60 protein-coding genes and 1 tRNA gene (1 of these 61 running past the window's edge) are annotated in these 56,309 nt (G+C 67.9%); 30 read left to right on the plus strand and 31 right to left on the minus strand.

Annotated features, from left to right (window positions below; genetic code table 11):
• Positions 1–294, minus strand: a 294-nt coding sequence (locus tag BN976_RS13120) for a DUF222 domain-containing protein (protein WP_122973969.1), incomplete at its 3' end; no start/stop codon positions are given.
• 251 nt (positions 295–545) lie between these two features.
• Positions 546–1,016 carry a MarR family winged helix-turn-helix transcriptional regulator gene (locus BN976_RS13125; RefSeq protein WP_234935355.1) on the minus strand — a complete coding sequence of 157 codons (471 nt, stop codon included), beginning with the start codon at positions 1,014–1,016 and terminating at the stop codon, positions 546–548.
• A 72-nt stretch (positions 1,017–1,088) separates the two neighbouring features.
• On the opposite strand from BN976_RS13125, the gene BN976_RS13130 reads away from it, so the two are divergent.
• Positions 1,089–2,081 carry an NAD-dependent epimerase/dehydratase family protein gene (locus BN976_RS13130; protein ID WP_011782059.1) on the plus strand — a complete coding sequence of 331 codons (993 nt, stop codon included), beginning with the start codon at positions 1,089–1,091 and terminating at the stop codon, positions 2,079–2,081.
• A 1-nt stretch (position 2,082) separates the two neighbouring features.
• Here BN976_RS13130 and BN976_RS13135 read toward each other — a convergent pair whose 3' ends face one another.
• Positions 2,083–4,374: an ATP-dependent DNA ligase gene (locus BN976_RS13135; RefSeq protein WP_011782060.1), complete on the minus strand. Its 2,292-nt coding sequence runs from the start codon at positions 4,372–4,374 to the stop codon at positions 2,083–2,085.
• Positions 4,375–4,415: 41 nt separating this feature from the next.
• On the opposite strand from BN976_RS13135, the gene BN976_RS13140 reads away from it, so the two are divergent.
• From BN976_RS13140 to BN976_RS13190, 11 genes are all read left to right on the plus strand, one after another.
• Positions 4,416–5,345: a carbohydrate kinase family protein gene (locus tag BN976_RS13140; RefSeq protein ID WP_011782061.1), complete on the plus strand. Its 930-nt coding sequence runs from the start codon at positions 4,416–4,418 to the stop codon at positions 5,343–5,345.
• Positions 5,345–6,265, plus strand: a complete 921-nt coding sequence (ku, locus tag BN976_RS13145; protein ID WP_011782062.1) for a non-homologous end joining protein Ku — start codon at positions 5,345–5,347, stop codon at positions 6,263–6,265. The genes BN976_RS13140 and ku overlap by 1 nt, the downstream gene beginning before the upstream one ends.
• A gap of 1,292 nt (positions 6,266–7,557) precedes the next feature.
• A complete protein-coding gene (locus BN976_RS13150; protein WP_370501449.1) occupies positions 7,558–7,926 on the plus strand; it encodes a heme-binding protein in 369 nt (122 codons plus the stop codon).
• A gap of 148 nt (positions 7,927–8,074) precedes the next feature.
• The gene (locus BN976_RS13155) at positions 8,075–8,866 is read left to right on the plus strand and encodes an SDR family oxidoreductase (protein WP_036371442.1); all 792 of its coding nucleotides are present in this window, start codon (positions 8,075–8,077) and stop codon (positions 8,864–8,866) included.
• Between the two features lie 11 nt (positions 8,867–8,877).
• Positions 8,878–9,954 (plus strand): NAD(P)H-dependent amine dehydrogenase family protein, encoded by a 1,077-nt coding sequence (locus BN976_RS13160; protein ID WP_011782067.1) that lies wholly within the window; start codon positions 8,878–8,880, stop codon positions 9,952–9,954.
• Between the two features lie 24 nt (positions 9,955–9,978).
• Entirely contained in the window at positions 9,979–10,227 is a 249-nt protein-coding gene (locus tag BN976_RS13165) for a hypothetical protein (protein WP_011782068.1), read from the plus strand.
• Positions 10,228–10,239: 12 nt separating this feature from the next.
• Positions 10,240–10,479: a hypothetical protein gene (locus tag BN976_RS13170; protein ID WP_011782069.1), complete on the plus strand. Its 240-nt coding sequence runs from the start codon at positions 10,240–10,242 to the stop codon at positions 10,477–10,479.
• A gap of 30 nt (positions 10,480–10,509) precedes the next feature.
• Positions 10,510–11,586 (plus strand): poly-gamma-glutamate hydrolase family protein, encoded by a 1,077-nt coding sequence (locus BN976_RS13175; RefSeq protein WP_036371158.1) that lies wholly within the window; start codon positions 10,510–10,512, stop codon positions 11,584–11,586.
• A 121-nt stretch (positions 11,587–11,707) separates the two neighbouring features.
• The gene (locus BN976_RS13180; RefSeq protein WP_036371443.1) at positions 11,708–12,517 is read left to right on the plus strand and encodes a DUF1365 domain-containing protein; all 810 of its coding nucleotides are present in this window, start codon (positions 11,708–11,710) and stop codon (positions 12,515–12,517) included.
• Positions 12,514–13,104 (plus strand): sigma-70 family RNA polymerase sigma factor, encoded by a 591-nt coding sequence (locus BN976_RS13185; protein ID WP_011782072.1) that lies wholly within the window; start codon positions 12,514–12,516, stop codon positions 13,102–13,104. The genes BN976_RS13180 and BN976_RS13185 overlap by 4 nt, the downstream gene beginning before the upstream one ends.
• Entirely contained in the window at positions 13,101–13,817 is a 717-nt protein-coding gene (locus BN976_RS13190; RefSeq protein ID WP_011782073.1) for an anti-sigma factor, read from the plus strand. The genes BN976_RS13185 and BN976_RS13190 overlap by 4 nt, the downstream gene beginning before the upstream one ends.
• On the opposite strand, the gene BN976_RS13195 is transcribed toward BN976_RS13190, so the two are convergent.
• Positions 13,814–14,911 carry a glutamate--cysteine ligase 2 gene (locus tag BN976_RS13195; protein WP_011782074.1) on the minus strand — a complete coding sequence of 366 codons (1,098 nt, stop codon included), beginning with the start codon at positions 14,909–14,911 and terminating at the stop codon, positions 13,814–13,816. The genes BN976_RS13190 and BN976_RS13195 overlap by 4 nt on opposite strands.
• Before the next feature lie 138 nt (positions 14,912–15,049).
• Here BN976_RS13195 and BN976_RS13200 point away from each other — a divergent pair, with 138 nt between their 5' ends.
• Positions 15,050–15,874, plus strand: a complete 825-nt coding sequence (locus BN976_RS13200; protein WP_036371446.1) for an LLM class F420-dependent oxidoreductase — start codon at positions 15,050–15,052, stop codon at positions 15,872–15,874.
• A gap of 22 nt (positions 15,875–15,896) precedes the next feature.
• Here the strand turns inward: BN976_RS13200 and BN976_RS13205 are convergent, their stop codons facing one another.
• The 3 genes from BN976_RS13205 to BN976_RS13215 are packed head-to-tail and all read right to left on the minus strand — an operon-like array spanning position 15,897 to position 17,425.
• Positions 15,897–16,166 (minus strand): cytochrome C oxidase subunit IV family protein, encoded by a 270-nt coding sequence (locus tag BN976_RS13205; protein ID WP_036371161.1) that lies wholly within the window; start codon positions 16,164–16,166, stop codon positions 15,897–15,899.
• Positions 16,167–16,748 carry a cytochrome c oxidase subunit 3 gene (locus BN976_RS13210; RefSeq protein ID WP_036371163.1) on the minus strand — a complete coding sequence of 194 codons (582 nt, stop codon included), beginning with the start codon at positions 16,746–16,748 and terminating at the stop codon, positions 16,167–16,169.
• Positions 16,745–17,425: a hypothetical protein gene (locus BN976_RS13215; RefSeq protein WP_036371447.1), complete on the minus strand. Its 681-nt coding sequence runs from the start codon at positions 17,423–17,425 to the stop codon at positions 16,745–16,747. Before BN976_RS13215 ends, BN976_RS13210 begins: the two co-directional genes overlap by 4 nt.
• A gap of 151 nt (positions 17,426–17,576) precedes the next feature.
• Between BN976_RS13215 and BN976_RS13220 the strand changes: the two genes are divergently transcribed.
• Positions 17,577–17,649, plus strand: a tRNA-Arg gene (locus BN976_RS13220).
• A gap of 92 nt (positions 17,650–17,741) precedes the next feature.
• Here the strand turns inward: BN976_RS13220 and BN976_RS13225 are convergent.
• Both BN976_RS13225 and BN976_RS13230 read right to left on the minus strand, forming a co-directional pair.
• Positions 17,742–18,194 (minus strand): carboxymuconolactone decarboxylase family protein, encoded by a 453-nt coding sequence (locus BN976_RS13225; protein WP_199558937.1) that lies wholly within the window; start codon positions 18,192–18,194, stop codon positions 17,742–17,744.
• Positions 18,191–18,601 (minus strand): MerR family transcriptional regulator, encoded by a 411-nt coding sequence (locus tag BN976_RS13230; RefSeq protein WP_220096297.1) that lies wholly within the window; start codon positions 18,599–18,601, stop codon positions 18,191–18,193. Before BN976_RS13230 ends, BN976_RS13225 begins: the two co-directional genes overlap by 4 nt.
• Before the next feature lie 249 nt (positions 18,602–18,850).
• On the opposite strand from BN976_RS13230, the gene BN976_RS13235 reads away from it, so the two are divergent.
• Positions 18,851–19,099 (plus strand): hypothetical protein, encoded by a 249-nt coding sequence (locus BN976_RS13235; RefSeq protein ID WP_036371450.1) that lies wholly within the window; start codon positions 18,851–18,853, stop codon positions 19,097–19,099.
• Between the two features lie 49 nt (positions 19,100–19,148).
• Positions 19,149–19,511: a heme-binding protein gene (locus BN976_RS13240; protein WP_011782081.1), complete on the plus strand. Its 363-nt coding sequence runs from the start codon at positions 19,149–19,151 to the stop codon at positions 19,509–19,511.
• Between the two features lie 7 nt (positions 19,512–19,518).
• Here the strand turns inward: BN976_RS13240 and BN976_RS13245 are convergent, their stop codons facing one another.
• Positions 19,519–19,884, minus strand: coding sequence for an aldo/keto reductase (locus BN976_RS13245; RefSeq protein ID WP_084182296.1), 366 nt, complete (start codon positions 19,882–19,884; stop codon positions 19,519–19,521).
• A 101-nt stretch (positions 19,885–19,985) separates the two neighbouring features.
• A complete protein-coding gene (locus BN976_RS13250; protein WP_036371166.1) occupies positions 19,986–20,672 on the minus strand; it encodes a GAF and ANTAR domain-containing protein in 687 nt (228 codons plus the stop codon).
• 190 nt (positions 20,673–20,862) lie between these two features.
• On the opposite strand from BN976_RS13250, the gene BN976_RS13255 reads away from it, so the two are divergent.
• From BN976_RS13255 to BN976_RS13275, 5 genes are all read left to right on the plus strand, one after another.
• On the plus strand, positions 20,863–22,080 hold the full coding sequence (locus tag BN976_RS13255; RefSeq protein WP_011782083.1) for an acetyl-CoA acetyltransferase: 1,218 nt from the start codon (positions 20,863–20,865) through the stop codon (positions 22,078–22,080).
• Positions 22,077–23,690 (plus strand): carotenoid oxygenase family protein, encoded by a 1,614-nt coding sequence (locus BN976_RS13260; protein WP_011782084.1) that lies wholly within the window; start codon positions 22,077–22,079, stop codon positions 23,688–23,690. The genes BN976_RS13255 and BN976_RS13260 overlap by 4 nt, the downstream gene beginning before the upstream one ends.
• A 30-nt stretch (positions 23,691–23,720) precedes the next feature.
• Positions 23,721–24,578, plus strand: a complete 858-nt coding sequence (locus tag BN976_RS13265) for a winged helix-turn-helix transcriptional regulator (RefSeq protein WP_036371453.1) — start codon at positions 23,721–23,723, stop codon at positions 24,576–24,578.
• 28 nt (positions 24,579–24,606) lie between these two features.
• Positions 24,607–25,158, plus strand: coding sequence for an isochorismatase family protein (locus BN976_RS13270; protein WP_036371454.1), 552 nt, complete (start codon positions 24,607–24,609; stop codon positions 25,156–25,158).
• Between the two features lie 101 nt (positions 25,159–25,259).
• Complete coding sequence (locus tag BN976_RS13275) at positions 25,260–25,709, plus strand: Hsp20/alpha crystallin family protein (RefSeq protein ID WP_011782087.1); 450 nt, start codon at positions 25,260–25,262, stop codon at positions 25,707–25,709.
• Positions 25,710–25,718: 9 nt separating this feature from the next.
• Here the strand turns inward: BN976_RS13275 and BN976_RS13280 are convergent, their stop codons facing one another.
• Both BN976_RS13280 and BN976_RS13285 read right to left on the minus strand, forming a co-directional pair.
• Positions 25,719–26,315 carry a GNAT family N-acetyltransferase gene (locus BN976_RS13280; protein ID WP_036371455.1) on the minus strand — a complete coding sequence of 199 codons (597 nt, stop codon included), beginning with the start codon at positions 26,313–26,315 and terminating at the stop codon, positions 25,719–25,721.
• On the minus strand, positions 26,312–26,743 hold the full coding sequence (locus tag BN976_RS13285; protein WP_011782089.1) for a hypothetical protein: 432 nt from the start codon (positions 26,741–26,743) through the stop codon (positions 26,312–26,314). Before BN976_RS13285 ends, BN976_RS13280 begins: the two co-directional genes overlap by 4 nt.
• Before the next feature lie 25 nt (positions 26,744–26,768).
• Between BN976_RS13285 and BN976_RS13290 the strand changes: the two genes are divergently transcribed.
• A complete protein-coding gene (locus BN976_RS13290) occupies positions 26,769–27,215 on the plus strand; it encodes a cupin domain-containing protein (protein ID WP_011782090.1) in 447 nt (148 codons plus the stop codon).
• On the opposite strand, the gene BN976_RS13295 is transcribed toward BN976_RS13290, so the two are convergent.
• The gene (locus tag BN976_RS13295; RefSeq protein ID WP_109489606.1) at positions 27,205–27,930 is read right to left on the minus strand and encodes a 3-keto-5-aminohexanoate cleavage protein; all 726 of its coding nucleotides are present in this window, start codon (positions 27,928–27,930) and stop codon (positions 27,205–27,207) included. The two genes, BN976_RS13290 and BN976_RS13295, sit on opposite strands and share 11 nt — an antisense overlap.
• 154 nt (positions 27,931–28,084) lie before the next feature.
• Here BN976_RS13295 and BN976_RS13300 point away from each other — a divergent pair, with 154 nt between their 5' ends.
• Positions 28,085–29,023 (plus strand): cyclopropane mycolic acid synthase family methyltransferase, encoded by a 939-nt coding sequence (locus BN976_RS13300; RefSeq protein WP_011782092.1) that lies wholly within the window; start codon positions 28,085–28,087, stop codon positions 29,021–29,023.
• Between the two features lie 78 nt (positions 29,024–29,101).
• The gene (locus BN976_RS13305; protein WP_051558417.1) at positions 29,102–29,998 is read left to right on the plus strand and encodes a cyclopropane mycolic acid synthase family methyltransferase; all 897 of its coding nucleotides are present in this window, start codon (positions 29,102–29,104) and stop codon (positions 29,996–29,998) included.
• Positions 29,999–30,007: 9 nt separating this feature from the next.
• On the opposite strand, the gene BN976_RS13310 is transcribed toward BN976_RS13305, so the two are convergent.
• The 14 genes from BN976_RS13310 to BN976_RS13375 form a co-directional block, all read right to left on the minus strand.
• Positions 30,008–31,243: a KasA/KasB family beta-ketoacyl-ACP synthase gene (locus tag BN976_RS13310; RefSeq protein WP_011782094.1), complete on the minus strand. Its 1,236-nt coding sequence runs from the start codon at positions 31,241–31,243 to the stop codon at positions 30,008–30,010.
• Positions 31,244–31,411: 168 nt separating this feature from the next.
• The gene (locus tag BN976_RS13315; RefSeq protein WP_036371175.1) at positions 31,412–32,182 is read right to left on the minus strand and encodes a VOC family protein; all 771 of its coding nucleotides are present in this window, start codon (positions 32,180–32,182) and stop codon (positions 31,412–31,414) included.
• A 141-nt stretch (positions 32,183–32,323) separates the two neighbouring features.
• Entirely contained in the window at positions 32,324–33,226 is a 903-nt protein-coding gene (locus BN976_RS13320) for an amidohydrolase family protein (protein WP_036371178.1), read from the minus strand.
• 68 nt (positions 33,227–33,294) lie between these two features.
• Complete coding sequence (locus BN976_RS13325) at positions 33,295–34,719, minus strand: aldehyde dehydrogenase family protein (protein WP_036371180.1); 1,425 nt, start codon at positions 34,717–34,719, stop codon at positions 33,295–33,297.
• A gap of 27 nt (positions 34,720–34,746) precedes the next feature.
• Positions 34,747–36,462 (minus strand): thiamine pyrophosphate-binding protein, encoded by a 1,716-nt coding sequence (locus BN976_RS13330; protein WP_036371183.1) that lies wholly within the window; start codon positions 36,460–36,462, stop codon positions 34,747–34,749.
• 2 nt (positions 36,463–36,464) lie between these two features.
• Positions 36,465–37,460, minus strand: a complete 996-nt coding sequence (locus BN976_RS13335) for an acyl-CoA dehydrogenase family protein (protein ID WP_011782099.1) — start codon at positions 37,458–37,460, stop codon at positions 36,465–36,467.
• Positions 37,457–38,671, minus strand: coding sequence for an acyl-CoA dehydrogenase family protein (locus tag BN976_RS13340; RefSeq protein ID WP_036371186.1), 1,215 nt, complete (start codon positions 38,669–38,671; stop codon positions 37,457–37,459). Before BN976_RS13340 ends, BN976_RS13335 begins: the two co-directional genes overlap by 4 nt.
• A 34-nt stretch (positions 38,672–38,705) precedes the next feature.
• Positions 38,706–39,623, minus strand: coding sequence for an acyl-CoA dehydrogenase family protein (locus BN976_RS13345; RefSeq protein WP_011782101.1), 918 nt, complete (start codon positions 39,621–39,623; stop codon positions 38,706–38,708).
• Positions 39,620–40,798, minus strand: coding sequence for an acyl-CoA dehydrogenase family protein (locus BN976_RS13350; RefSeq protein WP_036371188.1), 1,179 nt, complete (start codon positions 40,796–40,798; stop codon positions 39,620–39,622). Before BN976_RS13350 ends, BN976_RS13345 begins: the two co-directional genes overlap by 4 nt.
• Before the next feature lie 9 nt (positions 40,799–40,807).
• The gene (locus tag BN976_RS13355; protein ID WP_036371190.1) at positions 40,808–41,953 is read right to left on the minus strand and encodes a CaiB/BaiF CoA transferase family protein; all 1,146 of its coding nucleotides are present in this window, start codon (positions 41,951–41,953) and stop codon (positions 40,808–40,810) included.
• Between the two features lie 36 nt (positions 41,954–41,989).
• Entirely contained in the window at positions 41,990–42,937 is a 948-nt protein-coding gene (locus tag BN976_RS13360) for an SDR family NAD(P)-dependent oxidoreductase (protein WP_036371459.1), read from the minus strand.
• Positions 42,930–44,771 (minus strand): flavin-containing monooxygenase, encoded by a 1,842-nt coding sequence (locus BN976_RS13365; RefSeq protein ID WP_036371194.1) that lies wholly within the window; start codon positions 44,769–44,771, stop codon positions 42,930–42,932. The genes BN976_RS13360 and BN976_RS13365 overlap by 8 nt, the downstream gene beginning before the upstream one ends.
• 69 nt (positions 44,772–44,840) lie before the next feature.
• Positions 44,841–46,214 carry an aromatic ring-hydroxylating oxygenase subunit alpha gene (locus tag BN976_RS13370; protein ID WP_036371197.1) on the minus strand — a complete coding sequence of 458 codons (1,374 nt, stop codon included), beginning with the start codon at positions 46,212–46,214 and terminating at the stop codon, positions 44,841–44,843.
• Positions 46,214–47,068 carry an SDR family NAD(P)-dependent oxidoreductase gene (locus BN976_RS13375; protein ID WP_011782107.1) on the minus strand — a complete coding sequence of 285 codons (855 nt, stop codon included), beginning with the start codon at positions 47,066–47,068 and terminating at the stop codon, positions 46,214–46,216. Before BN976_RS13375 ends, BN976_RS13370 begins: the two co-directional genes overlap by 1 nt.
• A gap of 139 nt (positions 47,069–47,207) precedes the next feature.
• On the opposite strand from BN976_RS13375, the gene BN976_RS13380 reads away from it, so the two are divergent.
• From BN976_RS13380 to BN976_RS13400, 5 genes are read left to right on the plus strand one after another with little or no spacing between them, the layout of a single operon-like run.
• The gene (locus BN976_RS13380; protein WP_011782108.1) at positions 47,208–48,797 is read left to right on the plus strand and encodes an SMP-30/gluconolactonase/LRE family protein; all 1,590 of its coding nucleotides are present in this window, start codon (positions 47,208–47,210) and stop codon (positions 48,795–48,797) included.
• Entirely contained in the window at positions 48,794–49,537 is a 744-nt protein-coding gene (locus BN976_RS13385) for a GntR family transcriptional regulator (protein WP_011782109.1), read from the plus strand. The genes BN976_RS13380 and BN976_RS13385 overlap by 4 nt, the downstream gene beginning before the upstream one ends.
• Positions 49,534–51,063 carry an AMP-binding protein gene (locus BN976_RS13390; RefSeq protein WP_036371199.1) on the plus strand — a complete coding sequence of 510 codons (1,530 nt, stop codon included), beginning with the start codon at positions 49,534–49,536 and terminating at the stop codon, positions 51,061–51,063. Before BN976_RS13385 ends, BN976_RS13390 begins: the two co-directional genes overlap by 4 nt.
• Positions 51,054–51,818 (plus strand): SDR family NAD(P)-dependent oxidoreductase, encoded by a 765-nt coding sequence (locus BN976_RS13395; RefSeq protein WP_011782111.1) that lies wholly within the window; start codon positions 51,054–51,056, stop codon positions 51,816–51,818. The genes BN976_RS13390 and BN976_RS13395 overlap by 10 nt, the downstream gene beginning before the upstream one ends.
• Positions 51,815–53,284, plus strand: coding sequence for an acyl-CoA synthetase (locus BN976_RS13400; protein ID WP_011782112.1), 1,470 nt, complete (start codon positions 51,815–51,817; stop codon positions 53,282–53,284). The genes BN976_RS13395 and BN976_RS13400 overlap by 4 nt, the downstream gene beginning before the upstream one ends.
• Positions 53,285–53,289: 5 nt before the next feature.
• Here BN976_RS13400 and BN976_RS13405 read toward each other — a convergent pair whose 3' ends face one another.
• From BN976_RS13405 to BN976_RS13415, 3 genes are all read right to left on the minus strand, one after another.
• Positions 53,290–53,697 (minus strand): DUF2628 domain-containing protein, encoded by a 408-nt coding sequence (locus BN976_RS13405; protein WP_011782113.1) that lies wholly within the window; start codon positions 53,695–53,697, stop codon positions 53,290–53,292.
• A gap of 74 nt (positions 53,698–53,771) precedes the next feature.
• Entirely contained in the window at positions 53,772–54,845 is a 1,074-nt protein-coding gene (locus tag BN976_RS13410) for an NAD(P)H-dependent amine dehydrogenase family protein (RefSeq protein ID WP_011782114.1), read from the minus strand.
• A gap of 18 nt (positions 54,846–54,863) precedes the next feature.
• On the minus strand, positions 54,864–55,652 hold the full coding sequence (locus BN976_RS13415; RefSeq protein ID WP_036371202.1) for an SDR family NAD(P)-dependent oxidoreductase: 789 nt from the start codon (positions 55,650–55,652) through the stop codon (positions 54,864–54,866).
• A 211-nt stretch (positions 55,653–55,863) separates the two neighbouring features.
• Between BN976_RS13415 and BN976_RS13420 the strand changes: the two genes are divergently transcribed.
• Positions 55,864–56,309, plus strand: the 5' portion of a protein-coding gene (locus BN976_RS13420; RefSeq protein WP_011782116.1) for a hypothetical protein. 277 nt of this gene lie beyond the right edge of the window; only the first 446 of its 723 coding nucleotides appear in the window; its start codon is at positions 55,864–55,866; the stop codon falls past the right edge of the window.

Below are 56,309 nucleotides of genomic sequence, written 5' to 3' on the forward strand. Positions count from 1 at the left end.
CTCGGTGAGCCGGCGATGCGCCTCGCTGGTCGAGATCCGCCAGCGGACTGCCAGGACTTCTTTCCAGGATTTGGCGCCCATCTGGGGCGGTGTCGCCTCGGCCTGCAGCCGGGCCAGCAGGCGGTGACTGACCGACGGCAGCCGACACCCCAGGGTTTCGAGCTCATCAAGGGCCGCAACGAGATCGGGCCGAGTCAGCAGGTCGACATCACACGCCGCCATGTCGTCGAACGCAGTGCGCAGCGCGGTGACCGCGGCCTGTACGTCGCTTCCCGACATAGCTCGAACATACATTCGACCACCGACAAATCCGCGAGCCGCGCGTCGAACTGGTGGACACGGCAGACCAACAGTGACAATCACGAAAAGCGGCGGGAAATGATGCAGCCCGGTCCGCGTCGCTGACGCGTTTCTTCCGCGTCTATCGCAGTGATCCCAGGCGACTGGAGAAGGTGCAGTATTCGGAATGCCGGCATTCCGGGTGGTTTGAACTCCCTGGACCGCTGCGGTGCACTGGTCGCCTGAGCTGACGAATCTCCACTCTGCTATGCCGGCGAGTCCAGGGATTCGGCGATCCGATCGAGCAGTCGGGTCAGCTGGCGTTGCTCCTCGGCCGTCAGGCAGCTGAAGATCTCCCCCGCGACGACGACGTAGTCGCGGAGCCAGTTTCGCGCCTGCGTCTCCCCTTCGGGCGTGGTCGTCAGGCGTATCGCGCGGCGGTCGTTGTCGTCGACGCCACGGGCGACGAGCCCGTCGCGAACAAGTGCCTCCACCAGCGTCGACGCAGTACCCTGGCTGATCCCTACCTCCCGGGCCAGATCCGCGAGCCGGACCGGCTGCATCCGGGCAACTTCGGCGAGCAGTTTGGATCTCGGAGTCGAGACGCCGTGCTCCCCCAGGCGGTCGTCGAAGGCCCGCACAACCGATTTTCCTGCGCGTCCGAACGCATCGGCCAGGCGCCCCGCGCGCTGCGCCGATGCACCTGACGCAGCGCGTCCACCCATCGCCTCTTTCACGTTGACGAAATACTATCAGCGTTCTTATAGTTTGATATCAAATGATTTGATGCAGAATGAACGGAGAAGCAGATGCAACTTTTCGTCACGGGTGGCAGTGGATTCGTCGGGCAGCACCTGATCAGGCGACTGGTCGGTGCGGGCCACGAGGTGCGTGCGCTCGCCCGCACGGACAGCGCCGCCGGCCTCGTCGGCCGGGTCGGCGCTGAGCCAGTTCTCGGTGACCTGTCGGATCTGGTCAACAGTGATCCACCACCGCTGTGGGCCTCGGCACTGCGCGGCGTCGATGCCGTCGTGCACGGCGCCGCCTACATGGCGTTCTGGGGTCCCGATGACGTCTTCCGCCGGGCCAACCTCGAGCCCAGCGTCGCCCTCCACCAGGTCGCCGCGTCGTCTGGAGTGACAAGGTTCGTCTTGATCAGCGCCGCCAGCGTGGCCACCGGTACCCAGCGCGCGCCGGTCGTCGACGAGCGCACCGATGAAGGACGGCCGAATATCGCCTACAGCCGCGTCAAGCTCGCCACCGAGCGCATCCTGCTCAACGCGGTCACGCCGACGATGACGACGGTGGCCCTTCGACCGCCGTTCATTTGGGGTGCGGGCATGTCCACCCTGGCCGACTTCGTCGCCGCGGTGGAAGCCGGCCGGTTCAGCTGGATCGACAACGGCAAGCACACGGTCGACTTCGTCCACGTCGACAACCTCGCCAAGGCCGTCGGCCTCGCACTGACCCGTGGCCGTGCCGGTCGCGCGTACTACATCACCGACGGCGCGCCCATGCCGACCCGCGATTTCTTCACGCCGCTACTGGCCACCCAAGGTGTCGACGTGAGCGCGGCCCGCAGTGTGCCGTTCGCGTTGGCGGCCCCCCTCGGAGCGCTCCTTGAAGCAGGGGCACGCCTGTTGCGCCGGCCTGAACCACCGATGCTGACGAATTGGATCACCACGTTCATGGGCCGTGACCGCAGCTACGACATCACCGCTGCAAGAAGCGAACTCGACTACACTCCGTCCGTCAACCTGGCCGACGGACTCGCGGAGATGGCGGACTCCCTCTCGCGCTGAACTACTCCCAGACCACCTCGTCGGGCGTCTTGTCCGTGCGCAGTCCGCGCCAGCTCGGCTGCCGCAACCGGTTGTCCGAGGTGCGTTCGCTGTAGCGCACCTCTCCCACCAGTTCGGGCCGCACGAAGGTCACGCCTTTTGCGTCCTGCTTGGGAAGCTCTGTGGCGAAGGGTGATTCATCGGTGTGCAGCGGTGCCAGCGTCTCCTTCAACGACGCCAGCTCCTTCTCGGTGAAGCCCGTGCCGACGCGGCCGACGAACTGCAGGCCGCCGGCCACACCGCCGGCGGGGATGCCGAGCATCAACGCGCCGATCCCGCTGGTGCGTCCACCCTCGCCTTGCCGCCAGCCGCCGATCACCACCTCCTGCGTGTTCCACAGCTTGTCCTTGATCCACGACGACGACCGCCTGCCCGGCTGGTAGGTGGAGTCCCGCTTCTTGGCGACCACACCCTCCCAGCCCCTCTTGCGCGCGGTCTCCAGCGCCTCCGCCCCGGTGTCGGCGCCGATCAACGGGGGCACGATCAGTCCACCCCCGTCGGCCAGCGCTTCCAACACCCGGCGGCGGTCGGTGTACTTGGCCCGCAGCAGCGATCGGCCGTCGAGAAACAGAATGTCGAACGCCCAGAACTCGACCCGGGTCGAGCGGGCCCGGTTCTGCATCTCCCGGAAACTCGGCACCCCCGACTCGTCGAGCGCCACCGCCTCCCCGTCGAGGATCACGTGGTGGTCGGCGAGGTCGGCGGCCAGCGCCTGCAACTGCGGGTACTCGGCGGTGACGTCGCGGCCGTTGCGCGAGCGCAGTGCCAACCTGCCGTGATCGGCCTCGACCAGCAAGCGGTATCCGTCCCACTTGCCCTCAAAAGCCCACTGCCCCTTGGTGAGCCGCTGCACAGAGCCGTGGGTCGTCAGCATCGGCGCCAGATCCGCCGCGGTGGGCCGTTGCTGGTCCTTCATCCGGTGCGCAAGCCAGTTCTTGCCGTCGGTCTGGATCAGCGCGTACCGGCCGTCGATCTTCTCGCCGTGCAGCGTCACGATGACCTCGCCGCCGCGATCCGGGCCGTCGGGCGGGTTGTCCCTGAACTTCTCGGTCTCGTAGGTGCCGGTGTCCCAGATGTAGACCTCGCCGCCGCCGTACTCGCCCCTGGGGATCTCACCCGCGAAGGTCAGGTACTCCATCGGGTGGTCCTCGGTGTGCACGGCGAGGTGGTTCACCGACGGTGTGTCGGGCAGGTTCTTGGGCACTGCCCAACTGACCAGCACGCCGTCGCGTTCCAGCCGGAAGTCGTAGTGCAGGCGGCGGGCATGGTGTTCCTGGATGACGAACTTGTCGTTGTTCCCGGTCGTCGGCGCGTCGCCCGGAATCGGCTCAGGCGTCTTGGCGGTGTCGCGCATGCTGCGGTACCGGGTGAGCCGGTCCGGCACCGGAACCGGCGGATCGAGCCCGGCGAGCAGATCACCGTCGCGGTCCAGCCGGTCGAGAACCTCGTCGAACGTCAGCTGTCTCAGGTCGGGGTCGGAGATCTCCTCCCAGGTGCGCGGCGCGGCGACCGTCGGATGTTCGCGCCCCCGAAGCGAATACGGGGCGATGGTCGTCTTGTTGGCGTTGTTCTGGCTCCAGTCCACGAACACCTTGCCTGTCCGCAGGCTTTTCGTCATCGTCGCCGTGACCTGCATCGGCATCGCCTGCTCGAGTTGTTGCGCCACCCTCTTGGCCAACACCGACGCTCCCCGGGAACTGATCGGCTCGTCCAGCGGCACATAGAGGTGCAGGCCCTTGCTGCCGCTGGTCAACGGGAACGTCCGCAGACCGATGTCGGCGAGCAGGTCCCGGACCTCGTTGGCCACTTCGCAGAGCTGGCGGAAGGTCACCCCCTCGCCCGGATCGAGATCGAAGACGATGCGTGTCGCCGGGCCGACCGAACCGTCCACAAATCGCCACTGAGGGACGTGCACCTCCAGCGCGGCCTGCTGGGCGATCCAGGCCAGTCCCTCGACGGTGTCGATGACGGGGTAGGTGGTGGTTCCGGACTTGTGCACGATGGTGCCGCGGCCCAGCCAGTCCGGCGCCGAGGACGCCAGCTGCTTCTCGAAGAACGACTCCTCGGTGACGCCGTTGGGCCACCGCTTGCGGGTGACGGCGCGGCCGGCGATGTGGGGCAGCATCGCCGCGGCGACGTTGACGTAGTAGTCGAAAACCTCTGCTTTGGTGACGGCCCTACGTCGATCCCCCGTCGCCGGGTACAGCACCTTGTCCGGGTTGGTCAGCTTCACCCGCTCATAGCGGTCCACCACAACACGGTATTACCCGGTCCGGACGCGGTAGCGTCGAAACCGTGAGGGCACTGGTCATCGGCGAGGCGCTGATCGACATCGTCGAGCGCGACGGAGGGGTCACCGAGCACGTCGGCGGCAGCCCGTTGAACGTGGCCGTCGGCTTGGCCCGACTGGGACGCGACGTCGACTTCCTGACCCACATCGGCACCGACGCCCGCGGACAGCGCATCACCGATTTCGTCGAATCCTCAGGCGCGCAACTGGTTCCGGGTAGCCGTAGTGCGGCCAGAACGGCGACCGCCCGCGCCGTGCTGGACGCGACGGGCTCGGCGACCTATTCCTTCGACATCGACTGGCAACTCAGCGGCACCCCCGAGGTGGCGCCGCCGCTGGTGGTGCACACCGGCTCGATCGCCGCGGTGCTGGAGCCGGGGTGCCTGGCCACCACGGCCCTGGTGGACACCTATCACCTGTCGGCGACGTTCACGTTCGACCCCAATGTGCGTCCCGCGCTGATCACCGACCCGGACGCGGCCCGGTCCCGCATCGACCGCCTGCTCGAGCGGGCCGACGTGGTGAAAGCCAGCAGCGAAGACCTGCACTGGATCGATCCGACGCGTAACCCCGAGCAGGTCGCGACCGCGTGGCTGGCCCTGGGGCCGTCGATCGTGGTGGTGACGTTCGGCGCCGAAGGCTCGGTCGCGATGTGTGCGGACGGAACTGTGCGGGTACCTGCGGGGAATGTCGACGTGGTGGACACCGTGGGCGCCGGTGATGCGTTCATGACCGGCCTGATCGACGCCTTGTGGTCGATGGACCTGCTGGGCGCGGGCCGCCGTGCCCGTCTCGCCGGGATCGGAACGGATGCGCTGACCACCGCGGTGCGCGCGGCGACGTTGACCGCGGCGCTGACGGTGACGCGCCCCGGGGCGGATCTGCCCGATCGTGTCACCCGCGATGCGGCCACTGCATCGGACATACTGGGCTGATGCGGTCCATCTGGAAGGGCTCGATCGCCTTCGGCCTGGTGAACGTCCCGGTCAAGGTCTACAGCGCCACCGAGGATCACGACATCAAGTTCCACCAGGTGCACGACAAGGACAACGGCCGCATCCGTTACAAGCGGGTGTGCGAGGTGTGCGGTGAGGTCGTCGAATACCGCGACATCGCCAAGGCCTACGAATCCGACGACGGCCAGACCGTCATCATCACCGACGACGACATCTCCACGCTGCCCGAGGAACGCAGCCGGGAGATCGAGGTGCTCGAGTTCGTTCCCGCCGGCGACCTCGACCCGCTGATGTACGACCGCTCGTACTTCCTGGAGCCCGACGGGAAGTCGTCGAAGTCGTACGTGTTGCTGGCGAAGACGTTGATGGACACCGATCGGGTCGCGATCGTGAACTTCGCGCTGCGCAACAAGACCCGGCTGGCGGCGCTGCGGGTCAAGGATTTCAGCAAGCGCGACGTGATGATGATCCACACGCTGCTGTGGCCCGACGAGATCCGCGACCCCGATTTCCCGGTGCTCGACAAGAAGGTGGACGTCAAGCCCGCCGAGCTGAAGATGGCCAGCCAGGTCGTCGATTCGATGACCGACGACTTCAACCCGGACCGCTACCACGACGACTACCAGGAACAGCTGCACGAGCTGATCCAGGCGAAACTCGAAGGCGGCGAAGCGTTCACCACCGAGGAGCAGCCGCAGGAGCTCGACGAGACCGAGGACGTCTCCGATCTGCTGGCCAAGCTCGAGGCCAGTGTGAAGGCCCGCAAGGCGCAGGGCACGCAGAAAGACGAGCCTGCGGCCGAGAAACCGGCGGCCAAGAAGCCGGCGGCCAAGAAGTCTCCCGCGAAGAAGACCGCGGCGAAGAAAGCACCGGCGAAAAAGGCACCGGCGAAGAAGTAACGCCGCCCGCCGCGAGTTCGGCGGTCTCGCGCTCATACGCGAAGCGGACGGCGCAGCCGAATCCGAAAGTTCACGGGCGTGGGGCCCGCATTGCCTACGTTGCGCAACAACCCCGCGCGTGTGTTCCGGCCCCAGGCTCGCATTGGAGGACCTAAGTCCTGTGAGGATGCGCCCATAGGCCCTACGTAAAGGGCCATCGGATCGGTTTCACTGCGATCAACAGTTCCACCGCTGCTCCGCACACCTGATACCTCGATCCGTACCCGCGGACGAGGAGGCAAACGAGAGGACCAGTCCTTTGAGGTGATCCCCTTTTCGCACTAGGAGAATCCATGTATTGCGTCAGCACAGCCTTGACAGTCGCCGCACTCGCGGCCGGCGCAATCGCATTTGCAGCACCGGTCTCGTCACAGTGTCAGGGCGGCTGGACCCCGTGGGGTGGGGGGGAGTATTGCGATGGCTACATCTACGAAGACGGCAGCTACGACCATTGCGTCAGCGTCACCGTGCTCGGCTTCGGCGGAACCCAATGCAACCGCGTCTGTCCACCCGATCCCGCCAACCCCGCTGTCCCGCTTCCGTGGCAGCCCGGTGCGTTCTGCCCGTTCCGCAAATAGCAGCGAACTGACGCACCGTTTGATGTGTGCGCGAGGTTCTGGACTCCGGGTCGAACATCGCCGCTGTGACATGCCACTTCGAGCCCGGGATCGCGTGAATACCGAACCTCACGCGAGCCCACTTAGAGATGATGCCCAATGAACCCTTGGCTGCAACGCAGCGCCCTGTCGGCCGTCGTGTTGGCATTTCTGCCTCTGACGGAACTCGCCTCACCAGCGGTCGGCCGCTCCCAACCACCGCCCTGCCCGCCGGGCATGTACTGGAACTTCGCGACGCTGATCTGCGAATTTCCGCCTCCCCCAGCGGTTTACGTGGATCCCTGGTTGCCGGTCTATGTCCCCGACATCGTCGACATCGACCTCGATATCCCAGTTCCCAGACCTCCCGGGCCTCCCGGGCCTCCCGGGCCTCCGGGAGTCGGTCCTCCGGGTATCGGGGCTCCAGGACCGGGTGTCGGCCGCCCAGGGCCCGCACCGGCACCCCGACCTGGTGGCGGGCGCCGCGGTGGGCGCCGCTGATGTCGTGGAGCTGAACGTGATCCGCCAGACCGATCTCGATCCTGTGCCATGGCGGTGCCGGAACCTGAACGGCCGGAATCGTTCCTGGAGATCCCTCGACGTGAGCGACAGCCCGACGGGTCCGCCCACTCAATCGATGAATGGAGAAGAACCATGATGTCTTATTCACGACGAACTCGGCACCGTGCCATCGCCGGCGCCGTCTACATCGGCGCTCTGGCCGGTGCCGCATTCTTCGGCGGCGCCCCAGCTGCGACCGCTCAACCACCGGCTCCACCGCCCCCTGCACCACCGAATTGCTCGCCCGCGGATTGGGCGGGTGTCAGGGCCGGCGTTGCCGCAGCCACGTCGGTCTACCTGTTCACCCACCCCCCGGTGAACGACTTCTTCGCAACCCTCGAAGGCCAGTCCAGGGAGGAAATGCAACCCCAGGTACAGGAGTACCTGGATGCCAACCCACAGGTTCGAGCCGAACTTGAGGGCATCAAGCAGCCCGCAGTCGACTTCCTGAACCGCTGTAGATAGCGACGAGTCCGTCGGGCGCTTGCCGCCGCGACGGCGCCGCTTCCGTCCGGGCCGACGCCACTCTCCGATTAGAACGTGTTCCAGAAACCCCTCACATCGGCCGGTGCTCCTTGCTAGCGTGACGCGCGGCAGGCAACGGGAGGCGAATGTGATTCTGGACCGGTTCCGACTCGACGATCAGGTGGCCGTGGTGACCGGCGCGGGCCGCGGGCTCGGCGCCGCGATGGCCCTCGCGTTCGCCGAAGCAGGCGCTGACGTGCTGATTGCGGCGCGCACGCGGTCACAGCTCGAAGAGGTCGCCGAACAGATCGAAGGCACCGGGAGGCGCGCCCACATCGTCGTCGCCGACCTCGCCCACGCCGAGGACACGGCCGCCTTGGCGGCCGGCGCCGTCGAGGCCTTCGGCAGACTAGACATCGTCGTCAACAACGTCGGCGGCACCATGCCGAACGCGCTTCTCACCACGTCGACGAAGGACATGCGCGACGCGTTCGCGTTCAACGTCGCGACCGCCCACGCGCTGACCACCGCCGCAGTCCCGCTGATGCTCGAGCACTCCGGCGGCGGCAGCATCATCAACATCACCTCGACGATGGGCCGCCTGGCCGGGCGCGGGTTCGCCGCCTACGGCACCGCCAAAGCCGCGCTGGCGCACTACACCCGACTGTCGGCGCTCGATCTGGCGCCGCGGATCCGGGTGAACGCGATCGCGCCCGGCTCGATCCTGACCTCGGCACTGGAGATCGTCGCCGACAACGACGAGTTGCGCGGCCCGATGGAGAAGGCCACACCGCTGCGGCGGCTCGGCGACCCGCTCGACATCGCCGCGGCAGCGGTCTATCTGGCCTCTCCGGCGGGCAGTTATCTCACCGGCAAGACCCTCGAGGTCGACGGCGGGATCACCTTCCCGAACCTCGACCTCCCGATCCCCGACCTGTAAGGAGCCCCGCCTTGGCCATCAAAGTCGCTGCCATCGGCACCGGAAACGTCGGCAGGCACGCGCTGACGCAGCTGATCACCGACCCCCGTTTCGAGCTGACCGCGGTGTGGGTGTCGTCGGAGTCGAAGGCCGGCAAGGACGCGGCAGAGCTTGTGGGACTGGCGGATTCGACCGGTATCCGCGCCACCACCGATCTCGACGCCGTGCTGGCGACCCGGCCACAGTGCGCGGTCTACACCGCGCTGGCCGACAACCGACTTCCCGAAGCGCTCGAGGACTACCGGCGGATCCTGGCCGCAGGCGTCAACGTCGTGGGCAGCAGCGCCGTGTTCCTCCAGCACCCGTGGAAGGTGCTGCCCGACGAGCTGATCGCACCGATCGAGGACGCCGCCAAGGCGGGATCGTCGACCATATTCGTCAACGGCATCGACCCCGGGTTCGCCAACGACCTGCTGCCGATGGCTCTGGCGGGCACCTGCCAGAGCATCCAGCAGATCCGATGCATGGAGATCATCAACTACGACACCTACGACAGCGCGCCGGTGATGTTCGACGTCATGGGTTTCGGCGGCAGTCTCGACGAGACCCCGATGCTGCTGCAGCCCGGTGTCCTCAGCCTCGCCTGGGGTTCGGTGGTGCGCCAGCTGGCCGCCGGGCTCGGCATCGAACTCGACGAGGTCACCGAAACGCATCTGCGGGTGCCCGCGCCGGAGGCCTTCGACATCGCGGCCGGCCGCATCGAGAAGGGCACCACCGCTGCCATCCGCTTCGAGGTGCGCGGAATGAAGGACGGGGAGGTCGCCGTGGTGCTCGAACACGTCACCCGACTGCGCGACGATCTGTGCCCGGACTGGCCCCAGCCCGCACAGCACGGCGGCTCCTACCGGATCGAGATCACCGGTGAACCGTCCTATGCGCTCGACCTCTGCCTGAGCAGTCCGAACGGCGACCACAACCACGCCGGACTCGTCGCCACCGCGGCCCGCGTCGTCAACGCGATCCCGGCCGTAATCGACGCTGCACCGGGAATCGTCACGGCTCGGGAGTTACCTCCCATAACCGGCGAAGGTCTGTACGCTAAGCCGTAACACTTCCTGGAAGGATGCTGAAAAATGAAGGCTCGTCTGAGCACCCTCGCTGCTCTTCTCGTCGCCGGCGGTGCTTCCGTGGCCATCGCCGTGGCTCCCGCGGCCTCCGCCCAGCCGAACTGCTCCACGACTTCTGCGGGCGCCGGGGGTAGGACCGAGGTGTGCCAATCGCCGGGCAACGCCCAGATCAGCTCCACCCCCGGGCAGTACGCGATGCCGTGGTACGGCGGCGGCATGTTCCCGTGGGAGGGCTACGGCCCCTTCATCTTCTGACCGGGCTTCGACATGAAGAGCATCTCGCGATACGGCACAGGGCTTTTCGCGGCGCTCGGCGTTGCGGCCGTCCTCGCCGCACCCACCGCCGCAGCCGCTCCCGAATGCACCGACGTCGGCAAGACCGTGACGTTCTGCGAGACCAACGGAAGCACCCAGCTCACCACCACCCCACCGCCGTGGAACTACGGCGGCTGGAATGGCATCGGGGTGTGGCCGCTGGTCGGCGCCTACGGTCTGGGCCCCTGGTGACGTCGCCCCTGTAGGGGACTCGCCGACGGAATGGGTGTCAGGCACTTCTACTTCGCGTACGGGTCCAACCTGTGCGTGCAGCAGATGGCGCGTCGATGCCCCGACGCCACCGATCCCCGCCGCGCGACACTCGCCGACCACGACTGGCTGATCAACGAGCGTGGGGTCGCGACGATCGAGCCGTTCGCCGGCAGCGAGGTGCACGGCGTGGTGTGGCGGGTGTCGGACCGCGACCTGGCCACCCTGGACAGCGCCGAAGGCGTTCCCGTCCGCTACCGGCGTGACGAGCTCACGGTGCTGACCGACAACGGCCCCTCGGAAGCGTGGGTGTACATCGACCATCGGGTCGAACCAGGACCCCCGCGGCCCGGCTACCTGGAGCGCATCCTCGACGGAGCCCGCCACCACGATCTGCCCCGCCGCTGGATCCAGTTCCTCGAAAGGTGGGATCCCACCCGTTGGCCCCAGCGCCCCGATCGTGCTGATTCAGTTGCACCACAATCGCTTTCCGAGCTCGTCAGCGACCCCGCCATCGCCGAGGACGTCACGTTGCAGTCCCGGTTCGGCTTCCTGGCCATCCACGGCGGCGGCCTGGAACAGATGACCGACGTCATCGCCGAACGTGCCGCGGACGCTGCGGGTGCCTCGCTGTACGTCGTGCGCCATCCCGACCACTACCCCCACCACCTGCCGTCGGCGCACTACGACCCGGCGCAGTCGCCCGTGCTGGCGGAGTTCCTCGACCACGTCGACGTCGCGATATCGCTGCACGGTTACGGCCGGCTGGGCCGCAGCACCCACCTCCTGGCCGGCGGCCGCAACCGCGGCCTGGCCGAACACGTCGCCCGCCACGTCGTCGTCCCCGGCTACCGCGTCGTCACCGACCTGGAGTCGATCCCGAAAGAGCTGCGTGGCCTCCATCCCGACAACCCGGTGAACCGCGTACGCGGCGGTGGCGCCCAGCTGGAGCTCTCGGCACGAGTCCGCGGCATCAGTCCACGCAGCGGCCTGCCCGGCGACGACGGCCTGTCGCCGGCGACCTCCGCGCTGGTCCAGGGTTTGGTGCGCGCCGCACGCACGTGGCGGCTACCGTCCACCCAGGGCTGACCCGCGCGGTACTGCCTGTCTGACCGCCACCCATCCGGGTGTCCGCCCGCTCCGAATACAGGGTGTGAAACCCACGGACGCAGCAGACCGACCGGTGGCGCGCCGCCGAGGCGGCGACAGTGTGCGTGCGGCCATCTACCGCACCCGGATCACTCACTTGCGGCGTGCCCCCGTGCATCACTATTTCGAGCACCGTAGCTACAGCTGGTTCGTCGACCTCGACGCGCTGCCTCGGCTGCCGCGCTGGCTGCGGCCCTTCGCCGGATTCGAGGCCCGCGATCACCTGTGGGAAGCACCCCGCGACACGTTGCGCGGACGGGTGGACGCCTTCCTCGCCGGCAAGGGAATCGACCTCGGCGGCGGTACCGTCACCGCCCTGATGCAGCCCCGGGTGCTCGGACATGCGTTCAATCCGCTGACCCTGTACTGGTGCCACGACTCCAACGGTGTGCTCCGCTGCATCATCGCCGAGGCCCACAACACCCACGGCGATCGGCACGCCTATCTGCTTCCCCCGTCGACCGATCCGCCGGTGATGGTGGACAAGAAGCTCTACGCGTCACCGTTCAACGGCGTCGACGGCCACTACCTGGTGCGGGCACCGGAACCCGACGAGCGGCTCGACGTCACGGTCTCGCTGCACCGCGAGCAGCAACCGGCGTTCGTCGTGACGCTGCGCGGCTCCCGGCGCCCGGCTGGTATCCGTCAGGTCCTCGCGATGCAGATCGTCGCACCGTTGGCCCCGCTGATGAATGCCCTGAGCACGCGGGTGCAGGGCGCCCTGCTGTGGTTGCGGCGGGTTCCCGTGGTGCCTCGCGGGTCGGACGAGCGCCGAGCGCCCGTCGAAACCGTGACGCGGCTCGACGCCGGCCGGAGGTGTCCGGCCGGCCCGATCCTCACCAGGGACCCGCAGGAGACACGATCACCGTGACGGCATCGGTCCTGGTAGGAGCAGCAGCTAGGCTACCGCTCGTGACCGCCGAACTCGACGCACTTCTGCGCCAGGTGGCCCAGCGCGACGCCGAAGCGTTCGCCGCCTTCTACGACCAGACCCGCGCGCGGGTCTATGGCCTGATCACCCGGGTGTTGCGCGATCCGGGATACAGCGAGGAGACGACGCAGGACGTCTATCTGCAGGTGTGGCGCAATGCGGCCGGCTACGACCCGTCGGTCGGCTCGGCGCTGTCCTGGCTGCTGACCCTGGCGCACCGGCGCGCGGTGGACCGGGTGCGGTCCGAGCAGGCGGCGAGCACCAGGGAGTCCCGGTACGGCGCCATCTCCGTCGACCCGCCGTCCGACCACGTCGCCGACGACGTGCTCCTCGACGACGAGCGCCGCCGGGTGGCCGGCTGTCTGGACTCGCTGACCGACGTGCAGCGCGAGTGCATTCAGCTGGCTTATTACGACGGTCTGACCTATGCCCAGGTGGCCGACCGTTTGGCCGCGAACCTGGCGACAATCAAGTCAAGGATGCGCGACGGCATCCGAGCACTCCGCAAATGTTTGGGGGTGGCATGACCAGCCCACAGAATGACCTTCTCTCGCTCGCGACGCCGTACGCGCTGCACGCGCTCAGTCACGCGGAAGCCGCCGACATCGACCGGGCGCTGAACGACGCACCGCCCGGTGTCGCCGACGCGTTCCTGGCCGAGGTGCGCGCGGTGCGCGAAACCATGGCGGCGCTGGCCAGTGCCACCGCCGTCGAACCGCCCGCCCGGATGCGTGACGCGGTGCTCCGGCAGATCGCCGAAGATCCGGTCCGCACGCTGCCGGTCCGGTCTTCCTCCCGCCGCCGCGCCGCCGCGGTGCTGAGCGCCGCGGCCGCCGTCGTGATCGGGCTCGGCACCCTCGCGGTCGGGTACGCGCTGCGGCCCGCACCGACACCGTCGACCGCCGAGCAGGTGTTCGCGGCGCCGGACGTGCGGACGATTTCCGGCGAGATCCCGGGCGGCGGCACCGCGACCGTGGTGTTCTCCCGGGAACAGAACTCCGGGGTGCTGGTGATGAACAACGTGCCACCGCCGCAACCGGGCACGGTGTATCAGATGTGGCTGGTCGACGCCGACGGCTCGCACTCGGCGGGCACCATGGATGCCGAGGCGGTGGCCCCGTCGACCACCGCCGTGCTGCCCGATCTGGGATCGTCGCGGGCGCTGGCGTTCACCGTCGAACCCCCGGGCGGCTCCACCCGGCCCACCACCCCGGTCTTCGCCGAGTTGCCACTCACCTAACCGTCTTCCAGCGTCGCGGCGGCCGCCTCGGCGAGGACGTCGTCGACGTCGTGGTTGCGCCGCCAGGCCCGTCGCTGCCGTGTCGCGCCGTTGCCGAGGTCGGTCACCCGGGCCAGTCCGGCGGTGACGAGCTCGTGGTCACCGGCGGCCTCCAGCGCCGGCCGGGTCCGTTCGGTCAGGTACCCCAGCAGGTCGGACACCGGCGCCGGGACATGGTTCTCCAGGTCCACACCGTCTCCGTCGACGCCGTTGCGGGCGGCCTTCCAGTACGCGGCCTTCAACGCGTACGGCGCCAGCGGCAGGACCGGGTCACCATGCCGCTCGTCCTCCAGCGCGGTCATCACACAACCCCGGACCAGCGCGGCGAACAGCACCGTCTCATCCACCGTCGCGGGCACGTCTGCGACCCGCACCTCGACGGTCGGGAAGTTGGCCGACGGCCGCACGTCCCAATAGACCATGCCGTCGTCGCGGATCACTCCGGTGTGGGACAGCATCTGCACCGCGGCGTCGTACTCGTCGGCGGAGTCGAAGTGCGGTGGCGGGCCTGCGCTGGGCCAGCGGGCCCACAGCACGCTGCGCCAGCTGGCGTGCCCGGTGTCGGCGTTGCGGTAGATCGCCGAGTTCGCGGTGAGCGCCAACAGCAGCGGCAGCCACGGGCGCAGGCGGTTACTGACGGCGATCGCGGCGTCGCGGTCGGGAACCGCGACGTGCACATGGCAGCCGCAGATGCCCTGCTCGTGGGCGATCATCCCGTACCGCTCCCCGATGTCGCGGTAGCGCGGGGTGTCGGTGACCGGGAATTCGTGCGGCAGGGTCGGCGGCAGCCCGACGGCGAGAAGGCGGGCTCCGGCATGCTCGGCCGCCGCGGATGCGGTGCGGCGCAGATGAAGTAGTTGTTCGCGCAGGTGCGCGGTGTCGTCGACCACCGCGGTCGCGGTCTCCACCTGGCAGCTAGTCAGCTCGAGCTGCAGCTCGACATCCATGTCCGCGGCGCGCGCGGCGACCTCGCGGTTGAGCGCCACGGGAGCGCCGGACCCCGGGTGGACGAGGAGGAACTCCTCTTCGACTCCGAGCGTGGGGATGTCTGTCATGGCCGCACCGGTCGCCTCACACGAAAATTTGATCCGGCCCGTCGGATAATTCGACGACGGGCCGGATCGGGGGGAAGAAAGTCGATTGCGTTTATGCCCTTGCCCGTTCTGGTTCAAACCTCCACCTACGATCACGATGTGGCAACGGAATTTCGGTTCGGCGTCGGCGTCACCCGGGCCAGATCCCGCGCCGAGCTCGTCGACAGCGCGCGTCGCGCCGAGGACCTGGGTTTCGACGTGCTGCACGTTCCCGACCACCTGGGCGGGCCCGCGCCGTTCCCGGTGATGACGACGATCGCGATGGCGACGACGACGCTTCGGGTGGGCACGTTCGTCATCAATTCGGCCTTCTACCGGCCGGCGCTGCTGGCCCGTGACGTCGCGGCGCTGCACGACCTGAGCGAGGGGCGCTTCGAGCTCGGGCTGGGAACCGGTTACGTGAAGGAGGAGTTCGACGCCGCAGGTATCCCGTTCCCGAGCGCCCGCGAGCGCGTCGACCACCTCAAGTTGACCACCGAATACATGACCGAGCACCTCCCCGACGTCCCGATCATGATCGCCGGCAACGGCGACCGGGTGTTGCGGATCGCCGCGCGGTCGGCCGACATCATCGGGTTCACCGGCGGGGACCGGGCCGCCACCGCCGACGAGGATCCGCTGGCCGACCGGATCGCGTTCGTCCGCGATGCTGCCGGCGAACGGTTCGGCGATCTGGAACTCAATCTCGCGGTCACGGCGATGCCCGTCGACGATTCCGGGCGGCCCGACCTCACCATCCCGCGGATCTCACTGCCCGGCCTCTCCGATGAGGAACTGCTGCGGCACCCGGGGGTGCTGTCCGGATCGGTCGACGAGATCGCCGACCGGATCCGCGGATACCGCGACGTCTACGGCATCAACTATCTGATCGTGCAGATGCGTCACGCCGAGGCGTTCGGCAAGGTGATCGAGCTCCTGCAGTAGTCACAGCAGAGATCTCGGGCAGTCACAGCCAGAGATAGAGCGCCGACAGCAGCGCCCAGATGCCGACGCAGTACACCTCGAACGCGGCGCGCAGCGGGACCGGCGCGTGGCGCAGCTCCATGAAGTCCAGGCCGACCAGGCGCACCTTGACGGCGGCGATGGCGAGGACGAGGACGGCCACCAGGGACCCGGTGCCGTGTTCGGCGCCGACCGCCCAGGACAGCACCGTCGCCGCGACCAGGAACAGCCAGCTGGCGCCGGCGCGGTTCTTGAGCAGGCTCAGTACGGTCATTCAGCTCACCAGGTACAGCAGCGCGAACAGGAAGATCCACAGCAGGTCGACGAGGTGCCAGAAGCAGGCGCCCCCTTCGACCAGCGCGGTGCGGGTGGGGCTCAGTTCGGTGCGCCGGGTCTGGGTCAGCACGAAGGACAGTGCCCCGAGTCCGAGGCAGACATGGAACAGGTGCAGCCCGGTGAGGATGAAGTAGTACAGGTAGAAGTCGTTGGCGCCGGGGCCGTGTCCCGCGGCGGCCAGCGAGATGTACTCGAACACCTTCAGCGCGATGAACGCCAGCCCACAGACGATCGCCGCGGCGACGGCGCGGGTGGCGATCGGCGCGGCGCCGACCCGCATTGCATTGAGGGCCAGCACGACCAGCAGGGAACTCGTCAGCAACACCAGCGTGTTGGTGACGCCGACGCCGACGTGCAGGGTGGTGCGCGCGGCGTCGAAAACCTCTGGCGCCGTGGCACGTTCGACCAGGAAGGTGACGAAGAAGGCGCCGAAGACCAGCATGTCGCCGAACAGGAAGACCCAGGTGCCGCTCTCGCCGGGGACCCGCTTCTCGTGGGGCGGCGCCGCGGTTGCCGTCACGCCGGCTGGGCTGCGACGCCCGCCCGGGTCCCGGCCTGCTGTTCGGCTTTGATGGATTTCAGCATCACCGCGGTGGTGGAGAACAGCCACACCACGAGCACCAGGCCGGGGATGTAGAACGCGAACACACCGTTCCACGCCAGCGGTCCGTCGTTGAAGACCACGACCACGCAGCCGGGCAGCGACAGCGTCGCCACCCACAGGTTGAGGTAGCCGTACCAACGGGGGAACGTCGGCGGGTCGGTCTTGTCCATGAACGCCGCGATGGCCAGGGTGATGTTCTGCACGATGATGGTGCCGACGATGCCGATGAACCACAGCCAGAACACGTCGTTGAGGGCCTGGGTGAGTTCGGCGGAGCGCTGCTCGGGGCGGTAGGCGGCCACCCCGAGGAAGAACTGCGGGAACAGCAGAGCGGGGACGAACACCGTGGCGGCCATCAGCTGGGTCATCGACAGCATCCCCCAGCGGCCTTCCACCCGGCGGATGCGTAGCACGATCGCGGCCAGGAACGGGAGCGCGAGCACGGCGCTGAGCAGTGCGCCGGACACCCCGAACCGGATCCAGAGCTTGTGGTCGACGAAGAACGCGGCGATCTCGTCGGCCGGGGCGGCCGGGGACAGCGGCGGGAAGAGTTGGGCGACACCGGAGAAGCTGGCCCCGTACAGAAGGATCATGATGCTGCCGGACCAAGCGCCGATGCGTTGCAGTGTCAGCTCCACGGTGGGCACGCTACCGGCGACTTCAGCATGTTTTGTCATTTTTGCCACAACCGGATTGCGGCGTTGTGAGCGCGCTGCGGCGGGAGGGTAAGCTCCCACCGGCAATGCCCCCGTAGCTCAGGGGATAGAGCACGGCTCTCCTAAAGCCGGTGTCGCAGGTTCGAATCCTGCCGGGGGCACTCGTGACGGTATTGCGTCGGTTGACGCGTGGCATTTCGGCTTCGGTTGGTGCCCGACAGTATTTCGGCTGATGCTTGACAGTTGCCTCGCGTTACTGCCCGGAGGCCACCGGCAGCAGGTCCCGCTCGGCGAAGACGCGCTTGGCGACGAAGATCGCGTTGAGCGCTTTCGGGAAGCCGCAGTACACGGCGGCATGGATGATCGCCTCGACGATTTCAGAAGTCGTCAGACCCACGTTCAGGGAAGCGTTGATGTGAACGTCGAGTTGAGGCTCGCATCCCCCCAGCGCGGTGAGCATCCCGAGGGTGACGAGCTGGCGTTGGGCAGGCGTCAATCCCGGTCTGGCATACACATCGCCGAAACCGTAGGCCACGATGTGGTGGGCGAGTGCGGGAGCGATGTCGGCCAGCGCTTCGACCACCCTCTGGCCACCTTCGCCGTCGACCCGGGCCAGCATCTCGGCTCCGCGTTCGTAGCGCGCCCGCTCGACCTCTTCGGTCAGCATGGTTTCTGGGGTGGATCCTGTTGCGGGGGCGTCGTTCACGTCTGGTCTCCTTGTCGGCCGGTGATGAGCTGTTCGTAGTGCGCGATCTTGTCGGTGAGTGCGGCGAGGTGGCCTTGTTGGACAGCGATCGCCGCCTCGACGTGCCGTCGGTGCTCGTCGAGAAGCTGTCGCCGCTGTTCGAGCGTGGCGGCCCCGTCTGCGCGTAGCCGCGCGAACTGCTGCATCTGGGTGATGGGCATCCCTGTCTGACGCAACCGGACAAGGAACGCGAACCAGTCCAAGTCGCTGGCCGCGTATTGTCGTCGACCCGAGGTGCTGCGCTCGACGGACTCGATCAAGCCCGCACGTTCGTAATAGCGCAACGTGTGCCGCGACAGACCCGTGCGCTGCGCCGCTTCGGCGATCGAGACGCCGTGGGACTCCAGACAATCCGGATTGCTACTCACGATCACCACCGTAGGAGTTAGAGCGCGCTCGAAGTCAAACTCCTGGCTGCGGTTATCGCCGACCAGGCCAAGGGCGTGAATCTCCGTGGCGGGTACATGCCGACTCCGCCCATTTCCCCCGTTCTGGGGGATGTCGGCCCCTGACGTGACCGGCAGATTTAACACCAGTGCAAGCCGGGCCAGCTTGTGAAGGACGCGTGTCCCGAACATCCGGCCCGCCAAACGTTGGTGATCCGGTCGGGGGTAGTGATGCGCAAGTCGTACTACGCAATTCCGTTTCTGGCGGCCGGAGCCGTGGCCACCGCGTTGACGTCCGCCACGCTGGCCGGCGCCGCCCCGGCCCTGTCCGGACCGTTCCCCACCGAGTACCCGTGGTGCGAGCTGGACATGTTCTGCTACGACGACGACCTCGATATCGCCCTCAACCCGCAGCGGGACAGGCGCGACGTGGAATACGGCGGCGGATCCGCCTTTGGCGGCGATGATGATGACAACTGATCGCCGCACCGTCCCTGACATGTTGACTCGACCACGTAGAGGAGTGGGTATGTCCGTTCTCGTCCGATCCGCAGGTGCAGTGATGATCGCCGGCGCGGCGTTGCTCGGCTCCAGTGCGCTCGCCGCGTCGCAGCCACCCCCGCCCCCGGCCCCGAACTGCTCGATCGCGGACCAGGCCGGCATCCTGTCCGGCGTCTCGGCCTCGCTGTCGGCCTACATGTTCACCCACCCGGAGGTGAACTGGTTCTTCACCAGCCTGCGCGGTCTGCCGCCGGACGAGCGGCGCGCCAAGGTCCAGGCCTACATGGACAGCAGTCCCCAGGTGACGGCCGAACTGCGGGGCATCCGGCAGCCGATGACGGACTTCCGCGCCCGCTGCGGGCTGCCGCCGGCCAACATGCCGGACGCCTGACCGGAATTCACCCCTCTGAGTCCAGGGCTGCCATGTGCGTGGCCGGGTAGCGGTCGCCGAGGATGCCCGACGCGGGCATCGCCGCCTCGATACGTGCGACCTGACCCTCGGTCAGCTCGGCGTCGGCCGCGCCGAGTGACTCCGCCAACCGCTGCCGGGTGCGTGCACCCACCAGCGGCACGACATCGGTTCCACGGGCGGCCACCCAGGCGGTGGCGGCCTGCGCGACGGTGAGTCCGAGGTCATCGGCAACGGCGCGCAGCTCCTCCACCAAGGCGAGATTGCGATCGAGGTTGTCGCCGACGCAACGCGGGCTACCGGTTCGCGAATCATCTTTTCTCGCAGCATTTTTCGCATAGTGCCCGCTGATCAGTCCCCGCGACTGACACCTCTACCGCGCCCGGTGCCCGCTGGTGGTCATCGGCCCCGAGGTCGTTCGCGGTTGAGGCCACCGAGCCGGTGGCGTCCCGCGATTCACGTGCCCCTGGTCTCGATGACCTTGGCCGCGACCTCGACGAGCTTGGTGTTGCTGTCCTGCGACAGCCGGCGCAGCATCTCGAACGCCGTGACGTCGTCGACGTCGTAGCGCTCCATGATGATGCCCTTGGCCTGACCGATGCGGTCCCGCGTCGACAGTGCCGACTGCAGCTGTTCGTTCTCCCGGCTGGCCATGATCGCGGCGGCCGCATGCGCAGCGAACACGGCGCCGATCGTCTCGGCGTCGGCGTCGAACGCATTCGGTTTCAGGGCGAACAGGTTCAGCGCGCCCGCGGTCCGCGCGCTCGTGTAGAGCTTGAACGACAGACCGCTGAGCACTCCCAGTTCGGCGGCCGCGGCCGAATACAGCGGCCAGCGCTGCTCGGTGCGGAAATCGTCGGTGCGTACGATCAGGCTGTCGAGCGCGGCCTCCAGGCACGGCCCCTGCCGGTACTTCATCTGCAGTTCGTCGAGCCGGTGCGGAAGCTCCGACGTGCCCGCCACCGATTCGAAACGGCCCTGCGCACCGACGAACAGCACGCCCGCCGCGTCGACGCCGGGGATCAGATCCATGACTTCCCTGGTGACGTCGGACAGCACATCCTCGACGCGGCGAGGGGACGCCACGGTTCTGGCGAGCTCGGCCATCCGCTGGGCCAACGCGTGGCTCGACGTTTCGGTCATGGGGACAGACTTCCCATCTCGCCCGCCGCATACACGGCATCGGGGTTTGCGCTGGGAATGTGTGGGCAATGCAGGGCCGCAGACAGTGGCGGCGGTCGACCGTCGCCCCTGTCGAGGTCTCGTCGGTTCAGACTGCGTGCCGGCGAGGCCGCCCTTCCAGTCACTCCGTTAGTTGTAGTACGGTACCGTTGTGAGTTCGACGGGTGTGTGGATTCTGGGCGGCTACCAGAGCGACTTCGCACGTAACTACGACCGCGAGGGACTGGACTTCGCCGGTCTGACCGCCGAGGTCGTCGAGGCGACGCTGGAAGCGTCCGGCGTCGACGCGGCCGACATCGGCGTGGTCCACGTCGCCAATGCCTTCGGCGGGCTGTTCGCCCGGCAGGGCCACCTCGGCGCCATGCCCGCCACGGTCAACGACGGGCTGTGGGGCACGCCGGCGGTGCGCCACGAAGCCGCGTGCGCGTCGGGCAGCGTCGCGGCGCTGGCGGCGATCGCCGACCTGCGCTCAGGGGCATACACCAGCGCTCTCGTGGTCGGCGTGGAGCTGGAGAAGACAGTTCCCGGCGACGAGGCCACCTCGATACTCGGGTCGGCGGCGTGGACCGGTCACGAAGGCCAGCAGGCAAAGTACATGTGGCCCTACATGTTCGAGACCGTCGCCGCGGAGTATGACCGCCGCTACGGGCTGGACGAGAGCCACCTGCACGCCATCGCATCACTGAACTTCGCCAACGCCAAGACCAACCCACGCGCTCAGACCCGCACCTGGGCCGTGCCCGAGCGGGTGAGCGCCGATGACACCCAGAACCCCGTCATCGAGGGCAGGTTGCGCCGGCTGGACTGCAGCCAGCTCACCGACGGCGGCGCCGGCGTGGTCCTGGTCAGCGACGACTGGCTGCGCGATCACCCGACCGCGCGTCCGCTGGGCCGCATCGACGGCTGGGGACACCGCACCGTCGGCCTGGGTCTGCAGCAGAAGCTGGACCACTCCGCCGGCGATCCGTACGTGTTCCCCCACGTCCGGGCGGCCGTGCTCGACGCCTTCGGCCGCGCCGAGGTCACCCTCGACGACGTCGACGGCTTCGAGGTCCACGACTGCTTCACCCCGAGTGAGTATCTGGCCATCGACCACATCGGCCTGACGGCCCCGGGCGAGTCGTGGAAGGCGATCGAGCACGGCGAGATCGCGCTCGGCGGCACGCTCCCGATCAACCCCAGCGGCGGCCTGATCGGCGGCGGCCACCCGGTCGGCGCCTCCGGGGTCAGGATGCTGCTCGACGCGGCCCGGCAGGTCAGCGACACCGCGGGCGACTACCAGGTCGACGGCGCAAAGACGTTCGGCACCTTGAACTTCGGCGGCAGCACCGCCACCACCGTCAGCTTCGTCGTCGGAAGGACACCATGAGTCTGCACAGCCACCCCGAGATCGTCGGCAAGTTCCTCTCGACGCTGCCCGAGGATGACGACCACCCCTACCGGACCGGTCCGTGGCGGCCGCAGACCACCGAATGGGACGACGACGACCTCAAGGTCGTCGAGGGCCGGATCCCGGACGACCTCGACGGCGTGTACCTGCGCAACACCGAGAACCCGCTGCACCCGGCGCTGAAGTACTACCACCCGTTCGACGGCGACGGCATGCTGCACATCGTCGGATTCCGTGACGGGAAAGCGTTCTACCGCAACAGGTTCGTCCGGACCGACGCGTTCGCCGAAGAGAACGAAGCGGGCGGTCCGCTGTGGCCCGGCATCGCCGAGCCCCTCGAGTTGGCCCGCCGCGACTACGGGTGGGGTGCGCGCACCCTGATGAAGGACGCGTCCTCCACCGACGTCGTGGTGCACCGTGGTGTCGCGCTGACCAGCCACTACCAGTGTGGCGATCTCTACCGCATCGACCCGCGCACCGGCGCGGCCCTCGGCAAGGAGGACTGGCACGGCACGTTCCCGTCCGACTGGGGCGTGTCCGCCCACCCGAAGATCGACGACCACACCGGTGAGCTGCTGTTCTTCAACTACAGCAAGCAGGCGCCCTACATGCGCTACGGCGTGGTCAGCCCGGCCGGCGAGGTGGTGCACAACGTCGATGTCCCGCTGCCGGGGCCGCGGCTGCCGCACGACATGGCGTTCACCGAGAACTACGTGATACTCAACGACTTTCCGCTGTTCTGGGACACCGGACTGCTCGAACACAACATTCACTTCCCGCGTTTCCACCGGGACATGCCGTCGCGGTTCGCCGTGGTCCCCCGCCGCGGCGACACCTCGCAGATCAAGTGGTTCGAGACCGCTCCCACCTACGTGCTGCACTTCCCCAACGCCTACGAGGACGGCGACGAGATCGTGCTGGACGGGTTCTTCCAGGGCGATCCCGAGCCCACCGACGGAGTCGACAACGGGATGAGCGGCAAATGGCGGCAGATCTTCCGCAGCCTGTCACTGGACGGTATGCAGACCCGGCTGCACCGGTGGCGGTTCAACCTGGTCACCGGCGAGGCCCGCGAAGAGCAGCTGTCGGACAGCATCACCGAGTTCGGCATGATCAACCCCGCGTATTCCGGGCGCCCCTACCGCTACACGTATGCGGCCACGGGCAAGCCCGGGTGGTTCCTGTTCGACGGCCTGGTCCGGCACGACCTGCACACCGGCACCGAGCAGCGCTACGGGTTCGGGGACGGTGTCTACGGCAGCGAGACCGCGATGGCACCCCGCGTGGGCAGCGCGGCCGCTGACCACATTGGCGGCTCGGCCGCCGCCCACATTGGCGGCTCGGCCGCCGCCCACATTGGCGGCTCGGCCGCCGAAGACGACGGGTACCTCGTCACCCTGACCACCGACATGGCGGCCGACGCGTCGTACTGCCTGGTGTTCGACGCGGCGCGGGTGGGTGACGGTCCGGTATGCAAACTGCAACTGCCCGAACGGATCTCCAGCGGCACACATTCGACCTGGGCGCCGGGAGCCGATCTGCCGCAATGGCGCGAGAGCGACTCGGCGGCCGGCGCGATCGGCCTGTAATTGGCCGGCACCCCCAATGCCGTCGCCCGCATGCTCAGCCTGCTCGGCGACGAGTGGACGCTGCTCATCGTGCAGCGCGCACTGCTGGGGGCCCGGCGCTACGGGGATTTTGCGGCCGCGCTGCCGGTGTCCAACACCGTGCTGTCCGGCCGGCTGCAGTCGCTGACCGCCGACGGGCTTCTGATCCGCAGTCAGTACCAGAGCAACCCGCCGCGCTCGGAGTACCTGCCGACCAGCATGGGTCGCTCCCTGTGGCCGATGCTGACGTCGATCTGGGAGTGGGAGCGCCGCTGGGTGCCCGAGCACGCCGAACCGCTGCCCCGGATGCACCACGCCACCTGCGGCAGACCGTTCCAGCCCGTGGTGACCTGCCGCGCGTGTGACGGCCCGGCGAGCGGGAAAGACGTTGCCGCACAGTGGGGCCCGAGTGGGTCGTGGGAGCGCTCCATCCCGTCGGGCACCAATCGTCGACGGTCCAGCGGCCGCCGCTCCGGTGCCGCGCTGCTGTTTCCCCAGACCATGAGCGTCGTCGGCGACCGGTGGGCGTTCGCGCTGCTGGTCGCCGCGTTCGTCGGCGTCGGCCGGTTCACCGATTTCCAGGCGCAACTGGGCGCGCCGCCCGCCACCATCGCCGACCGGTTGTCGGTGTTCACCGACGAGAACATCCTCGGCCAGAGCGGCGGCCGTTACGGGCTCACGGAGAAGGGGTTGGCCTTCTTCCCGGTGCTGGTGTGCGCGCTGGCGTGGGCGCAGCGGTGGTTCCCGTCCCCCGAGGGGCCCGCGGTGCTGCTGACCCACACCGCCTGCGACCGACGGTTCGCCCCGGTGCTGGTGTGCGATCAGTGCGGGAACCGCCTGCGCGCAGAACAGGTACTCCCGGTTTCCTGAGGGCGCGAACCGGTCCACAATGGCCGCCATGACAACTCTGGACAATCGGCCCAACTCCGCGCTGCTCGTCGTCGACGTGCAGACCGCCGTGGTCGAGGGCGCATACCGGCGCGACGAGGTGGTGGCCAACATCGCGGCCCTGGTCCGCCGGGCACGCGCGAAAGGCGTTGCGGTGGTGTGGGTGCAGCACAGCGACGCCGACCTCGTCCGGGGAAGCGACGGCTGGCAGATAGTGCCCGAAATGTCACCGGACGACGGCGAGCCGGTCATCGAGAAGCACTACGGCGACGCCTTCGAGGACACCGACCTGGAGCAGGTCTTGACCGACAGCGGAGTGGGCCGACTCGTCGTGGTGGGCGCGGAGACCGACGCCTGTGTGCGGTCCACTCTCCATGGCGCCTTCACCCGCGGCTACGACGTCGCCCTTGTCGGCGACGCCCATACCGCCGGCGACAAGACGCAGTGGGGCGCCCCTCCGGTCGAGGCGGTCATCGCCCACACCAACCTGTACTGGTCGTATCAGGCCGCGCCCGGGCGCACCGCGGCGGTGGCGACCGCCGCCGAAATCGACCTCGAATAGGTCTGGCACTCTCACAGCTCGAGTGCTAATCTCGCGGGTGCACAGTGATTTGGCTGCCCGCCGGGGTGGCGGGCTCTGAGTGACATAGGAGGTGGATTGCTGTGCTCCGCTTTGATCCGTTCAGTGACCTTGACGCCTTGACCCGGGGCTTGCTGACCAGCCAGACCGGATCAAGTCGCAGCCCTCGGTTCATGCCGATGGACCTCTGCAAGATCGACGACCACTACGTGTTGACCGCCGACCTTCCCGGCGTGGATCCCGGTTCGGTCGACGTCAACGTCGACAACGGCACGCTCACCATCTCGGCCCACCGCACCGCACGGTCGGAAGAATCGACTCAGTGGCTGGCCAACGAGCGGTTCTTCGGCAGCTACCGCAGACAGCTGTCGCTCGGCGATGGCGTTGACACCGCGGCGATTTCGGCGACCTACGAGAACGGCGTGCTGACCGTGACGATTCCCGTCGCCGAGAAGGCCAAACCGCGCAAGATCGAGATCAGCCACACCGGCAACCAGAAGTCCATCCAGCCGACCACGGTCGAAGCCGGGTAACCCCGGCGGTCAGCTGTTGCGGTCCAACCGGAATCGCAGGTTGGACCGCACAGCAGGCCATTCGATGTCGAGAATCGAGTACACCACGGTGTCCCGCCGGGATCCGTCGGGCAGCAGTTGATGGCTGCGCAGCACGCCGTCGAGCTTGGCGCCGAGCCGCTCGATCGCGGCACGGCTGGCGAAGTTGAAGTAGTGGGTGCGGAACTCCACTGCGACGCAGCCCAACTCGTCGAACGCGTGTCCCAGCATCAGGAGTTTCGTCTCGGTGTTGACGCCGGTGCGGCGCGCCGTCTCGACGAACCAGGTGTTGCCGATCTCCAGCCGACGATTGGGGCCGTCGACGTTGAGGTAGCTCGAGGACCCGATCAGCCCGCCGTCACGCCCTCGCACCACGAACGTCAACCCGGTGTCCGGCCGTTGCAGACCCAACCGCATCTCGACCCAAGTTCCGGCGGCGCCCGGCTTCGGCGTGCCGGTGAACCACAGCCGGCCCAACTCGCCGTCGGCGGCCGCGGCTTCGACCTCCGGAAGATGTTCGCGGGCAAGCGGTTCCAGACTCACCCACCGATCACCCGTCAGCGTGACGGGCTCCACGAAGCCGCTCATCGCATCGGCTCCGACGATGTCCACACCGACAGCATCGTCCACACCGACAGCAGTACCGCGACCAGCGCCAGCGCCGCGGCGACGTAGAGGCCGTAGCCCGCGGACACCGGTGAATAGACGTAGAGCCGGTAGAACCAGACGATCAGCACCACGAGAAGCACCGAAACCGCCAGCGCCGCCGTGGAAGCCATCCGTCCCGAAATCCCCCGTGCCGCCATCGCCCCCGCCACCACCAACGTCGACGACAACAGCACGACCAGTTGCCCGACACCGAACGCCGGAGGGGGCACCGGCATCGCACCGGCGACCCCGCCGATCGCGTTGGCCCGGCCACCGCCTTCGGCCGACGTGAGCCACGGCAACCAGGCAGTGACGGCGACCAGCAGCGCGCACAGCGCGACCAGCCACCCCGGAAGCGCGCGACCCATGGCGGAAGCCTACTAAAGTGAGCCGATGAGCGATCTCCCCGAATGGGCGCGTCGTCTGGACTTCTCACCGCATCCCGAGGGCGGCTGGTTCAAGGAGACGTGGCGCAGCGATCTGACGATTCCGCAGTCGGTCCTGCCGCCGGACTACACCGGATGCCGCAATGCCGGCACCGCGATCCTGTTTCTGCTCATGCCGGGCCAGCAGTCGGCCTGGCACACGGTCCGCAGCGCCGAACTGTGGCTCTACCACTCCGGCGGGCCGCTTCAGCTCGAGGTCGGCGCCCACCAGGAATCCGCGATCGTCCACCTGCTGGGAGCCGACATCGAGGCGGGCGAGACTCCGCAGTTCGTGGTGCCGCCCGGGCATTGGCAGCGGGCCCGGCCCCGCGACGGCCAACCGTGCCTGGTGAGTTGCGTGGTGGTGCCCGGATTCGATTTCGCCGATTTCGCGCTCGGTGCGGCTACCGACTGAGCAGCTCGACCGCGGCCGCGACCAGCGCCGCGTTGCCCTCGGCGGTGGACCCGTCCGGCAACACCAGGGTGTCCTCCATCCCGATGCGGGTCTGCACTCTCCGTACACGCGCGTGTTCCAGTAACGGCCAACAGCTTTCGTCGAGCCCGTGCAACAGCACGGGTGCCGGCGAACCCGCCGTGGCGACGATGCCCAACAGTTCGTCGGCGGTGGTGGTGTCGCCGTCGGCCCCCAATTCGACCATCACGCGCATGCAGTGCTGCGTGACGTCGGAGGCCGCCCAGGACCGCGCCGCGTCGGCGTGAAAGAGGCCGACCTCGACCCCGAGCCCGCGGCTGAGCAGAAGCCTGGCCAGCTCCGGCGAGCCGGGCTCGTGCCAGTTCAGCGACGCGAAGTCCGGCAGGACACTCCAGCTTTCGACGGCCCGCAGGCGCTGCTCGGCATCCGGCAGCGCCCAGTAGCCGGTCGTCACGCCCAGCGGCAAACCGGGCAATGTGTGCCGCACCGCGGCGACCGCGGCGTCGACCTCGCGCGCCAGCAGGGAATCCACCCCGTCGGCCGTCTTCGGATGCATGTGCACCGCGCTGGCGCCGGCCCGATGGGCGGCCACCGCTTCGGCTGCCAGCTGGTCGGGCGTGACGGGCAGCCGGGGATGCTGGTCTGGAGTGCGCGCGCCGTTGATGCACGCTTTGAGGTAGACCCCTGCAGTGACCATGTCACCCATCTTGTCGCCATTGGGCGTGGGGCGCTTGATGTGCGGGGGTGGCCGCGTACATTCGGATGCGGACCGTTTCACGTTCCCCAGGCTGGGTAGTAGAGAACCAGCGCCCCGCCCGGGCGTGATTCATCTGCGCCGACAGGACGTCTAAATGGCTAACAGCTCGACTGACCAAGCGAACAAAACCGCAGAATCTGCCTGGTTGTCCAAGTCCGCCGCCCAGACCCGCGGCTCGGACAAGACCGAGGTGCAATTCCACTACGACATCTCCAACGACTTCTTCAAGCTGTGGCAGGACCCGTCGCAGACCTACAGCTGCGCCTACTTCGAGCGCGACGACATGACCTTGGAGGAGGCTCAGCTCGCCAAGGTCGATCTGTCGCTGGGCAAGCTCGGCCTGGAGCCCGGGATGACGCTGCTCGACATCGGCTGCGGCTGGGGGTCGACGATCGCGCGCGCGGTCGAGAAGTACGACGTCAACGTCATCGGGTTGACACTGTCGGAGAACCAGAAACAGCACATCGAGCAGAACAGGTTCCCGCAGCTCAAGACCGACCGAAAGATGGAAGTTCGGCTGCAGCCGTGGGAGGAGTTCGACGGCAAGGTGGACCGCGTCGTGTCCATCGGCGCCTTCGAGCACTTCGGCTTCAACAAGTACGACGACTACTTCAAGAAGACGTTCAGCTGGATGCCCGACGACGGGGTCATGTTGCTGCACACGATCATCATCCCCAGCGATGAAGAGATCAAAGCCAAGAAGCTGCCTCTGACCATGTCGAACGTGCGCTTCATCAAGTTCATCATGGACGAGATCTACCCCGGCGGGCGTCTTCCGTTGGCCGCTCAGGTCACCGACGCCGCGACGCGCAACGGCTACACGGTCACCCGCGAGCAGCACCTGCAGCCGCACTACGTCAAGACGCTCGATACGTGGGCTTCGAACCTCAAAGACAAGAAGGACGAGGCCATCGCGATCACCTCGGAGCAGATCTACGAGCGGTTTTACAAGTATCTGACCGGCTGTGCGGACCTGTTCCGCGACGGCTACACCGACGTCGTCCAGTTCACCTGTGAGAAGTCAGGGGTGTAGGCGATTTCGGGCACACGCGTTACCTGATCACAGACGCACGCAACGAAAGTCCGCTTTCCGGATGGAGGTTGGTCGGGGATGGCCAAGAGCTCGGTGAACCCGCCCGCGGCAGGTAAGAACATGGAACCCCACTTCGAAGAGGTTCAGGCGCACTACGACCTCTCCGACGACTTCTTCGGTCTGTTCCAGGATCCGTCCCGGACGTACAGCTGCGCGTTCTACGAGCGCGACGACGTGACGCTGGCCGAGGCGCAGATGGCCAAAATCGACCTGGCGCTGGGCAAGCTGGAGCTGAAGCCCGGCATGACGCTGCTCGACATCGGCTGCGGCTGGGGCTCGGTGCTGCAGCGCGCGGTCGAGAAGTACGACGTCAACGTCGTCGGCCTGACCCTGAGCCGCAACCAGTGCAGATTCGCGCAGGAACTCCTCGACGGGCTGGACACCGAGCGGTCCCGTCGCATTCTGCTGCGGGGCTGGGAACAGTTCGACGAACCGGTCGACCGCATCGTCAGCATCGAGGCGATCGAGGCGTTCCCCCAGGAGCGCTACGCGCCGTTCTTCCAGATGTGCAGCCGCGCGCTGCCCCGCGGGGGGCGCATGCTGTTGCAGGCCATCCTCGGCCACCCGCTGAAGAAGTGGCCGGAGATGGGCATCCCGATCGTGATGTCCGACCTGAAGTTCATGCGGTTCATCGCCAAGGAGATCTTCCCGGGCGGCTCGGTGCCGAGCGAGGAGAACATCGTCGAGCTGTCCGCGGACGCGGGGTTCACGCTGGAGCAGACGCAGTTCCTCAACCAGGACTACGTGCGCACCCTCGACACCTGGGCGCAGGCGCTGGAGGCCCACCACGACGAAGCGGTCGCGGCCACCTCCGAGGAGGTCTATCAGCGGTACATGAAGTACCTGACCGGCTGCAGCGATTTCTTCAACCGCGGCATCAGCGAGCTGGGACAGTTCACGCTCGTCAAGACCTGACGGCTGTCCTCACGGCCTGCCGAACACCAGCGACACGTTGTGGCCGCCGAAGCCGAACGAGTTGTTGATCGCGTACTTGAAGTCACCGTGCCGCGGCTCACCGGCGACCACATCGAGGTCGATCTCCGGGTCGAGGTTCTTCAGGTTGCGCGTCGCGGGGATGACGCCGTCGCGCAGCGCCAGCAGCGTCAGGATCGACTCGACCGCACCGACGGCCCCGACCGAGTGGCCGAGAGCTCCTTTGGGTGCGTAGACGGCGGGCTTGTGCCCGCCGAGCGCGTAGTTGATGGCGACCCCTTCGGCGACGTCGCCGACGGTGGTGCCGGTGGCGTGGGCGTTGACGTGGTCGATGTCGGTGGCCGACAACCCGGCCAGCTCGACGGCGTGGGACATCGCATACCCGGCCCGTTTGCCGTTCGGGTCGGGAGCGACCATGTGGAAGCCGTCGGAGGTGATGCTGGCGCCCATCAGCCGGCCCAGGACCTTGGCGCCGCGGGCTCTGGCATGCTCCGCGGTCTCGATGACCAGCAGTGCGCCGCCCTCCCCGAAGACGAAACCGTCGCGGTCCCTGTCGAACGGCCGGCAGGCGCCCGGTGGATCGTCGTTGTTGGTCGACATCACGATGCGCATCTGCGCGAACCCGGCGATCGGCACCGCCTCGATCCGGGCTTCCACCCCACCGCAGATCGCGATGTCGGCCTCACCGAAGATGATGTGCCGCCACGCCTGGGCGATGCCCTCGGACCCCGAGGCGCAGGCCGACACGGGGGCGAGGATGCCGGCCCTCGCATGACGTTCCAGGGCCACCGCGGACGACGGCCCACTGGGCGCGTACTGCTGCACGACCGTAGGGTTGACCAACTCGAGGTGGTGTTCGCGCAGGTGGTCGTAGGCGAAGGCGAGTTCTTCGATACCGCCCATGCCGGTACCGATCGACACCGTCAACCGGTTCGGGTCGACGTCCGGCGAGCCGGCGTTCTCCCAGACCCGGCGGCCGAGGACCACGGCCATCCGCTGCACGTAGGACAGTTCCCAGTTCTCTTCCGGAGTCAGCTGCTCGTCGAACGTCTCCAGCAGGTGCCCGCCGATGCGAACCGGCAGGTCGAACTCCTCGATGAACGAGTCCTCCAGGCGGCGGATGCCGCTGCGGCCTTCCAGCAGCGCCTGCCACGTCGACTCGACGTCCGTGCCGAGTGCCGTCGTCATGGCAACTCCTGTCACCACCACGTCCGGAAATCTGCTCATGGGCCCCCCATGCATGCCGATATCTGTCGCGGTATTACCCACACCCTCGACATTTACTCCACGAGGGACGGGTCTCGCTACGGATCATGGCACAGCTGACGCGGGGCAGAAATTAACGTACGCGGCGATAAGAGTGGCCGCAGGCCCTCCCCGACCCGGGCCGGAGGGTCAGCCCTGGATCGAGGACAGATTGAAGCCGGCCCCGGTCGGGTCGGCGACGGCGGCGAGCCTGCCGTACGGGGTGTCCTCCGCACCGCGCACGACGCTGCCGCCGTGGTCGGTGACGAGCGCAACGGTCTTGTCGACGTCATCAGCGCCGAGAAAGAAGCACCAGTTCGACGGGGCCTCACCCGGGATGTTGCTCCCGTCCATCACACCGACCAACGCTTCACCGTCGAAAAGCGCCGTACTGTAGCGGAATTCGTCGGTGTCCGACACGGTCTCGGTGGTCCAGCCGAAGACGGTGCGGTAGAAATCGAGCGCGGCGCCGTAGCCGCGGGTGGTCAGCTGGTGATACACCGGGGCGCCGTGCTCCCCGACGATCCCGTATCCGCGGTGCCCGGTCGGCTGCCACAGACCGAGGAACGCGCCGGTCGGATCGGTCAGCATGCCCATCCAGCCCTTGGCGGGGATCTCCATCGGTGCCACACACGAGGTGCCGCCGGCCGCGGTGGCCTTGGCGACGGTCGCCTCGATGTCGGCGGTGTGCAGGTAGACGGTCCAGGCGTCGGGCGCGTTCCACTGCGGATCGTTGACCATCAACCCGGCGACCGGGTGGCCGTCGCGGAATGCGGTGACGTAGCCGCCGTACTCCGGGCCGGCCGATTCGAAGGTCCAGCCGAACACGGCGCCGTAGAACTGCTGCGCACGGTCGAGGTCGGAGGTGGCGAGGTCGATCCAGATGGGTGCGCCCAACGGGGCGGTGGTGGCGACGGGCATTGCGGTCTCCTCGGGTCTCCTCAGTGGTGGGGATCGGTCACCGTGCAGACCGCCGCGTCGGGAAAAACTCATCGCCCTCTCCACGAATTCGTGCGATTTCGGTGTAGTTGGTCAACCGTGGCGTGACCAGCTACACCGAAATCACGGTCGATGGGAGGCGACCCCCAGTACCCGCAGCGCGTTCTGCTTGTAGATCAGCGGCACCACCGCCGGGTCGATGTCGAGGGTGTCGAAGTCGCGGCGCCACCGGTCGATCTGGATGTAGGGGAAATCGGTGCCGAACAACACCTTGGTGCGCAACTGCCGTCCCATCGCGTGCACGAGCTGCGCCGGGAAGTACTTGGGACTCCAGCCCGACAGGTCGATGTAGACGTTGGCCTTGTGGGTGGCGATCGAGATCTGCGCGTCCACCCACGGCACGGCCGGATGAGCCATCACGATCGTCAGCTCCGGGAAGTCGGCGGCGACGTCGTCGAGCAGCATCGGGTCGCTGTAGCGCAGCTTGATGCCGTGGCCGCCGGGCAGCCCGGCGCCCATGCCGGTCTGGCCGGTGTGGAACAGCGCGGGCACGCCGGCCTCGGCGATCGCATGGTAGATCGGGTAGTAGGCACGGTCGTTGGGCTCGAACGCCTGCATGCTCGGGTGGAACTTGAAGCCCTTGACGCCGTGGTCGCGGACGAGTTCGTGGACGCGGTGCACGGCGTGGCGGCCCTGCCACGGATCGACGGACCCGAACGGGATCAGCACGTCGTTGTTGCGCGCGGCCCCGGCGACCAGGTCTTCGATCGAGTTCGGCGCGTGCCGCATACCGTGGCGGGCGTCGATGGTGAACACCACCGCGGCGGTGTTGTGCTGCCGGTACTGCTCGGCGACGGCGTCCACGCCGGCGACTACGCCTTTCAACCCCTGCGGCATCTTGAAGTACTTGCCGGTCGCCTCGACCAGCACGTCGTCGTAGGCGCGGTGGCCGTGGCTGTCGATCTCAACGTGGGTGTGGATGTCGATCGCGGCGACCGCGTCGAAGTCGATTCCGTACTCGTACATGACGTTTACCCCGCGATTTCGGTGTAGTTGGTCAACCGTAGCGTGACCAACTACACCGAAATCCCTGCTTAGGCGGGGGCGTAACCGAGGGCGGCCTTGACCTCGAGGAACTCGTCGAACGCGAACGGGCCCCACTCGCGGCCGTTGCCGCTGCGCTTGTAGCCGCCGAATGGCGCGGCCATGTCGAAACCGTGGTTGATCGCCACCGATCCGGCCCGGATGCGACGCGCCACCGCGCGCGCCTTGTCGAGGTCGGCGCCGGAGACGTAGCCGGCCAGACCGTATTCGGTGTCGTTGCCGATCTCGACGGCCTGGTCGAGGTCGTCGTAGCCGAGGATGCACAGCACCGGGCCGAAGATCTCCTCGCGCGCGATCGTCATGTCGTTGGTGACGTTGGCGAACACCGTCGGCTTGACGTAGTAGCCCTTGTCGATGCCGTCGGGACGGCCGGTGCCGCCGATGACGAGCGTGGCGCCTTCGTCGATGCCCTTCTGGATCAGGCCCTGGATCTTGTCGAATTGCGCCTTCGACGCGACCGGCCCGATCGCGGTCTTGTCGGACGGATCGCCGACCTTCACCGCGGCCGCGGTCTCGCGGGCCACCGCGATGGCCTCGTCCATCCGCGAGTTCGGCACCAGCATGCGCGACGGCGCATTACAGCTCTGCCCGCTGTTCACCATCATCACCGAGGTGCCCGCGGCCACGCTCTTGGCGAAGTCGTCGTCATCGAGCACGATGTTCGGGCTCTTGCCGCCGAGCTCCTGCGTGACCCGCTTGACCGTCGGGGCCGCGTTGCGGGCGATCTCGATGCCGGCGCGGGTGGACCCGGTGAACGACACCATGTCGATGTCGGGATGGCTGGAGATCGACGCCCCCACACCGGGCCCGTCACCGTACACGAGGTTGTACACACCGGCCGGAACGCCTGCGGCGTCGATGATCTCGGTGAAGATCTGCGCCGAGTAGGGCGCCACCTCGGACGGTTTGAGCACCATGGTGTTGCCGGTGGCCAGCGCCGGGAACACCTTGCACGCGATCTGGTTGATCGGCCAGTTCCACGGTGTGATCAGCCCGCACACCCCGATCGGCTCCTTGACCACCAGCGTGCTGCCGTGCTGCTCCTCGAACGCGAAGTTCTTCAGCGCGTCCACCGTGGTGGCCAGGTGGCCGATGCCGAGATTCACCTGAGGCCCGGACGCCAGCCCGGCGGGTGCGCCCATCTCCTCGGTGACGGCCTCGGCCAGATCGCCTGCCCGCTTCTGGTACTCGGCCATGATCGCGCCGAGCAACTCCAGGCGCTCCTCCCGGGTGGTTTGCGACCAGGTGGCGAACGCACGCCGCGCCGCGGTGACGGCGAGGTCGACGTCGGCCGAGGACCCCAGTGCGATCCTGCCGGAGATCTCCTCGGTGGTCGGGTTGTCGACTTCCAGCGCGTTGGGCCGGACAGGGTCGACCCACTGGCCGTCGATGTAGTGCTTCAGATATTCACGCATGTTTCTACTCTTCCCTAGATCGCGGACCTACTGGGTGCCTTCTGCATACCAGGTGCGGAATCGGTCGTACTTCGGCATCTCCTCCGAGTTGGCCTTCGGGTCGATGCAGACGTGCACGACCGCGGTCCTGCCGCTGGCGTAGGCCCGCTGGATCGCCGGGCCGATCTCGTCCTCCTTCTCGACGTACTCACCGTGGCAGCCGAAGCCCTCGGCGATCTTGTCCATCCGCACGTCCTTGCTCCAGTGCACGCCGGGCTGCGGCGACGGCTGCTCGAAAGTGCGCTTGTAGACCCCCACTTCGAGTCCCCACTGGTGGTCGACGCCGACCACGCAGACCAGCGGCACGTTCTCCCTGGCCGCGGTCTCCAGCTCCGCGATGTGGAACAGGAACGCCGAGTCGCTGGTGAGCAGCATGACCGGACGTGTGCGGCCCTCGGCGACCGACGCGCCCACGGCATACGGCAGCCCGGTGCCGAGATGACCGAAGTTCTGGTTCCAGATCACGTCGCGCGGCTTGGCCTGCGAGTAGGTCCACTGGAAGATCACGGTGGCGCCGCCGTCGCGCACCAGGACGCCGTCCTGCGCGTAGTCGTTGAAAGCCTTCGTGGCCTCCACGACGAAGCGGGCCGGGTGCACCGGGGTGCGACCGCTCGGGGCTTCCTCGGCCACCCGGGCCAGCTCGGCGGCGTCGGCATCGACGAGGGTCTCCAGATTGGCCGACGGGGCGCGCGGCGTGTCCCGCAACGCCTCGACGAGCTGCGGCACCACCCCGCGCAGATCGCCGACGAGCGGCACGTCGAACGACCGGTTCACACCGATCGCGGTCGGGTCCTGCTCGACGTACACCCACTTGCGGTTGGCGTCGTTGCCTGCCCAGTGCTGGGTCCGGCCGTAGTGCATCGGTTCACCCAGCTCGGTGCCCAACGCCACGCACAGGTCGGACTGCTCGACGGCCTCGTTGGCGGCCGGGGAGAACAGGTACGGGAAGGTGCGGTCCTCCAGCCCGGGGATGAACGACGTACCACCGGAGGTCTGAATGACCGGGCAGGCCATCAGCTCGGCCAGCTCGCGGACCTGCTCCTGGGTCCTTGACGTGTGAACTCCGTGTCCCACCAACAGAATCGGACGCTCGGCCTGCCGGATCAGCTCGACGGCCTCGGCGACCTCGCGGGCACCGGCGCCCTGGTTCACCAGACGGTAGGTGGACGGCTCCGGCGCCTCCCCCACGTTGAGCTCGTCGAGGATGACGTGCGACGGGAACTCGATGTAGGCCGGGCCGGGGGTGCCCGACATGGCCCGACGGATGGCCTCGTGCACGATCTCGTCGGTCTGGTCGGCGTACTCGATGGAGCTGCTGTATTTCACCGACGGCGCGAAAAGCCCTTCCTGCTGCACGAACTGGATGCGGCCGCGGCGCACCCGGCGCTCGGTGATGCGGGCGCGCTGCCCGCCGAGGAAGATCACCGGCGAGTTCTCCACCAGTGCACACATCATCGCGCCGGCGATGTTGGCGACGCCGGGCCCGAGCGTGCCGATGCACAGGCCCGGGTTGCCGGTCATCCGGGAGGCGGCCTCGGCCATGAAGCCGGCGCTGAGTTCGTGGTGCGGCGCGACGACCGACCACCCGCGGGCGTCAGCCTCGGTGAACATGTGCACGAAGTTGGGGTCGGGGATGCCGAACAGCGTGTTGACGCCCTCGGCCTCGAACAGGTCGAGAATGCGTTTGTACACGGGTATACCCATGGTCATATCCCTTTCGAATATCTCTGCGAGAGTCTTTTCCGTTGTGCCGCAGGTGAACCGAACAGTGCCCGGTTCAGCGTGGCGCGTTTGAGGTAGACGTGGATGCCGCTCTCCCACGTGTAGCCGATGCCGCCGTGCAGCTGCATGGCTTTGCCTGCGACGTCGACCGCGGCCGAGCAGGCGTGGGACTTCGCCATCGCGGCCTGCGTCGCGGCGTCGCCGCCCTCGGCGAGGACGCCGACCGCGTCGGAGACCAGCCGGCGGGACACCTCGATGGCGACGAGCATGTCCGCGCAGGCGTGCTTGACGGCCTGAAACGATCCGATGGGGCGGCCGAACTGGTGCCGCACCAACACGTAGTCGACGGTGGCCGCGAGCATCTGCTCGGCCAGGCCGAGACTGTCGCAGGCGATCGCCACCTCGGCGCGATGCCGCACCGAAGCCGGATCTCCTGCGAGGGTGAGCAGTTCGGCGATCTCGGCGGCCTCGGCGGTGACGGTCGCCAACTGCCGGGTTTCGTCGACGACGGGCTGCGGAACCACGGACATCTGCGCGGCGTCCACCACCGCCACTGCGCCGTCGACGAGCACCAGCAGCCGGTCGGCCCCGACGGCGTCCGGGACGAACCCGGCACGTCCGGCCAGCCGGCCACCGTTGACCGCGAAGCCGTCGGTGGCGACGCCCAGTCGGCCGGGCCCGGATGCGACGGCGGTCAGCAGCTCGTCGCGAATCTCGCTGGGTTCCAGCAGGTTCAGCACCCCGACCGCGAGGACCGCGCTGCCGAGATAGCGGTTCGCGCTCGCGGCGCGCCCGATCTGGTCGAGGATCATCGCGGTCTCGACGAACGTCGCCCCGGACCCGCCGAGACCGTCGGGGACTTCCAGGCCCGTCCAACCCGCGTCGACGAGCACCGACCAGTCGACGACACGGTCCTTGGCCAACAGATCGCCCGCGACCGAGCGGAGCTCGTCGTGGAACTCGGAGAATCCGTGCGTCACGCCGCACCCGGTTCCCGCGGCAGCCCCAGCCCGCGTTCGGCGATGATGGTGCGCTGGATCTCGCTGGCGCCGCCGGGGATCGTCCACTCCCAGGAACCGACGAAATCCAGCACCCAGGAACCGGATTCCCATCCGCTCGACATCGGCTTGGCCAGCACGGTGTGGGCCTCGGGTCCGCCGATCTCCACGGCGAAGTCGGTGAGGCGCTGCAGCAGCTCGCTGTAGTACAGCTTGACGATCGACGCGTCGGCCGGGCCGGTCGCGCCGCGTTCGACGATCTGCCTGCACAGTCCCCGCAAACCGGTGATCTCGGTTTCGAAGCCGGCCAGCCGGTCGGCGACTATCGGGTCGTCGACAGGTGCGGACTGCACCAGCCACCGGAATCCGGCGTTGCCGAGCCGTTCGGCGAGCTCGAGCATCGTCAGCCCCCGTTCCGCACCCAACGTCGCCTGTGCGACCTGCCACCCGTTGTTCTCGGCGCCGATCAGGTTGGCGGCGGGGATGCGGACGTCGTCGAGGAAGATCTCGCAGAAGTGCGAGTCGCCGATCGCGTTGCGGATCGGGCGTACGTCGACCCCGGGGGTGGTCATGTCCATCAGGAAGTACGAGATGCCTGCGCTTTTTCGAGCACCGGGGCGTTTGGGCGCATCCGGGTCGGTGCGGGCCAGCAGCAGGCACCAGTCGGCGTGCATGCCGCCGCTGGCCCACAGCTTCTGCCCGTTGACCACGAACTCGTCACCCGCCCTGCGCGCCGTGGTGCGCAGCGCCGCCAGATCCGAGCCCGCTTCGGGTTCGGAGAAGCCCTGCACCCAGATCTCGCCGTCGAGGATCGCGGGCAGGTGCCGCCTGCGCTGCTCGTCGGTGCCCGCGACAAGCAGCGTCGATGCGGCGTGGTGGATCCCGACGAAGGCGAGTACCAGGCGGGGCGCGTCGTGGGCGGCCAGCTCCTGATACAGCACCACCTGCCGGTCCACGGGGAGTCCTCCACCCCACTCGGCCGGCCAGTGCGGCACCGCATACCCGGCGCTGTGCAGCTCGGCGAACCACGCCTTCTGGAAGCGGACGAACTCCTCGTCGCCGACCCCGGTCTGGGTGTCACGCCAGTCGGCTGGGATGTGATCGCGGCACCAGGCCCGGACCTGCTGTCGAAACTGAGCTTGTGACTGAGAATCAGTCGGATTGTCGCGCTGATCTTCAGATTCGGCGGTCATGTGAGCAGTCCCGTCCGGCTGCGACGTCGCGCGCTCATATGAACAGCCCTGTCAGGCCGCGACGCCCGGCGACCCTGGTGAGGTGGTCGCGCGTCGAGGACAACCCGAAGGGCAGCCGGCGCAGCGGCAGGCTGTAGCGCGACAGCCAAGACAGCGTGGTCTCGTCGCAGAAGCCGACCGCACCGTGCAGTTGGTGGCACACCCGGAAGACCACATCGGCGGCCTCGATGGCGGCCATCCGCAGCGCGAGCGCGTCGTCGACAACGTGCGATTGGTCGGTGGCGATACTCCACAGGGCGTGCTTGGCCAGGATGTCGACCCCGCTGCGCTCCACCTCGGCATCGGTGAGCTGGAACTGCACACCCTGGAACGACGACAGCGTCTGGCCGAACTGCTTGCGCAGACTGACGTGCGCGACGGTCAGCGCCACCGCGCGGTCGAGGATGCCCAGCAGAGTCCAGCACGGCAGCACGAGCGCCAACGCGACATCACGGGAACCGTCACTGTCGACCGGAGAGAGCTCCAGCTCCGCGACGAATCCCGGCCCCGTGACACCCTGCCCGGTCACCAGCGCCCGACGACCGTCGAGATCAACAGCTGCCCAACGTAAATCGAGTCCACCGAGCGCCGCCGCCGGACGCGGGCCGCCGACTACGACGAGCCCGTCGACGTCCAGGTCGGCGGGCTTGGCCAACCGTTCGGCGAGCGGATACGGCAGCGCCCAGTATCCCGCGCTGCGGCACAGCGCCGCTGCGGCCTCCAGCCCGTCGGCGTCCGTGCGCGGGTCGAGATCCCACGCGCCGAGGCCGTCGAGCACCGGGCGCACCAGACCGTGGCGGGCCGTGGGGTCGGCTTCGGCCTGCTCGACCAGCCGGTCGCCGCCGGCATTCTCGAATGCGTGCAGCGCCTGCAGGCCGTACTCCAGCGCGTCGTCGCTGAGATCCAGGATCATTTGACCGCTCCTCCTGACAGCATGGCGCGCGACAGCAGAATCCGTTGCATCTCAATGCTTCCCGAGGACACCGTGGACGCCTGCGAGTAGCGCCAGTGGTCCTCCACCTCGCCGAGGAACCACTGCGCTCGGTGGTCGTCGCGGCGCACCTCGGCCGCGATGTCCATCAACACCTCGGCGCTGTCCTGGTCCAGCTTGGTGACCGCGATCCGGTAGGCCGACGCGTCGCCCGGGGTGATGCGGCCGCTGCTCTGCAGCGCGACCACGCGGTAGGCCAGCAGCCGGGCCCGGCGGCAGTGGGTCAGCATCCCGATCCAGCGGCCCCGCAGCTCGGCCGGCAGTGAGTCCCACCTGTCTCCCAGCACGCCCGGCGCGGCGGCCAGCAGCCGTTCGCAGCGCGCATACCGCGCGATGCCGACCCGCTCGAACGCCATCACGTCCTGCACGATCGACCAGCCCGCATCGACGGTGCCGAGCACGTCGGCCTCGGTGACGCGCAGGTCGTCGAAGAACACCTCGTTGAGGTGGTGCGGCCCCAGCATGGTGCGGATCGGGCGCACCGTGATCGCCGGATCATCCATCGGCACAAGGAAAATGGTGAGGCCCTGCTGCTTCTTCTGTGTTGCGCCTTCTCCCACACGCGACGTGCGTGCCAGCAGGAAGCACCACTGCGCCATCGTCGCGTACGACGTCCAGATCTTCTGGCCGCTGACCAGCCAACCGTCACCGTCCTCGGCGCGACGGGCATAGGTGCGCAGCGACGCCAGGTCCGAACCGGCCTCCGGCTCGGAGAAGCCCTGGCACCAGATCACCTCGCCCGCGGCGATGGGCGGCAGGTGCCTGAGCTGCTGCGCCTCGGTGCCGTGGCGCATGATGATCGGGCCCACCCAGTTGACGCCCATGTACTGGGCTCCGCGTGGTTCGTGGTGTGCCCACATCTCCTCGCGCACCACCGTCTGCTCCCACGCCGACGCCCCGCCGCCGCCGAACTCCTCTGGCCAGGCCAGGCACAGCAGATTGCGTTCGGCGAGCGTGCGGCAGAACGCCTGCGCCGTCTCCAGGTCGGCTGGATCGTCGGTGAACGCCCCGAGAAAGCGCTCCGGCACACGCTCGTTCACGAGGTCCCGGAGTTCGCGACGCAGGTCCGACGCCCGCTTGCCCATGTCGAAGTCCATCAGTATCCCCTACCCACCCAGACCGAGTTCGTCGAGCACCGCCGCGGTGTCCGCGCCGAGTTCGGGCGCCGGTCCGCGCACCTTGCCCGGCGTGCGGGAGAACCAGGTCGGCACACCGGGAAACCTGACGGGGCCGTGCGGGGTGTCCACGGTTTCGAACAGGCCCACCGCGTTCAGGTGCGGATCGTCGAACAGCGCGTCGGGTGTGTTCAGCGGTGCGGCCGGAATCTCCAGCTCCCGGAACAGATCCAGCCAGTCTGCGGTCGTGCGTTCGGCCAGCGTCTCGGCGACCAGGCCGTACACCGTGTCGATCCGGTGGGCACGGGCTTCCAGTGTCGAGTACAGGTCAGAGGACCACGGCGGCTGCACCGCGTCGATGAACGCATTCCAGTGCTTGTCGTTGTAGATCAGCACGGCGATGTAGCCGTCCTTGGTGCGGTACGGACGACGGTTGGGCGCCACGGTGCGCGGGTAGACGGCCGGTCCCAGTGGGGGGTCGAACATGGCACCGTTGGCATGTTCGACCAGCATGAAGGAGGCCATCGTCTCGAACATGGCGACCTCTACCTCCTGGCCTTCCCCGGTTCGTTGCCGATGAAACAACGCCATCGTCGTCGCGTAGAGCGCGGTCAGGCCGGCGACCTTGTCGGCCATGATGGTGCCGACGTAGTCAGGTTCTCCGGTGAGCTGCTGCTGCACGGCCGGGATGCCGCACTCGGCCTGGATGGTGTCGTCGTAGGCCGGGCGGTCGCGCTCGGGGCCGCGCCTGCCGTAGCCGTAGCAGTTGGTGTAGACGATCGACGGGTTGACGGCGGCGACGTCGTCGTAGCCGAGACCGAGCTTGGCTATCGCCTTGGCGCGCATCGAGTGGATGAAGACGTCGGCGCGTTCCACCAGCGCCCGCACCGCGGCCCTGCCCTCGTCGGAGCGCAGGTCCAGCACGACGCTGCGCTTGCCGCGGTTGACGTTGACGAACACCCCGCTCATCCCCGGCACGGGCCCGACCGAGATGAACCGGGTGTTGTCGCCCTCGGGGGGTTCCACCTTGATGACCTCGGCACCCATGTCCGCCATGATCTGGGTGCAGTAGGGGCCCATCACCATGGCCGTGAGGTCGACGACGCGGATGCCCGCCAGCGGTCCGTTCTCAGCCATGGACCACCCCTGGTGATTCGCTCTTCGCGCAAGCGCTCATCGTGATCTGCTCTTCGCGCAAGCGCTCATCGCCGCCGCCTGGCTGGCCATCGCGAAGCTGTAGCGGATGTGGTCTCCGTGCCCGTTCGGCACCACCGGGAAGGTGAGCGACTCGGACCGGTCGCGGATCGCGTCGATGTTCTCGGCGACGTCGGCGATCGTCCACGACGGCCGGTACACCCCGCGTGTCTCGGTCACCGCGGCGGTGGCGACACGGCCGGCCAGCGCGACGAACATCTCCCCTGTGACCGAACAGGTTTCGTGAGCCAGGTAGCCCACGACGGGGGCGACGAGTTCGGGCCCCATCGGCGGGTAGGCCGACGTGTCGATACCGGCGGCCATCCGGGTTACCGCGGCAGGCACGATGACGTTGCTCTTGACGTCGTGCGCCGCACCCTCCATCGCCGCGACGTGGGACAGCCCGATCACGCCGGCCTTGGCGACGGCGTAGTTGGCGACCTCGTGGTTGCCGTAGAGCCCGCCGATCGACGACGTCAGCACGATCCGGCCGTAGCCCGCGTCGCACATCGAAGGAAAGGCCGGCCGCACGACGTGGAACGCGCCGCGCAGATGCACGTCGAGCACGGCTTCGAAATCGTCGTACGTCATCTCGGCCAGCGGCGCCCGCCGCACGATGCCCGCGTTGTGGATCAGGATGTCGACGCCGCCGAAACGTTGCTGCGCGTCAGCGATGATGGCCCGCCCCCCTTCGGGGGTGGCGACGCTGTCGGTGTTGGCGACGGCTTCGCCTCCCGCCGAGGCGATCTCGTCGACGACGGCCTGGGCCGGGCCGGTATCGGCACCCTCACCGTCGAGGGCGCCACCGGAGTCGTTGACCACCACCTTGGCGCCGTCGGCGGCCAGCATCAGCGCGTATGCGCGGCCCAGGCCGCGGCCGGCGCCGGTGACGACGGCGACACGGCCGTCGAAACGCAGGTCAGCCACGGAGTTCCAGGCCTTCGAGGGCACCTCGGGCCCGCCATTCGGCGATCAGCTCGTCGAACGCGTAGAAGCCGGGCGAGTAGAAGTCGCCGAGGAATGCGCCGTTGCCTTCCTTACCACCGCGGCCCTCGTTGTTGTAATAGCCCGGGGTGCAGGATAATTCGAACGCAGAGTTGTCGATCGCCAGTTCCCGGACGGTCGACACCCAGTTGTCCTGACCCTCCTGGCTGGGCTCGACCGTCGTCGCCCCCCGGTTCTGTGCCTCGGCGATGATGTACGCGATGTGCTCGGCCTGCTGCTCGAACATCGCGGTGGTGTTCGCCGACACCCCGCCCTGGATGAAGCCCATGAAGAACTGGTTCGGGAATCCGCGGCTCGTCATCCCGTGCAGGGTCTTGTAGTCGTCGCGCCAGTGTTCGAAGAGTGAGAGGCCGTCCCGACCGACGATGCGGTCGATCGCATACCGGCGGCTGATCTCGGTCGAGATCTCGAAGCCGCTGGCGAAGATGACGCAGTCGACCTCGTACTCGACGCCGTTGGCGACGATCCCCTTCTCGGTCAGCCTTTCCACGCCCTTGGATTCGGACACGTCGACGAGTGTCACGTTGGGGCGGTTGAAGGTGGCCAGGTACTGCTCGCTCGAACACGGCCGCTTGCACATGAACCGGTAGTACGGTTTGAGCGCCTCGGCCGTCGCGGGATCCTCGACCACGGCCGCGACGCGGCGCCGCAGCCGCTCCATGATCTTGTAGTCTTCCTCTTCCCGGAACGCCATGATCTGTTCGATGGTCACCGCGGCGGGATCGGGGCTGGCCGCGATGCGGGCCGTCAGGTTGCGGCCGAGCTCGGTCCAGAAGTCGCACACCAGATCGGGCTCGCCGAACACGACGCCGACGAACGGCGACCAGTTGTGGAAGTTGCGCTTGCGCTCCTCCTGCCAGCCCGGCCGCAGCGAGGCCGCCCATGCCGGGTCGGTGGGTGTGTTGACGCGTTCGTCCACCGACGACGGCGTTCTCTGGAACACGAAGAGCTGCTTGGCGTCTCGACCGAGATGCGGTACCAGCTGGACACCGGTGGCGCCGGTCCCGACGAGCGCGACACGCTTGTCGGCCAGCTTGTGCAGGCCGCCGTCGGCGTCACCGCCGGTGTAGTCGTAGTCCCAACGGGCGGAGTGGAACACATGCCCGGCGAAGTCTTTGATGCCGGGGATACCGGGCAGCTTCGGGCGGTTGTAGGAGCCCTGAGCCATGACGACGAACCGGGCCCGGATGTCGTCGCCGCGGTCGGTGCTGATCCGCCACCGTTGCAGGTCGTCGTCCCACTGCAATTCGCGCACCTGGGTGGAGAACAGCGCTCCGTCGTACAGCCCGAAGTGCTTGCCGATGTTGCGGCAGTGCTGGAGGATCTCGGCGCCGTCGGCGAACTTCTTGCTCGGGATGAAACCGAGCTCTTCGAGCATCGGGATGTAGCAGTAGGCGTCGTTGTCGCACTGGATTCCGGGGAACCGGTTCCAGTACCACACACCGCCGAAGTCGCCGGCCATCTCGATGACCCGGATACCCTCGACACCGGCCTTCTTCAGGTAGGCGCCCGCCAGCAGCCCGGCGAAGCCTCCGCCGAGGATCACCACGTCGACGTCCTCGGCGATCGGATCACGCTCGGTCACGGTGGTGTAGGGGTCGACCTCATAGAACTCGGCGAAGTCGCCCTCGAGCTCCAGGTACTGCGAGCCGCCTTCCGGACGCAGCCGCTTGGCCCGCTCCTGCGCGTACTTCTCGCGAAGCGCCGGGATGTCGATGTCGGTGGGCGTGTCGGTCGGCCCGCACGGGGTCTCCATAACTCTCCTCTCCTGGTGATTTCGGTGTAGTTGGTCTCGGTGAGCGTGACCAACTACACCGAAATCGCTCTACAGCTCGCGGGGTTCGCCGGCTCCCATGTACTTGGACAGTTGGTGATGCAGGTTGACGGTGCTGCGCTCGCGGTACGGGTTGGGCAGCGTGCCGGGGAACCCCGCCGACTTCATGCCCTGCTGCACGGCCGCCATGTTGGAGAAATCCTGCGGCAGCACCGACAACCAGTTCGGCGAATCCTTCGGCGTGTAAACCCATTCCGTCTCGGGCTCACCACCCTTCGGATACAGCTCGAACACGGCGACCTCGAAGATGCACTTGTTCGGGTCGTAGCTCGGGTCGGGACGCGCGCTGTAGCACAGCGCGCTGGTCAGGCCCTGGCCGATCTGGAAGTTCGGGAAGATCTGCCACGCCGTCCCGCTCTGGCCCAGGATGTCGGGCGGGATGGTCGGCCAGATCACGCCGCGGGCTTCGTCGTCGCGTCGCGCCGAGGCCAGCCAGTGCTGCAGCACCTGGTCGGCGGGCGTGCCCTCGGGTAGTTCGTCGACCAGCCGTTTGGCGGCGTTCACCAGCGTCTCGGTGGTGGTCGCGTTGGTCTCTTCCATGGTGTAGACCTGCATCTCGGCGGTCGAGATGCGCGGATCTCCGGTGCCGAGACGGATCTTGGACTTGGTCTCGTCCATCCCCTTGGGCGCGTCGTAGCCGATGTTGCTGTGTTTGCCCTGCGCCTTGGCCCAGCCCTTGAACTCACCGAACCGGTTGAACTCCGGATGCGTGGTGAAGACGTGGTAGGTCTCGTTGAAGGCCTCCAGCGCCACCTTCCAGTTGCAGTCGAAGTAGAGCCATTTGCGCCACTTGTAGCGCATGTTCTCCAGGCCGAACGGGTCGAGGATCTTGGCGGCCGGGAACAGGTAGTCGGCCAGCGGTTCACAGTCGGGGTCCATGTTGACGAACAGCCAGCCGCCCCAGGTGTCGACCCGCACCGGCGCCAGATGGGTGTTGCGCGGGGTCAGCTTGCCCTTCCAGTCGTCCTGCTCGCGGATGTGGGTGCAGGTGCCGTCCAAACCGTATGTCCAACCGTGGAATCCGCACACGAAGGACTTCCGCGCGCGACCGACGGCGTTCTTGCATCCCTCGGGGGTGTCGACCAGGCGGCGGCCCCGGTGCATGCAGACGTTGTGGTGTGCCGCAAAGGTGTCCGCGCTCGTTCGTACCACGATGATCGAGTCGTCGAGGATGTCGTAGGTCAGGTAGCTGCCGACCTCCGGGATCTCTTCGACGCGGCCCACCTGCTGCCACACCTTGCGCCACAGTCTGTCCCGTTCGGCGCGGGCGTACTCCTCGGAGATGTACGCCTCGACCGGGATGGTCATCGACTCGGACAGCTCCTCGGCCGCGTCGATTTCGGGCTGGTTGTCGAGATCGGTCATCAGATCCTCCTAATGGATTCTCGGAAGGACTCGTCTTTGAGGAACAACGACGTGTTGTCCGCGGCCAGGTGGCTCCACTTCAGGTTCAGTCCGCCGTCGACCAGCAGGGTCTGCCCGGTGATGTAGCTCGACAGGTCCGACAGCAGGAACAGGATCGCGCCGGCCTGCTCCTCCGGGGTGCCGCGCCTGCCCATCGCGATGGCGGTCCGGTCCCGTTCGGGGTCTTCGTCGACGTAGGTGCGCGACGCCGCGGTCTCGGTGACACCGGGGGCGACGGCGTTGACCCGGATGTCGTCGAGCGCCAGTTCGACGGCCATGGTGCGTGTCATCGCGACGATCGCGGCTTTGGCTGTCCCGTAGGCGATGTGGAACGGCGCGGTGTTCATCCCGCTGATCGAGGACACCGAGACGATCGAACCCCTGAGGCCTCGGGTGCGTAACTCGCTACCGACGGCCTGGCTCATGAAGAACGAGGTCTCCAGGTTGGCCGCGAACAGCGCGCGCCAGTCCTCGCGGGTGACACGGGTGGACGGCATCCAGGTCGCGGGTGCGGCACCGCCGGCGATGTTGACCAGACCGTAGAGGTCACCGTCGGTGCGACGCACGTGGTCCAGCACCGTCGCGATGCCGTCGTCGGTCGACGCGTCGGCGGCCACGGGTACGACGGACAGCCCCTTCCGTGCCAGTGGGACGACGTGCTCGTCGAGGTTGTCCTTCGAGCGGCTGACCGCGACGACGGTCGCGCCGGCCTCGGCGGCCAGTCGGGTGACCGTCGTGCCGATGCCGCCGCCGCCCGCGCCGGAGACGACGACGATGCGACGGTCGAGACGGATGGAGATCCCGGTCCCAGACACGCTAATTGTCCGGACAAATAATGATGCTCTGCATATTGCAGAACACTATTCCCCAGCATTTATCCCACCGTCAAGGGTGCTTGCGCCGCCGGTATGACCCTATTGTCTGGACTAGTGACGCTTGCTAACGTCCGAAGTCATGACTGCCCGGTACGCCGCGCCCGACCCGTCCGCCGCCGACGGATGGCAGCTCCGCAGGCTGACCGCGCCGAGCCGCCTGTTCGGGGCCAACGGGCTGCGCACCGGCCCCGACGGGCGCGTCTACGTGGCCCAGGTGACCGGCAGCCAGATCAGCGCGCTGGATCTCGCCTCGGGGGAACTGGAGACGGTCAGCGCCAGGGGCGGCGACATCATCGCCCCCGACGACGTCGCCTTCGGTGACGACGGCACGCTGTTCGCGACCGAGGTGATGGACGGCCGGGTCAGCGCCCGCGACACGGCGGGACGCACCAGGGTGCTGCGCGACGACCTGCCGTGCGCGAACGGCATCACGGTGCACCGCGGCAGGTTGTTCGTCGGCGAGTGCCGCGACGGCGGTCGACTGATGGAACTGCCGCTCGACGGCGGTGCGCCGCGAATCCTGCTGGAGAACCTGCCGTCGCCGAACGCGATGGAGGTCGGACCGGACGGGCTGCTCTACTACCCGCTGATGACGGCCAACGAGATCTGGCGGGTGGACCCCGACGGGGGCGAACCGCAGCGGGTGGCCGCAGACCTCGGGGTCCCCGATGCGGTCAAGTTCGATCCCGACGGTTTCATCGTGTCCACCCAGGTGGCCAGCGGCCAGGTGCTCCGCATCGATCCGCGCAGCGGCGAGAAAACCGGTCTGGCGCAACTGAACCCGGGGCTGGACAACCTGACGTTCGTCGGCGACCGGCTGTTCGCGTCCAACTTCACCGGTGAGATCACCGAGATCCTGGCCGGCGGGCAGACGTCGACGCTGCTGCCCGGCGGGCTGAACTGGCCGCTGGATCTGACCGTCGCCGACGGGCGCCTGTACGTCGCGGACGGCACCTACTTCTACGAGGTCGGGCCGGACGGTGTGCTGCAGACGGTCGGGATGTTGTTCTCGCCCGGGTATCCGGGCTTCCTGCGGGGGGTGACGGCCGTCGGTGCCGCCGAGTTCGTCGTCACCACCTCCGGCGGACAGGTGGCCCGATACCGCCCGGCAGACGGTGAAACCGACTTCCTGGCCACCGATTTCGACCAGCTCTACGGTGTCGACGTGGACGGCGACGGCACGATCGTGTTCGCCGAACTCGGCACGGGGCGGCTGCTCGCGCTGCGTTCGGGCGCCGTCGAGACGCTGGCATCCGGACTGCGGGAGCCGGTCGGCGTCGCGATCGATGCCGACGGGGCGCCGCTGGTGGCCGAGTCGGGTGCGGGCCGGGTGGTCCGCGTCGGCCCCGGCGGGGTGGACACCGTGGTCGACGGCCTGCAGCGTCCACAGGGCCTGCATGTGCGCGGCGAGCGGCTCTACATCGTGGACGCAGGGGCCGGGGAACTCGTCGAGTTCGACCTGGCCACAGAACCTTCGCGGGCCCGCACCACCATCGCCGCCGGCCTTCCGGTCGGTCCGCCGCCCGGGGTCGAACCCAAACCACTGAAAGGGATGCCGCCGTTCTCCGGTCCACAGGGGCCGTTCGCCGGTGTGACGTCCGGGCCCGACGGCACGCTGTATGTGTCGGCCGACGGCGACGGCAGCGTCCTGGCGGTTGCCCGGATATGACCGCCACGGCCGGTGATCACCGCTACCTGCAGGTGGCGCGCGCACTGCGCAAGGAAATCGTCGACGGCATCTATCCGGTGGGCTCGCAGTTGCCCACCGAGCACGAACTGTGCGAGCGGTTCGCCGTCAGCCGCTACACCATCCGCGAGGCGCTGCGCCGGCTGCGCGACGACAACCTCGTCGAATCCCGGCCCCGGGCAGGCACTCTGGTGGTCCCCCGGCCCAGCACGAACTCATATGCCCAGGATGTCGTGTCGATCGACGATCTGCTGGCGTTCGCCCAGGGTGCGCAGTTCTCGATCGAGACCAACGGGATGGTCACGGTCGACGATGCGCTCGCCGAGCGGACCGGGCTGGCCCCGGGCTCGGAATGGTTTGCGGTGAGCGGATACCGGCGCGCCGATGACGACACGGCGCCGATCTGCCGGACCGAGTATTTCATCAACCGCAGCTTCGCCGCGGTGGGCCGACTGCTGCAGCGCCACACCGGCCCGATCTTCCCGCTGATCGAGGACCTGTTCGGGGTCAGCATCGTCGAGGTGCATCAGGAGATCTCGGCGGTGGTGCTCGACGCCGACCTCGCCGCACACCTGCAGGCCGAGGTCGGCGCCGCGGCACTGCAGATGCAGCGCACCTACACCACCTCCGACGGCGAGATCGCCCAGGTGACCGTCAACACCCACCCGTCGTCGAGGTTCCGCCATTCCATGACGATGCGCAGGGTCAGGGACACTGCGTGACCACGCTGGCCGACGCACTGCGGGACGCCGCCCGGGACACCCCGGACCGGATCCTGCTGCGCGACGATGAGGCGTCGCTGAGCAGCGCGGAGTTGCTCTCTGCGGCAACGAGTCTGGCCCATGCCCTGGTGCGGCGAATGCCGGTGGGCAGTGTGGTGTCCTTCGCGGTTCCCAACTGGCACGAGGCGGCGGTCATCTACCTGGGCGCGACGCTGGCCGGCATGGTCGTCAACCCGATCCTGCCGTCCCTGCGTGAGCGCGAGCTGTCGTTCATCCTCGCCGATGCCGGCAGCCGCGCCATCTTCATCCCGCAGACGTTCGGCGGTCACGACTACGCGGCGATGCTGGACCGGGTGGTCGCCGGCCTGCCGTCGCCGCCCGAGGTCGTGGTCGTCCGCGGCGAGCCCCGCCGCCCGGCGCTGACCGATCTGGTCTCGGAGCCGCGCGACGGCACTCTGCCTGACCTGGATCCGGCAGCCACCCGGATGATCCTGTACACCTCGGGCACCACCGGACGGCCCAAGGGCGTACTGCACAGCCACAAGTCGCTGGGCGCGTTGATCGCACAGCTGGGCCGCTACTGGCGCATCGACCCGGGCGACACGTTCCTGGTCCCGTCCCCGATCGCCCACATCGGCGGGTCGATCTACGCGTTCGAGTGCCCGCTGCTGCTGGGCACACAGGCGGTGCTGATGCAGCGCTGGGATCCCGACGCCGCGGTGGCGCTGATGCTGCGGCACCGGTGCACGCACATGGCGGGGGCGACACCGTTCCTCGACGGGCTGCTGGCGGCGGCAGAGCGGGCGGGCACCCGGCTGCCCGACCTGAAGGTGTTCATCTGCGGCGGGGCGTCGGTCCCGCCGTCGCTGATCCGCCGCGCCGCCGACTACTTCGACAAGGCGGCGGTGAGCCGCGTCTACGGGTCGACCGAGGTGCCGGTGACCACGGTCGGATCGCTGGACGACGTCGACCGGGCCGCCGACACCGACGGCCGGCCGGGCATCGCCGACGTCACGCTGGTCGACGGGGAGATCCGCGCCCGCGGACCGCAGATGCTCACCGGATACCTGCATCCGGAGGACAACCGCGAATCCTTCGACGCGGACGGGTTTTTCCGCACCGGAGACCTGGGCCGCCTCACCGACGACGGCTATCTCGTGGTGACCGGCCGCGCCAAGGACCTCATCATCCGCAACGGCGAGAACATCTCCCCCAAAGAGGTCGAGGACATTCTCGTCACGCATCCACAGATCGCGGAGATCGCGATCGTCGGTATCCCCGACCCCCGCACCGGGGAGCGGGCCTGCGCGGTGATCGTCGCCGCCGATTCGGCCGCTCCGGACGTGGCCGAGATCAGGGACTTCCTGGTCGCGCGCGGCGTCGCGAAGTTCAAGGCACCTGAGCGGGTGGTGGTCGTCGACGCGCTGCCGAAGAACGATGCGGGCAAGGTGCTCAAGCACGCCATCCGAGCTGTGCTTCTGGAAAAGCCGCGCCGACCTGACGAAGGAGTCATGACATGCAGGTAGCGATCGTCACCGGCGCCAGCAGCGGCATCGGTTTCGGCTGTGCGACAACGCTCGCCGAGCAGGGTATGGCGGTGCTGGGCACCGGCCGGGACCCCGGCCGGCTGGCCGCGCTGGAGAAGTCCTCGGACCGGATCGCGACGCTGGCGGTCGATCTCACCGACGACGACGCACCACAGCGCATCGTGTCTGCGGCCCTGGAGCGGTGGGGGCGCATCGACTTCCTGGTCAACAACGCCGGGATCGGCAGCCCGAAACCGTTGCACGAGACCGACGACGAGACATTGGACCGGTTCCTGGACATCATGCTGCGGGCACCGTTCCGGCTGGCGCGCGATGTGATCGTACACATGCAGCCGGGTTCGGCGATCATCAACATCACCTCGACGTTCGCGGTTGTCGGCGGGCTGCGCGGAGGTGCGTACTCGGCGGCAAAGGGCGGGCTCACCGCGCTGACCACCCACATCGCTTGCCAGTACGGGGCACAGGGCATCCGGTGCAACGCGGTGGCGCCCGGCGTCACGCTGACGCCGATGGTGGCCTCCCGGTTGGAGGACGAGCGCTTCCGCAAGATCAACACCGAGATGACACCGCATCAGCGACTCGGCCGCGTCGAGGACGTCGCGTCGACGGTGGCGTTTCTGTGCTCGGAGGGGGGCAGTTTCATCAACGGGCAGACGATCGTCGTCGACGGCGGGTGGAGCACTACGAAGTACCTGTCCGACTTCGCGCTCAACGCTCACTGGGTGGAACGGTGAACCTGTTCGCCCTCCTCGACCAGACCGCGGCGCGCCACGGTGACCGCGGCGCGGTGTATCACGGTGAGCGACTGGTCCATACGTGGTCGTCGCTGCGCGAGCGGGCGCTGCGGCTCGCGTCGTCGTTGCGGGAGTTCGGGCCGGGCGCGCGGATCGCGGTGGCCAGTGAGAACAGGCCCGAGATCGTCGAGTTGATGTTCGCGATCTGGGCGGCCGAGTGCGTGTTCGTTCCGCTGAACTACAAACTGCATGTCCGGGAGATGGAGCAGATCCTGTCCGATGCCGGCGCGGCGCGGGTGTTCACGTCGCCGAAGATCGGCGCGGAGCTGGCACCGGTGGCGTCGACCGGGATCGAGATCATCGGCGCCGCGGAGTACGAGAGCCGTTGCGCCGCCATGCCTTCGCCGGCCCCGCGGGACACCGACCCGGCGTCGCCGGCCTGGCTGTTCTACACCAGCGGCACCACCGGTAGGTCGAAGGGCGCGATGCTGTCACATCGCAACCTGATGGCGATGACGGTGTCGCACCTGGCCGACTTCGACTGCCCCGACGAGAACTCCAGCCTGATCCACGGCGCCCCGATGTCGCACGGATCGGGACTGTATGTGCCACCGTATGTTTCGCGTGGCGCGCGGCAGGTGGTGCCGGCGTCGGGCACGTTCGACCCGGACGAGTTCCTCGACCTGTGCGAGAGCCATCCCGGCTGCAGCGCGTTCCTGGCGCCGACGATGGTGGCGAGGCTCGTGCAGACGGGCCGGGCCTGCCCGGCCAATCTGAGGACGATCGTCTACGGCGGGGGCCCGATGTACGTCGACAGCCTGAAGAAGGCGATGGCGGCGTTCGGCCCGGTCTTCGTGCAGCTCTACGGGCAGGGCGAGGCGCCGATGACGATCACCGGGCTGCGACGCCGGGATCACCTCGACGCGCCCGACGCGGTGCTGGGGTCGGTCGGGTACGCGCGCTCGGGCGTCGACGTCGCAGTGCTGGGTCCCGACGGGGCCCCCGTGGCGGTCGGCGAGATCGGCGAGATCGTCTGTCGCGGCGATGTGGTGATGTCGGGGTACTGGCAGAACCCGGAGGCGACGGAGGCGGCGTTGCAGCACGGGTGGCTACGCACCGGGGACATGGGCTCGTTCGACGCCCACGGCTTCCTGACCCTGCGGGACCGGTCCAAGGACGTGGTGATCAGCGGCGGCAGCAACATCTACCCCCGCGAGGTCGAAGAGGTGCTGCTGGAACATCCGGGCGTCGTCGAGGCCGGTGTGGTCGGGGCGCCCGACGAGGAATGGGGCGAGGTGGTGGTCGCCTTCATCGTCGGCGCGGCATCGGCCGCCGATCTGGACGCGCACCTGCTGGAACGCATCGCGAGGTTCAAGCGGCCGAAGCGGTACGAGTTCGTCGACGAGCTACCGAAGAACAGCTACGGCAAGGTGCTCAAGCGGGAATTGCGCGCCCGGCTCGGCTAGGCGTCTCAGCGCCTGCCGAAGACGCCCTCCAGCGGATTCCACGACCGACTGCCCTCCGCTACGTGCAGGTAATAGGCGTAGTTGGCGGTCGTGGCCGCCACCACGGGGACGGTCAGCGCCGCCATCCGTTCGATGACGCCGCCGACGTCGGCGAGTAGGACCGCGGCCACCACCGCACCCACCACCCCGAGGAGCGTCAGGCCCTTGCGCCACATCCCTTTGGCGAAGAAGTACATCGGCCCGAACAGGAAGGCCGACACGTTCGACGACAACCGGACCCGGTCCCAGAAACTCAGCGCGCGATAACCCTGCCTGGCCTCCAGGGTCCACGGCACGGGTCCGTACGTTTCGAAGTACGCGAATCGGATACGCCACGACTCCGACAGCTTCCACACGTCGTAGGGGCGATCCATGCGTCAAGACTAAGTCCGCTCGGGTGCACCTCAGACACCAATTTTCCGGGCCGGCCGCCCGCTGTGCGGAAGCCTCACCACATCAACCCGCGTATCATCTCCGTCGGCGGAATATTTTCCAGTGCAACCAATCCCGCAGGCGCCCGGCAGACCCAGTCGATGGCGTTGACGGCCCGCGCGGCGGTGGAGACGCATCCGGCGTCCGTCACGTCGAGCACGGGGTGGGACAGGTGGGTGCTCACCTCCACCCGCGGCTCGCCCTCCACGATCACCTTGTGCACACCGAGGTGCCCCTCGGGCGGGAACTCCCACTGCGGCGCCGCGGCAGATGTCAGCCTGTTGATGTGCTCGACGGTGATGACCGGCTCGCCGCCGCGCATTCCCTCCGCGGCGAACCGCACCGCGGCCATCCGCCCCGGCTCGACCGTCGTCATCGTGCACTCGATCCGCTGATCCGTGTACCACGGCTCGCACCGCTCACGCACCTCGTCGAGCTCCACGTCGAGGTGGGCGGCGAGACTGCGCACCAAGCCACCGAACAGCGACGCGACCACGCCCGGTTGGAATGCCATCGGCAGTTCGTCCTGTGGGCTGTTGCCGAATCCCATTGCGGTGCCCGTGTACTCGTAGTCGTCGTAGTTTCCGTAGTCGAAGATCTCCTGGACCGTGACCGAGGACGCGCGGGTGACCAGGCTCAGCGCCGCGTGCACCGCGGTGTCCCCCGAGTAGCCCGGATCGATGCCGTTGACGTAGAGCGACGAATTGCCGGTCGCGCACGCCTGCTCCAGCGGCTCCCGCAGCCACCCGTCGGCGTGACGCGGCGTCACCAGCCACACCATCGACGTGCCGACGACGTTGATCCCCGCGGCGAGCAACCGGGACATCTGCTCGATGGCCTCCATCGGGCGCGTCTCACCCAGTGCCGTGTAGACCACGCAGTCCGGCTTCAGCGCGATCAATGCATCGAGGTCGTCGGTCGCGAGCACCCCCGTCGGGTCGGACAACCCGCACAGTTCGGCGGCATCACGGCCGATCTTGTCCGCACTGGCGGCATGAACCCCGACCAACTCCAGATCCGGACGTCCGATGAGCGCCGCCAGCGAATGCCTGCCGACGTTGCCGGTGGAGAACTGCACTACTCGGCGCATCACAGATTCCGTTTCTGCTCAGTAATCGGGGATCGGCAGCGGTGAGTTGTTCGAATCGATACCGCCATCCACATGGAAGATCGAGTTCGTGGCGTAGCAGTCGCGGGTGGCAAGGTACACGCACAACCTCCCGAGGTCCTCCACGTCGCCGAGGCGATGCAGGGGCGTCGCCTCCTTCATCTTCTCCAGCGACCCGGGTAACAAGTCAAGGCTGCCTTGTAAACCTTCGGTCGCGAACGATCCGAGCGCGATGGCATTCACCCGGATCTTCGGCGCCAGCTCCTGGGCCATCGCGCGGGTCAGCGCCTCCAGCCCGCCCTTGGCCACGCAGTAGGCCGTCAGCGCACGGATCCCGAAACGGGCCGAACCCGACGAGATGTTGATGATCGACCCCCGGCCCGCCTCCAGCATGTGCGGCGCCGCCAGCTGGCTCATGATGAACGCCGAGGTGACACACCAGTCGAACGTATGCCTGAAGTCGTCGTCGGTGATGTCGAGGAACCGGGCGTAGGTCGAGCCGCCGACGTTGTTGACGAGGATGTCGATCCGGCCGAACCGCTCCACCGCGGTGGCCACCACACGCTCACCGTCGGCCCGGCTCATCGCGTCGGCGACCAGCGCCAGTCCCTTTCCGCCGGCTCTCTCGATCCCCGCGATCGTTGCGACGATGTCGGATTCCGTGCGCGCCGTCCCGACGACCGTCGCTCCCGCCTCTGCCAGGACACGCGCGATTCCCTGCCCGACCCCCTTGCCTGCGCCGGTCACGACAGCGACCTGTCCGTCAAGGTTGAACTGTTCCAGTGCCATTCGGGGTCCTCCTCGTCGAGGTCGATCCCATCTAACGTGCTTGTCTGACTTCAGTCAACCAATGATCGGGTGTCGACGCTTCGATTTTGGAGCCGGTGTCGCGGCGGCTGGGCGCAAAGTGGCGCAGTGCAAGTCAATTCGTGAGGCCGCGCGCCGACTCGGCAGATATTGCCGATTGACTCTCGTCAGTTGCTGACTATAGTCAGCAACTATGGACCGGCCGATGCCGAGCACGGGTCGCCGCGGCACCGCCTCACAGGCGTCCGCCGGTGGGCTCGACGAGCACATGGAGGCCTCGCAGCGGGCGCAGCGGCAGGCCGACAAGTGGCTCATCTCCGGCAGCCTGCTCATCGGTACCGCCGCGCTGGGGATCTTCGGGCTTCCGCTTTTCCTTCGGGGCGTCTGGCTGCTGCGCAAGGCGCAGCGCGAGGGGCTGTCCGTGCGCCCCATGCTGGTCACACTCATCGGCTACCTGGTCATCATCGACGCTGCGATCAACACCGTCGGCTGGGCGCTCGACCTCGTCGCCAACCACACCATCCTGGCTCGAATCCTGTTGAACGGCTGGGGCGCGATGTTCGACGCCGGCTACTTCTGGCACTACAACGAGCTCTGGCTCGGCGGCGCGGCGGGGCCGGGCGAGAAGGCCATGGAGGT

Source organism: Mycolicibacterium austroafricanum (assembly GCF_000612725.1).
Lineage (GTDB): Bacteria > Actinomycetota > Actinomycetes > Mycobacteriales > Mycobacteriaceae > Mycobacterium > Mycobacterium austroafricanum.

Bases quoted from the DNA above. Each gene is read 5' to 3' on its own strand.
- BN976_RS13385 (WP_011782109.1), top strand. From the start codon at position 48,794: ATGACCGCCACGGCCGGTGATCACCGCTACCTGCAGGTGGCGCGCGCA.
- BN976_RS13250 (WP_036371166.1), bottom strand. From the start codon at position 20,672: ATGACCGAAACGTCGAGCCACGCGTTGGCCCAGCGGATGGCCGAGCTC.
- BN976_RS13345 (WP_011782101.1), bottom strand. From the start codon at position 39,623: ATGATCCTGGATCTCAGCGACGACGCGCTGGAGTACGGCCTGCAGGCG.
- BN976_RS13260 (WP_011782084.1), top strand. From the start codon at position 22,077: ATGAGTCTGCACAGCCACCCCGAGATCGTCGGCAAGTTCCTCTCGACG.
- BN976_RS13280 (WP_036371455.1), bottom strand. From the start codon at position 26,315: ATGAGCGGCTTCGTGGAGCCCGTCACGCTGACGGGTGATCGGTGGGTG.
- ku (WP_011782062.1), top strand. From the start codon at position 5,345: ATGCGGTCCATCTGGAAGGGCTCGATCGCCTTCGGCCTGGTGAACGTC.
- BN976_RS13205 (WP_036371161.1), bottom strand. From the start codon at position 16,166: ATGACCGTACTGAGCCTGCTCAAGAACCGCGCCGGCGCCAGCTGGCTG.
- BN976_RS13395 (WP_011782111.1), top strand. From the start codon at position 51,054: ATGCAGGTAGCGATCGTCACCGGCGCCAGCAGCGGCATCGGTTTCGGC.
- BN976_RS13325 (WP_036371180.1), bottom strand. From the start codon at position 34,719: ATGCGTGAATATCTGAAGCACTACATCGACGGCCAGTGGGTCGACCCT.
- BN976_RS13295 (WP_109489606.1), bottom strand. From the start codon at position 27,930: ATGGTCACTGCAGGGGTCTACCTCAAAGCGTGCATCAACGGCGCGCGC.
- BN976_RS13320 (WP_036371178.1), bottom strand. From the start codon at position 33,226: ATGTACGAGTACGGAATCGACTTCGACGCGGTCGCCGCGATCGACATC.
- BN976_RS13150 (WP_370501449.1), top strand. From the start codon at position 7,558: ATGTCTTATTCACGACGAACTCGGCACCGTGCCATCGCCGGCGCCGTC.
- BN976_RS13305 (WP_051558417.1), top strand. From the start codon at position 29,102: ATGGCCAAGAGCTCGGTGAACCCGCCCGCGGCAGGTAAGAACATGGAA.
- BN976_RS13410 (WP_011782114.1), bottom strand. From the start codon at position 54,845: ATGCGCCGAGTAGTGCAGTTCTCCACCGGCAACGTCGGCAGGCATTCG.
- BN976_RS13170 (WP_011782069.1), top strand. From the start codon at position 10,240: ATGAAGAGCATCTCGCGATACGGCACAGGGCTTTTCGCGGCGCTCGGC.
- BN976_RS13315 (WP_036371175.1), bottom strand. From the start codon at position 32,182: ATGCCCGTCGCCACCACCGCCCCGTTGGGCGCACCCATCTGGATCGAC.
- BN976_RS13285 (WP_011782089.1), bottom strand. From the start codon at position 26,743: ATGGGTCGCGCGCTTCCGGGGTGGCTGGTCGCGCTGTGCGCGCTGCTG.
- BN976_RS13380 (WP_011782108.1), top strand. From the start codon at position 47,208: ATGACTGCCCGGTACGCCGCGCCCGACCCGTCCGCCGCCGACGGATGG.
- BN976_RS13195 (WP_011782074.1), bottom strand. From the start codon at position 14,911: ATGACAGACATCCCCACGCTCGGAGTCGAAGAGGAGTTCCTCCTCGTC.
- BN976_RS13300 (WP_011782092.1), top strand. From the start codon at position 28,085: ATGGCTAACAGCTCGACTGACCAAGCGAACAAAACCGCAGAATCTGCC.
- BN976_RS13330 (WP_036371183.1), bottom strand. From the start codon at position 36,462: ATGGGTATACCCGTGTACAAACGCATTCTCGACCTGTTCGAGGCCGAG.
- BN976_RS13190 (WP_011782073.1), top strand. From the start codon at position 13,101: ATGACCAGCCCACAGAATGACCTTCTCTCGCTCGCGACGCCGTACGCG.
- BN976_RS13215 (WP_036371447.1), bottom strand. From the start codon at position 17,425: ATGATCCTTCTGTACGGGGCCAGCTTCTCCGGTGTCGCCCAACTCTTC.
- BN976_RS13235 (WP_036371450.1), top strand. From the start codon at position 18,851: ATGCGCAAGTCGTACTACGCAATTCCGTTTCTGGCGGCCGGAGCCGTG.
- BN976_RS13175 (WP_036371158.1), top strand. From the start codon at position 10,510: ATGGGTGTCAGGCACTTCTACTTCGCGTACGGGTCCAACCTGTGCGTG.
- BN976_RS13165 (WP_011782068.1), top strand. From the start codon at position 9,979: ATGAAGGCTCGTCTGAGCACCCTCGCTGCTCTTCTCGTCGCCGGCGGT.
- BN976_RS13365 (WP_036371194.1), bottom strand. From the start codon at position 44,771: ATGGAGACCCCGTGCGGGCCGACCGACACGCCCACCGACATCGACATC.
- BN976_RS13405 (WP_011782113.1), bottom strand. From the start codon at position 53,697: ATGGATCGCCCCTACGACGTGTGGAAGCTGTCGGAGTCGTGGCGTATC.
- BN976_RS13290 (WP_011782090.1), top strand. From the start codon at position 26,769: ATGAGCGATCTCCCCGAATGGGCGCGTCGTCTGGACTTCTCACCGCAT.
- BN976_RS13370 (WP_036371197.1), bottom strand. From the start codon at position 46,214: ATGACCGATCTCGACAACCAGCCCGAAATCGACGCGGCCGAGGAGCTG.
- BN976_RS13340 (WP_036371186.1), bottom strand. From the start codon at position 38,671: ATGACCGCCGAATCTGAAGATCAGCGCGACAATCCGACTGATTCTCAG.
- BN976_RS13130 (WP_011782059.1), top strand. From the start codon at position 1,089: ATGCAACTTTTCGTCACGGGTGGCAGTGGATTCGTCGGGCAGCACCTG.
- BN976_RS13270 (WP_036371454.1), top strand. From the start codon at position 24,607: ATGACAACTCTGGACAATCGGCCCAACTCCGCGCTGCTCGTCGTCGAC.
- BN976_RS13415 (WP_036371202.1), bottom strand. From the start codon at position 55,652: ATGGCACTGGAACAGTTCAACCTTGACGGACAGGTCGCTGTCGTGACC.
- BN976_RS13265 (WP_036371453.1), top strand. From the start codon at position 23,721: ATGCTCAGCCTGCTCGGCGACGAGTGGACGCTGCTCATCGTGCAGCGC.
- BN976_RS13355 (WP_036371190.1), bottom strand. From the start codon at position 41,953: ATGGCTGAGAACGGACCGCTGGCGGGCATCCGCGTCGTCGACCTCACG.
- BN976_RS13350 (WP_036371188.1), bottom strand. From the start codon at position 40,798: ATGGACTTCGACATGGGCAAGCGGGCGTCGGACCTGCGTCGCGAACTC.
- BN976_RS13310 (WP_011782094.1), bottom strand. From the start codon at position 31,243: ATGAGCAGATTTCCGGACGTGGTGGTGACAGGAGTTGCCATGACGACG.
- BN976_RS13240 (WP_011782081.1), top strand. From the start codon at position 19,149: ATGTCCGTTCTCGTCCGATCCGCAGGTGCAGTGATGATCGCCGGCGCG.